Below are 55,879 nucleotides of genomic sequence, written 5' to 3'. Positions count from 1 at the left end.
GACGGCCGCCTTGGCGCGCGCCACGTCGAGGTCGGCGACCATGGTGATTTCAATGCCGCGGCCGGCGCGGCGGCGGATTTCTTCCTGGTTGCGCTGCAATACGTTGTAGGTGCCGCTGCCGACGGTACCTATGCCCAGAAGGCCTACGCGGATGGGGCTCAAATTCGTCGGTTTCATAGTCGCTGAGGTCTTGCTTTACGTTGATCTTGGATGCCCGCACCCCAAGGGGTGCGAAAAAAGAGAAGGGCCGAATACAGGGTCAAATTCGGTTGTTGCGGTAGTTCTCGAGGAACTTCGCGATGCGACCTATGGCTTCGCGCAGGTCTTCCTCATGCGGCAGGAAGACGATGCGGAAGTGGTCGGGCTCGGCCCAGTTAAAGCCGGTGCCCTGCACCAGCATGACCTTGGTCTCCTTGAGGAGCTCCAGGAAGAACTGGCGATCATCCTTGATCGGGTAGACCTTGGGATCAAGCCGCGGGAACATGTAGAGCGCGGCGCTGGGTTTGACACAGGTGACGCCGGGGATGGCGGTGATGAGGTCGTAAGCCATGTCGCGCTGGCGGCGCAGGCGCCCGCCCTCGCAGGTCAGGTCGTTGATGCTCTGGTAGCCGCCCAGCGCGGTCTGTATGGCCCACTGGCCCGGCACGTTGGAGCACAGCTTCATGTTGGCCAGCATGTTCAGGCCCTCGATGTAATCCTGAGCCTGCTTCTTGGGTCCGGACACCACCAGCCAGCCCGCGCGGTAGCCGCAGGAGCGGTAGCTCTTGGACAGCGAATTGAAGGTCAGCGTAAGCACGTCGGTCGACAGGCTGGCGATGGCCGTGTGCCTGGCGCCGTCGTACAGCACCTTGTCATAGACCTCGTCGGCGAGGATGACCAGGCCGTGCTCGCGCGCGATACCGATGATGCCTTTGAGCAGCTCGTCGGAATACAGCGCGCCCGTGGGGTTGTTCGGGTTGATGACCACGATGGCCTTGGTCCTGGGCGTGATCCTGGCGCGGATATCGTCCAGGTTGGGCATCCAGCCATTGCTTTCATCACAGCGATAGTGCACCGGCGTGCCGCCCGAAAGGCTGGTGGAGGCGGTCCACAGCGGGTAGTCGGGCGCCGGCAGCAGCAGTTCGTCGCCGTCGTCGAGTAAGGCGTTGGTGGCCATGGAAATCAGCTCGCTCGCGCCGTTGCCCAGGTAGATGTCGTCCAGCGTGACGCCCTTGATGCCCTGCTTCTGGGTTTCATGCATCACGGCCTTGCGCGCCGCAAAAATGCCCTTGCTGTCCGAATAGCCGGCCGAGGCGGGCAGGTTTCGGATCATGTCCTGCTGGACTTCCTCGGGCGCGTCAAAACCGAACACCGCCAGGTTGCCGATATTGAGCTTGATGAGTTTCTGGCCCTCTTCCTCCATCTGCTTGGCGGCGTCCATGATCGGGCCGCGGATGTCGTACAGCACATTGGCAAGTTTGGCGGATTTGGTGATCGGTTTCATGAAACGTTAAGAGGACTTTGGACGGGGGCCGCGCCGCTCACCATGCTGGCAACCGGGGCGATACGGCACATTGCGGCGTGGAATTCGGGCGGAATCTATAATTTGACCACATAAAAGAGGCTTTTCGCTGGCAAAACAGCCGCACGCAAGCCCCCGCGCACAGCCGCGCCACGCCTTCACAACGCCCGGACCCTTTCCGCATGAAACTTCAGCCAGACCGCCTCGACGTCCAGTCCATCCTCGGCTACGGCCCCGGCTGGGTGGGTTTGGGGCGCGAGGGCGTGGCCGAAAAAATCGAACACAGCGTCGTGATCGGCTCGCGCGGCGAAAAATTCGACTGGCAATGCACGCGCTTTGAGCAGCTCACCGCGGCGCATTTCGCCCTGCTGGCCGAAACCCGGCCCGAACTTGTGATTTTCGGCAGCGGCGCCCGCCTGCGCTTTGTGCCCCCCGCGTTTCTGCGCGCCCTGATGGAGCAACGCATCGGCGTTGAAACCATGGACACGCTCGCGGCCTGCCGCACCTACAACATCCTCGCGGGTGAAGGCCGCCAGGTGATTGCCGCCTTGCTGATTGAAACAGAAGGAACAGAAGCCTGAAATGACCTCTCTTTCAGGGTAAAATCTAGGGTTGCACTTGGCACCACATCCCGGGATGACGTCCCGGGTCGGTTGTCAAAAGGCGCGGCCAATTACAACTACTTTCGTCAGGGTCTACTCAGTATGGCAGTCGTCGTCAATAAACCACTCCCCGAATTTGAAGCGATCGCCACCGGCGGCATCAAGGTTTCCAACCAGTCCCACCTCGGCAAAGTCGTGGTGTTGTATTTCTATCCCAAGGACAACACGCCTGGCTGCACCACGGAAGCCATGCAGTTCCGTGACCGCTACAAGGACTTCGTGAAGGCCGGCGCGACGGTCTTCGGTGTCTCCCGCGACAACATGAAGTCCCATGACGAGTTCAAGTCCAAGCTTGAGCTGCCGTTCGAACTGATCGCGGACACCGAGGAAAAAATGTGCCACATGTTCGGTGTGGTCAAGAACAAGATCATGTACGGCAAAAAGGTCAAAGGCATAGAGCGCAGCACCTTCCTGGTGGGCGCCGACGGCCTGCTCAAAGAGGAATGGCGCGGCCTGAAAGTGCCCGGCCATGTGGACGACGTGCTCAAGGCCGTCAAGGCCCTCAAAAAAGCCGCCTGAAACCCTACTGAGGCCAGTTAGCAACAAAGGATTGCCCTGTCACTTGAGTTGTGCATAATGAACTCATGCTGTTGACCTTCGCAACTGCGCCAAAAGAAAAAGCCGCCCTGGTTTCAAGGCGGCTTTTTCGCTTCTGGAACCCCTCTTTTTTAGAGAGTTTTAAGCACTATGCCCCTCCCCCCCGCCCCGACCAAACGTGCCGCCCTGCTCTCGCCTGATGCGCTCGACGCGCCTGCCCGCTCCCCTTCGAAAGTCGCCCGGAAATCGGAGCGCACCGAATCCGCCCAGAAGCCCCCGGTAATGGACCTGTTTGACAGCCGCGCGGCGGGAGAAGGCAGCCATCCGGTGGCCTTCAAGGGCAAGGAGCCCGCCCACCCTGACCGAACCCCCGCGAACAGCCGCAAAAAAGAGAGCATCGCCCTGCCCGAGCCGGCCAAGCCGAAAAAGCCCAAACGCACGGGCCCGGCCAAGCTGTTCGTGCTCGACACCAACGTGCTGATGCACGACCCGATGTGCCTGTTCCGCTTCGAGGAACATGACATTTTCCTGCCCATGATCGTGCTCGAGGAGCTCGACGGCCACAAAAAGGGCATGACCGAGGTGGCGCGCAACGCCCGCCAGACCAGCCGCACGCTGGACGCGCTGGCGGGCGCCCAGGGCGCCGATATCGGCAAGGGCTTGAAGCTGGACACCACCGGCCACCCCGAAGCCGGCGGCAGCCTGTTTTTCCAGACCAAACCGCTCGATTACACGCTGCCCATGAGCCTGCCGCAGGGCAAGGCCGACAACCAGATCCTGGGCGTGGTCGAGGCCCTGCGCAAGGAATATGCGCCGCGCGAGGTGGTCCTGGTGTCCAAGGACATCAATATGCGCGTCAAGGCACGCGCCCTGGGCCTGGCCACCGACGACTACCAGAACGACAAAACCCTGGAAGACGGCGACCTGCTGTATTCCGGTTCGCTGGCCCTGCCGGCGGACTTCTGGACGCGCCAGAGCAAGACCATCGAAAGCTGGCAACAAGGCAGCCACACCTTCTACCGCATCACCGGCCCCATCGTGGGCAGCCTGCTGATCAACCAGTTCGTGTTCTTTGAGGCCCCCGGCGAGCCGCCCCTGTATGCCCGCGTGACGGAAATCCGGGCCAAAACCGCGGTGCTAAAGACCCTGAAGGACTACAACCATCTCAAAAATGCCGTCTGGGGCGTCACCACGCGCAACCGCGAGCAGAATTTCGCCATGAACCTGCTGATGGACCCGGAAGTGGACTTCGTCACGCTGGCGGGCACGGCGGGTACCGGCAAGACGCTGATGGCGCTGGCCAGCGGCCTCACGCAGGTGCTCGACGACCGGCGCTACACCGAAATCATCATGACACGGGCCACGGTCAGCGTTGGCGAGGACATCGGCTTCCTGCCGGGCACCGAAGAGGAAAAAATGGGCCCCTGGATGGGCGCGCTGGACGACAACCTGGAAGTGCTGGGCAAGACCGACAGCGGCTCGGGCGAATGGGGCCGCGCCGCCACCAACGAGCTGATCCGCTCACGCATCAAGGTCAAAAGCATGAACTTCATGCGCGGCCGTACCTTCCTGAACAAGTACGTCATCATCGACGAAGCGCAAAACCTGACGCCCAAACAGATGAAAACGCTGATCACACGGGCTGGCCCGGGCACCAAGATCATCTGCATGGGCAACCTGGCGCAGATTGACACGCCTTACCTGACCGAAGGTTCCTCGGGCATGACCTTTGCCGTCGACCGCTTCAAGGGCTGGCCGCATGGCGGGCACATCACGCTGGCACGCGGCGAGCGTTCGCGCCTGGCTGATTTCGCGAGCGAAGTGCTCTGAACCCACGAAAAAACAGCGTCCCAATGAAAAAAGGCCAAGTCGCAAGACTTGGCCTTTTTCTTCGTCAAATTCTGGTGGGCGGTGCAAGTTTCGAACTTGCGACCCCTGCAGTGTGAATGCAGTGCTCTACCCCTGAGCTAACCGCCCTATCGGTCAGCCTACGATTATATGGTGTTTTGGGCCGATTTTCCGGCCCGTCCCCGGAATTGCGTTTCAGCTCAAGCCGCCAGGGCGCGCCAGACTGTTTTTCCCTTGCTGGCCTTGTCGATCCCGGCCAGCAACTTCTCATGTTCGGCGGCTTCCTGCTCATTGGCCGCGAGCAAAGGCAGTTCAAACACGCTCAGGTCTATCTGAGGTACGTTGTTGTCGCCTTCCTGGGTGGTGTCGCCCACGTCCATGACCAGTGCGTTCTGCCCGCGGGTCAGGTTGATGTAGACGTCGGCCAGCAATTCAGCGTCCAGCAAGGCGCCGTGCAGGGTACGGCCGGAATTGTCGACTTCCAGCCGGTCGCACAGGGCGTCCAGCGAGTTGCGCTTGCCCGGGAACAGCTCCTTGGCCATCATCAGGCTGTCGGTGACCTTGGCCACGCAGTGTTTGATGGGCGGCCGGCCTATGAGTTCCAGCTCCTTGTTGAGGAAGCTCACGTCAAAAGGCGCGTTGTGGATGATGATCTCGGCGTCCTGCAGGTATTCCATCAGCTCGTCAGCCACGGCGGCGAACTTGGGCTTGTCCTTCAGGAACTCGTTGCTGATGCCGTGGACCTTGAGCGCGTCCTCATGGCTGTCGCGCTCGGGGTTCAGGTAAAAGTGGCGGTTGTTGCCGGTGAGCTTGCGGGCCACCAGCTCCACACAGCCGATTTCGATGATGCGGTCGCCGTTTTCGGCGGAAAGACCAGTGGTTTCGGTATCAAGAACGATTTGGCGCATGGCCCGATTATCGCCGCGCTGAGTCAGTGGATATTTTTCCGCCGGGCCGTCCCAAGGAAAAATGTGCCCCCCTCGGGAGCAGAGCAGCACACGCAGTGGCAAGCGTGGGGACTAGTGATTTTCCTTGGCGTGGTTGATCGAATACTTGGGTATTTCCACCGTCACATCGGTCTGGGCCAGCACGGCCTGGCAGCTCAGGCGCGAATTGGGCTCCAGGCCCCAGGCGCGGTCCAGCAGGTCTTCCTCGCTTTCGTCGAGCTCGTTGAGGGAGTTGAAGCCCTCTCGCACAACAACGTGGCAGGTCGTGCAGGCGCAGCTCAAGTCGCAGGCGTGCTCGATGTTGATCTTGTTGTCGAGCAGGGCTTCGCAGATCGAGGTGCCAGCCGGCGCGCTGATTTCAGCGCCCTGCGGGCAGTATTCGGGGTGAGGCAGTATTTTGATGATGGGCATGGTTGTCAGTCGGATCAGACCGCCTCGATGTTTTTACCGGCCAGGGCTTGTTTGATGCCCCGGTTCATGCGCTGGGCGGCGAAGGCCTCTGTGCCTTTGGCCAGGGCCTGCGTGGCCGCCTCAATCGCGGCCGCGTCGCCGTGCGCGCGCGTGTCGGCCAGGCCGGTGATCAGACTGTCGATCTGTGCGCGTTCTTGGGGGCTCAGCAGATCGGCATCCGCGGCCAGCGCGCTTTGTGTGGCCAGGATCATGCGGTCCGCATCGACCTTGGCCTCGGCCAGGGCGCGGGCATTCATGTCCTGCTGGGCGGTCGAAAAACTGTCCTGCAGCATGCGCGCGATGTCTTCGTCGGACAGGCCGTAGGAAGGCTTCACGTCAATACGCGCCTCGACACCGCTGACCTGCTCTTTCGCGTTGACGCTGAGCAGGCCGTCGGCATCGACCGTAAAAGTCACACGGATACGCGCGGCACCGGCCACCATGGGCGGAATGCCGCGCAATTCAAAGCGGGCCAGGCTGCGGCAATCGGCCACAAGGTCGCGCTCGCCCTGCACCACATGCAGGGCCAGGGCGGTCTGGCCGTCCTGGTAGGTGGTGAAATCCTGCGCCATGGCCGTGGGAATGGTCTGGTTGCGCGGCACGATGCGTTCGACCAGCCCGCCCATGGTCTCTATACCCAGCGACAGCGGAATCACATCCAGCAAGAGCAACTCATCACCGGTGTTGTTGCCGGCCAGCTGATTGGCGGAAATGGCCGCACCCAGCGCCACCACTTCATCGGGGTTGAGGTTGACCAGCGGCTCACGGCCGAAGAAACTGGCCACCGCCTTGCGCACCTGGGGCATGCGCGTGGAGCCGCCCACCAGCACGGCGCCCTGAATGTCTTCCTTGGCGAGCCTGGCATCGCGCAGCGCCTTGCGAACGGCTGCCAGCGTGCGCTGGGTCAGGTGGGCCGTCGCAGTTTCGAAGTCTTCGGCCTTCATCTCGAAATTGACGACGGCCTTGGCCAGTTGCACCGAAAAGGGCACGGGGTCGGCGGCCGACAGTGCTTCCTTACAGTTTCGCGCGGTGCGCTGCAGGGCAGCTTTGTCCGCAGGCGTAAGGGTGTCGGCCGCCAGGCCGGCCTTGGCCAGCACCCAATCGACCAGCGCGCGGTCGTAGTCGTCACCGCCCAGCGCCGAATCACCGCCGGTGGCCACCACTTCGAAGACGCCCTGCGTCAGGCGCAGGATGGAGATGTCGAAAGTACCGCCGCCCAGGTCGTAGACGGCGTAAACGCCTTCGCTGGCGTTGTCCAGGCCGTAGGCAATCGCGGCCGCCGTGGGTTCGTTGAGCAGTCGCAGCACATTGAGGCCCGCCAGTTGCGCGGCGTCCTTGGTGGCCTGGCGCTGGGCGTCATCGAAGTAGGCCGGCACAGTGATCACGGCGCCGTAGATGTCGTCGTTGAAAGTATCTTCGGCGCGGTAGCGCAGTGTGGCCAGGATCTCGGCGCTGATCTCGACCGGACTTTTCTCGCCGGCGACGGTCTGCAGCGTGACCATGCCCGGCTTGTCGTTGAGCTCGTAAGGCAACTGGGCACGGCTGCCGATGTCGTCAATGCCGCGGCCCATCAGGCGTTTGACCGAAGAAATGGTGTTGCGCGGGTCTTCGACCTGCGCCGCCAGGGCCTCATAGCCGATCTGGCGCTTGTCGCCCTCCAGATAGCGCACCACGCTGGGCAGTAGCACCCTTCCCTGCTCGTCCGGCAGGCATTCGGACACACCGTTGCGCACGCTGGCGACCAGCGAGTGCGTGGTGCCCAGGTCGATGCCGATCGCGATGCGCCGCTGGTGCGGGTCGGGCGTCTGGCCGGGTTCGGAAATTTGCAGGAGTGCCATGCGTGCTTGTCGTACTTTTTCTGTAATGCCTTGGAACCTGTTCAATGTCTTTTTGGAGATCGCATTGGAGTGCAATCGGGATGAGTGGATGCTTCGGATGCGCCGCATGGGCTGATGCCCATGCAAGCGGCCGGGGCGTCCAATCGCCCGATTTCACTCCAACCCTTCGGGCAAGTGCCTTGTCGGGCGGTCTGCGGCGTTGCGGCGCTTGCCAATAGCCTAGCTATTGGCGGTGCACCGCGCCTTGCGTCCCATCCCGAAAAGGTACTTGTGCGACTCCAAAAAGACATTGAACAGGTTCCTATTGTCCCAGCAGGTCGATGCGCGCATCGACCTCGCTGGCAAAGCGCTCAATAAACATAAGGCTTCTGACCTGCCGGGCGGCGGCGGGAAAGTCCCTGTCCACGTCCAGCAATTGCGCTATTTTTGACAGCTTCTCGCGCCCACTCGACATGGCCCGCGAGGCGATTTCCTCAAAATCCTCGGCCGTCTCGGCCTCATCCAGCGCTTCGCGCCACTGCATCTGCTGCACCAGGAAATCGTGCGGCATGGCGGTGTTTTTTTCGGCGTCGATGGGCGCGCCATTGAGCTCACACAGATAGCTCGCCCGCTTCAGCGGGTCCTTCAGGCGCTGGTAGGCCTCATTGATGCGCACCGACCACTGCATGGCCACACGTTGCGCCGCCGGACCCTGGGCCGCGAACTTGTCGGGATGCGCCTCGCGCTGCAGGTCCTTCCAGCGCGCGTCCAGCGCGGCGCGATCCTGCGCGAAACGCTGGGGCACGCCGAAAAGCTCGAAATCAGTGGATTGAAGGTTCATGCCGAGAAAAAGCCGCCAGCACCATCAGTGGAGGCGGCTTGGGTAAGGGTGCGGCACGCGTAATACCGCTGGCCCGTCAAACCCGAAAACTTTCGCCGCAGCCGCAACGGTCACGCTCGTTGGGGTTGATGAACTTGAAACCTTCGTTCAAGCCTTCACGCACAAAGTCCAGCTTGGTGCCGTCGATGTAAGCCATGCTTTTCGGGTCCACCAGCACCTTGACGCCGTTGTCTTCAAACACGACGTCTTCCGGCGCGATCTCGTCGGCGTATTCCAGCTTGTAAGCCAGGCCGGAGCAGCCGGTGGTCTTGACGCCCAGGCGCACGCCAACACCTTTGCCGCGCTTGATCATGTAGCGGGTCACGTGCCTTGCGGCTGCATCAGTGAGGGTTACGGACATTTAAATCACTCGGAAATAAAACAGGTGACGGGTAGTGCGGTTTTGATCAGTGCGCGTGCTTTTGTTTGTAATCGTTCACGGCGGCCTTGATGGCGTCTTCCGCCAGGATGGAGCAGTGAATCTTGACCGGCGGCAGGGCCAGTTCTTCGGCGATCGCGCTGTTCTTGATGCTGGCCGCTTCGTCCAGCGTCTTGCCCTTGACCCATTCGGTCACGAGCGAGCTGGAAGCGATCGCGGAACCGCAGCCATAAGTCTTGAAGCGCGCATCTTCGATCACACCCGTCACCGGGTTGACCTTGATCTGCAGCTTCATCACGTCGCCGCAAGCCGGCGCGCCGACCATGCCGGTGCCTACCGATTCGTCGCCCTTTTCAAAAGAGCCGACGTTGCGGGGGTTTTCGTAGTGGTCCACCACTTTTTCGCTGTATGCCATTTTGTTTACCTCTTTAAGCTGTCGGGCGCGCTGCTCAGTGTGCAGCCCACTGGATGGTGGACAAATCAACACCATCCTTGAACATCTCCCACAGGGGGGACAATTCGCGCAGTTTCGCCACGTTTTCCTTGATGGTGGCGACCGCGTAGTCAATTTCTTCTTCGGTGCTCCAGCGGCCAATCGTCATGCGAAGGCTGCTGTGCGCCAGTTCGTCGCTGCGGCCCAGGGCGCGCAGCACATAGCTGGGCTCCAGGCTGGCCGAGGTGCAGGCCGAACCGCTGGAAACCGCCAGACCCTTGATGCCCATGATCAGCGACTCGCCCTCGACGAAATTGAAGCTCATGTTCAGGTTGTGCGGCACGCGCTTGTCGGCGTGGCCGTTGAGGAACACCTCTTCAACGTCCTTGAGGCCGTTGAGCATGCGCTCGTGCAGGGCACGGATACGCTTGTTCTCTTCGTGCATCTCGGCCTTGGCGATGCGGTAGGCCTCACCCATGCCCACGCACTGGTGGGTGGGCAGCGTGCCCGAGCGCATGCCGCGCTCATGGCCGCCGCCGTGCATCTGCGCTTCCAGCCGCACGCGCGGCTTGCGGCGCACATACAGGGCGCCTATGCCCTTGGGGCCGTAGGTCTTGTGCGAGGTCAGGCTCATCAGGTCGACCGGCAAGGTGGCCAGGTCGATGTCGATGCGGCCGGTCGCCTGGGCGGCGTCCACATGGAAGATGATGCCTTTTTCACGGCACAGGGCGCCAATGGCCGGGATGTCCTGGATCACGCCGATTTCGTTGTTGACGAACATGACGCTGACAAGAATGGTGTCCGGGCGGATGGCAGCCTTGAGCGCTTCGAGGTCCAGCAGGCCGTCGGCCTGCACGTCCATATAAGTCACCTCAAAACCCTGGCGCTCCAGCTCGCGGCAGGTGTCCAGCACGGCCTTGTGCTCGGTCTTGACCGTGATGATGTGCTTGCCCTTGGTCTTGTAGAAATGGGCCGCCCCCTTGAGCGCCAGGTTGTTGGACTCGGTGGCGCCGCTGGTCCAGACGATCTCGCGGGGGTCGGCGCCAATCAGGTCGGCGATCTGCCCGCGCGCCTTCTCGACGGCGGCTTCCGCCTCCCAGCCCCAGGCGTGGCTGCGCGAAGCGGGGTTGCCGAAGTGTTCGCGCAACCAGGGAATCATGGCGTCCACCACCCGCGGGTCGCAGGGGTTCGTGGCGCTGTAGTCCATGTAAATGGGAAAGTGTGGGGTATCCATGTGGCTAGCTCTTTTTATTCACGGGCTGGCTGGCAGCGCGATCCAGGGTCATGCAATCAGTTCGCAAGGGATGGGGCCGGGCAAATGCCGGCCCGACTCCATCAGGATTTGGAGAACGCATTGCCCAGTGCGAAGACCGAGTTCGGCGCATTCACGCGTACCGGCTTGACGGCCGGCGCCGTGAAGATGGCCTTCTTGACCTGCGGGGTGTTTTCGATCACCACGCCCTTGGCGAGCTGGTCTTCCACCAGTTTTTGCAGGGTCACGGAATCCAGGAACTCCACCATGCGGCTGTTCAGCGATGCCCACAGTTCGTGCGTCATGCAGCGTCCGCCCTCGCCCAGGCAGTTTTCCTTGCCGCCGCACTGGGTCGCGTCGATCGGTTCGTCCACCGAGACAATGATGTCGGCCACGGTGATCTCCGAAGCCTTGCGGCCCAGGGTATAACCGCCGCCGGGACCGCGGGTGGACTCCACCAGCTCGTGGCGGCGCAGCTTGCCGAACAGCTGTTCGAGATAGGACAGGGAAATCTGCTGGCGCTGGCTGATAGCGGCCAGGGTGACCGGGCCGTTGTTCTGGCGCAGTCCCAAATCAATCATCGCAGTGACCGCAAAGCGGCCTTTGGTTGTGAGGCGCATAACAAGCTCCTTTAAATGGCTTGACTGTCGTTTTCACCCTGCAAACTTGTGGCTTACAGGGAACTCTTCCTCCAGCCGCCCAGGTCAGTCAACCGGTATCGCGGGGGCTTTTTGTTGTTCTGGTATTGTTCTTGACTGTTTTCGTCAAGTTTAACACAAGCAGGGGTTTTCCCGCTGGGCGCCCCAAAAACATGAGGACTAACCCGTAGCCTCAGCCGTCAAACGCACCATATCGGTGCATTGAACGGTGAGAAACGTTTCAGCTCAAGCCCGGGCCTGGCCCGTGGCGGGCAAAGGCAGCACGTTGTCGGTACCGGGGGCGCCGAAAGCCTGCTCCTTGAGGCTGTGCAACTGGTCCCGCACCCGGGCGGCCTTTTCGAACTCCAGGTTCTTGGCGTGTTCGATCATCTGCTTTTCCAGGCGCTTGATTTCGCGGGCAATGTCTTTTTCGCTCATGTCCTCGACCAGCGCCTTTTGCATCTCGAGCTTTTCGGCTTCCTTGCCGGATTTTTCGCTGTAGACGCCGTCGATGAGGTCGCGGATGCGCTTGACCACACTGCGCGGCGTGATGCCGTGCTCAAGGTTGAAGGCGATCTGCTTGTTGCGCCGCCGCTCGGTCTCGCCCATGGCTTTTTTCATGGAGTCGGTGATGCGGTCGGCATACAGGATGGCGCGGCCATTGAGGTTGCGGGCAGCCCGGCCTATGGTCTGGATCAGGCTGCGCTCGGCGCGCAAAAAGCCCTCTTTGTCGGCGTCCAGGATGGCCACCAGCGAAACCTCGGGAATATCCAGGCCCTCACGCAGCAGGTTGATCCCCACCAGCACGTCAAAAGCGCCCAGCCGCAGGTCGCGCAGGATTTCCACGCGCTCCACCGTATCCACATCGCTGTGCAGGTAGCGCACCTTGACGCCATTGTCGCTGAGGTAGTCGGTGAGCTGCTCGGCCATGCGCTTGGTCAGCGTGGTGATCAGCACCCGCTCGTTTTTCTCGACCCGGATGCGGATTTCCTGCAGCACGTCGTCGACCTGGTGGGTGGCGGGTCGCACTTCGACCTGCGGGTCGACCAGGCCCGTGGGCCTGACCACCTGCTCCACCACCTGGCCAGCATGCTCCTGCTCATAGGCCGCCGGCGTGGCCGACACGAAAATGGCTTGCCGCATCTTGGATTCGAACTCCTCGAACTTGAGCGGCCGGTTATCCAGTGCGCTGGGCAGGCGAAAGCCGTACTCCACCAGCGTGGTCTTGCGCGCCCTGTCGCCGTTGTACATGGCGTTGAGCTGGCCGATCATGACGTGGCTTTCGTCCAGGAACATCAGCGCGTCCTTGGGCAGGTAGTCGCACAACGTCGAGGGCGGCGAGCCCGGCGCCGACCCGCTCAGGTGGCGCGTGTAGTTTTCAATGCCCTTGCAGTGCCCGATTTCGCTGAGCATCTCCAGGTCGAAGCGGGTGCGCTGCTCGATGCGCTGGGCTTCCACCAGCTTGCCGTCGGCGACGAACTGGGCCACACGCTCGGAAAGCTCCAGCTTGATGGTTTCGACCGCCGTCATGACCTTGTCGCGCGGCGTGACGTAGTGGCTCTTGGGGTAGACCACAAAACGCGGGATTTTCTGGCGAATGCGGCCGGTCAGCGGGTCGAACAATTGCAGCGACTCGATCTCGTCGTCGAACAGCTCTATGCGTATGGCCAGCTCGGAATGCTCGGCCGGGAAGACGTCGATCACGTCGCCGCGCACCCGGAAAGTGCCGCGCGCGAAATCCTGCTCGTTGCGCGTGTACTGCATGCGGATCAGCCGCGCGATCACGTCGCGCTGGCCCATCTTGTCGCCTATGCGGGCAATAAAGCGCATCTGCGTGTAATCCTCGGGCGCGCCTATGCCGTAAATCGCGCTGACCGTGCCGACGATGATGGTGTCGCGCCGCTCCAGCACGCTCTTGGTGGCCGACAGCCGCATCTGTTCGATGTGCTCGTTGATGGCCGAGTCCTTTTCGATGAAAAGGTCGCGCTGCGGCACGTAGGCCTCGGGCTGGTAGTAGTCGTAATAGCTGACGAAATACTCGACCGCGTTCTTGGGGAAAAACTCGCGGAATTCGCTGTACAGCTGCGCCGCCAGCGTCTTGTTGGGCGCAAACACGATGGCCGGGCGGCCCAGACGGGCGATCACATTGGCCATGGTGAAGGTCTTGCCCGAGCCGGTCACGCCCAGCAGGGTCTGGAACACCTCGCCGTCCCTGACACCCTCCACCAGTTGCTCAATCGCCACCGGCTGGTCGCCCGCCGGAGGATAGGGCTGGAACAACTCGAACGGCGAATCCGGGAAACGGACAAACTGGCCCTCGCGCGGGGCCGGATCCGCCACCTCGGTTATGACTTCAATAGCTTCTGGCATAAAACCTCGATCAAGCCCCGTTAAAATTCGGGGCAACCAAACAGAATACGACATTCGGCCGAAAATGGGAATTGCAATCCCCCATCGCCCTCCGACCGCCGTGTTGATACCTCTTGTAGCCCTTTTTTCGGTCAACTTGTGACCTAAATCCCCGTACCGTCGCTTTCGCCTTTTTTCACTTTTTCTGAGGATATTTCATGTCTTTGTTTACCGCTGTCGAAATGGCCCCGCGTGACCCCATCCTGGGCCTGAATGAGCAGTTCAATGCCGACACCAATCCCAACAAGGTCAACCTGGGCGTGGGCGTGTACTACGACGACAACGGCAAGCTGCCCCTGCTGCAATGCGTGCAGGCGGCCGAAAAACTCATGATGGAATCCCCCAAGGCCCGCGGCTACCTGCCGATTGACGGCATCGCTGCCTACGATACGGCCGTCAAGGCCCTGGTGTTCGGCGCCGACAGCGAGCCCGTCAAGAGCGGCCGCGTGGCCACGGCGCAAGGCATTGGCGGCACGGGCGGCCTGAAGATAGGCGCCGATTTCCTCAAAAAGCTCAGCCCCAACGCCAAGGTGCTGATTTCCGACCCGAGCTGGGAAAACCACCGCGCGCTATTCAGCCAGGCCGGCTTCGTCGTTGAAAGCTATCCTTACTACGATGCCGCCAAACGCGGCGTCAACTTCGACGGCATGCTCGCCGCCCTGAATGCCGCGGCCGAAGGCACCATCGTCGTGCTGCACGCCTGCTGCCACAACCCGACCGGCTATGACATCACCGCGGCCCAATGGGACCAGGTGATCGCCGCCGTCAAGGCGCGCAAGCTGACGCCCTTCCTTGACATGGCTTACCAGGGCTTCGGCCACGGCATTGCGGAGGACGGCGCCGTCATCGGCAAGTTTGTGGCTGCCGGCCTCAGCTTTTTCGTATCAACCTCGTTTTCCAAGAGCTTCAGCCTCTATGGCGAACGCGTGGGCGCCCTGTCGGTGCTCTGCGAATCCAAGGAAGAAGCCGACCGCGTGTTGTCGCAGCTCAAACTGGTCATACGCACCAACTACAGCAACCCGCAGATCCACGGCGGCATGGTGGTGGCCACGGTGCTCAATACGCCGGCGCTGCGCACCCAATGGGAGCAGGAACTGAGCGAAATGCGCGTGCGCATCAAGGCCATGCGCCAGAAGCTCGTGGACGGCCTGAAGGCCGCCGGCGTCAAGCAAGACATGAGCTTCATTACCGCCCAGATCGGCATGTTCAGCTATTCCGGCCTCAGCAAGGACCAGATGGTGCGCCTGCGCAATGAGTTCGGCGTCTACGGCACCGACACCGGCCGCATGTGCGTGGCCGCGCTGAACAGCAAGAACATTGACTACGTCTGCGCGTCGATTGCCAAGGTCATCTGATCCCCTGACGCCTTCTGAGGCCCCCAGCCCGGATGGCTTCATCCGGGACGCCCTGCAAAACCGCCACAACCAGCGCATCCTGGCGCAGTTACCCGCCCTGGGCTTGCCAGATGCGTGGCTGGTTGCGGGCTGCCTCTTCCAGACTGCCTGGAATTTGCGTTCGGGCCATCCGCCCGAAGCCCGCATCAAGGACTACGACCTGTTCTACTTCGATCCCTCCGACCTTTCGGAGGCGGCCGAAGCTGAGGTGAATGCGCGTATCCAGGCCTGCTTTGCCGGCCAGGGCATTACCGTCGAAGCGAAAAACCAGGCCAGGGTCCACACCTGGTACGAGGATTTTTTCGGTTTTCCCTACCCTGCCCTGCACAGCGCCCGGGACGGCATGGACCGTTTCCTGGTCCGTTGCACCTGCGTGGGCCTGCAAGCCGGTGTTTCAGGCCTGGAGCTTTACGCGCCCAACGGCCTGGACGATCTGTACCGGGGCCGGCTCAGCCCGAACCCGCTGTGCCCCCACCTGCCGCTCTTTGAGCAAAAAGCCCGTGCCTACCAGGAGCGCTGGCCCTGGCTGCAAATCCAGGGCTAGCCCCAGACCGCCGAACGCATCGAAATCGACCCGGCCTGGAAGCTGGTGTTGAAAAAGCGCATGGGCTCCTTCCCGTCGGCGGCGCCGGCCGCATACAGCAAAGGCAGGTAATGCTCGTGCGTGGGATGTGCCATTTTGGCGACCTGGCCGAGCTTCTGGAAGTTCTGCAGCGCGTCGAGGTTTCCCTGCTGCATATAACCGCCCGTGATCTGGTCGAATTCCAGCGCCCAGTCATAGGCCTGGCTGCCGCTCGCGCCGCGCTGCATCTGGCGCAGGTTGTGCACGATGTTGCCGCTGGCCACGACCAGCACGCCGCGGTCGCGCAGGGCCTTGAGCTGCTTTGCCAGCGCATAGTGGTCCTCGGGCGCGCGGCTGTAGTCCATGCTGAGCTGGATCACCGGAATGTCCGCATCGGGGAACATGGGCTTGAGCACCGACCAGGCGCCGTGGTCCAGCCCCCATTCGCTTTCGTCCAGGCCCAGCGGCGCCGAGGCCCGCTGACGGACCAGCTGGCTGATGGCCCGCGCGGCGGCCGGGTCGCCCGGCGCGGGGTATTGCTGGTCAAACAGTTCCTGCGGAAAACCGCCGAAATCGTGGATGGTCTTGGGCTTGTCCATCGCGGTCAGCCACCAGCCCTCGGTCAGCCAATGGGCGGAAATGCACAGGATCAGCTGCGGCCGGGGGTATTTGCTCCCGAATTCAGCACCCAGCGCCTGCCAGCTGCGCCGGTATTCGTTGTCGCCAATGGCGTTCATGGGGCTGCCGTGGCCCACAAACAGCACCGGCATCCTGTCGGATTTCTTCAGGGAGGCGATTCGGTCCAGCGCGGAGGCGTCGATCATGGGGAGCATAGTGTTGTTTCCTGTTCGGGGAGCGGCACCAGGGCGGCAAAACCGCCAGCCGGAAGGCAAAATAGTAAGTGTTCCTTCAATTCCGCAGGTGGCGGCGGTTTATCGCGAAAGCAAGCCCGGCCGCCGCCTCGTGGTGCTCTGGCACCAAAGCCGTGAAAAGAGCCCGGAATTGGTGGTTTTCCTCAAAACAGTGCGGCCAGCCCCTGTTATATTGCACTGCAACATATTACGATTTACCTGTCATAACGACATAACCCAAGGTTGACCCCCGATGCTGTACCAAGTCTATGAAACCCAGCGCACCTTGATGGAGCCCTTTGTCGACTTCGCGCAGGCCGCTGCCAAGCTTTACGGCAACCCCCTGTCGCCGCTCGGGCAAAACCCCTTTGCCCAGCGCGTGGCGGCCGGCTACAGCCTGATCTACCGGCTGGGCAAGGACTACGAAAAACCGGCCTTCGACATCCGCACCGTCGACGTCAACGGCACCGAGGTCAGCATCCACGAACGCGTGGAAATCGACAAACCCTTTTGCGAACTGCGCCGCTTCAAGCGTTTCACCGACGACCCGGCCACGCTGACAGGCCTGAAGGGCGAGCCCGCGGTGCTGATCGTGGCGCCGCTGTCCGGCCACTACGCCACCTTGCTGCGCGACACCGTCAAGACCATGCTCAAGGACCACAAGGTCTACATCACCGACTGGAAGAACGCGCGCACCGTGCCGCTGTCCGACGGCTCCTTCCATCTGGACGACTACGTCAACTACGTGCAGGAATTCATCCGCCACATCCAGGGCATTTACGGCAACTGCCACGTCATCAGCGTGTGCCAGCCCACCGTGCCGGTGCTCGCGGCGGTGTCGCTGATGGCCTCGCGCGGCGAAACCACCCCGCTGAGCATGACCATGATGGGCGGCCCCATCGACGCGCGCAAGTCGCCGACCGCCGTCAACAACCTGGCCATGAACAAGAGCTACGAGTGGTTTGAGAACAATGTGATCTACCGCGTGCCCAGCAACTTCCCGGGCGTCGGGCGCCGCGTCTACCCCGGCTTTTTGCAGCACACCGGCTTCGTCGCGATGAACCCCGACCGCCATGCCAGCAGCCACTACGACTACTTCAAGGACCTGATCAAGGGCGACGACGCCAGCGCCGAGGCGCACCGCAAGTTCTACGACGAATACAACGCCGTGCTCGACATGGACGCCGATTACTACCTGGACACCATCAAGACGGTGTTCCAGGAGTTCAAGCTGGTCAACGGCACCTGGGACGTCAAGAGCGTGGACGGGGAACTTGAGCGCGTGCGGCCCCAGGACATCAAGACCACGGCCCACTTCACCGTCGAAGGCGAGCTGGACGACATCTCCGGCTCAGGCCAGACCGAGGCGGCCCACAGCCTTTGCCACAACATCCCCAAGGGGCTGCAAAAGCACCTGGAAGTCAAGGGCGCGGGCCATTACGGCATCTTCAGCGGCCGCCGCTGGCGCGAAATCGTCTACCCGCAGGTCAAGGACTTTATCCAGGCGAACAACCGGCCTTCGGCTCCGGCCAAACGGGCGGCAGCGGCAAAAACCACCGCGAAAACCGCCGCAAAATCCGCGGCCAGGCCCGCCGCAAAGCCTGTGGCAAAAAAGACGGCGCGCAGCAAACAGGCCTGAAAGCCTGTGCCGCACGGCCGGGCCGGGAGGCCCGTGACTGGTAGGACAATAGGCCGGTGAGCTCCCCCACCGACTTTCGCCTTTTTGAGCGCCTCAACGCCGCCCTGCCCCAGACCCAGTGCACCCGCTGCGGCTACCCTGACTGCGCGGCCTACGCGCAGGCCATGGCCTCGGGCGAAGCCGCCATCAACCAATGCCCGCCGGGCGGCGCCGAAGGCGTCAGGCGCCTCGCGGCCATCACCGGCCTGCCCGCCCTGCCCCTGAATCCCGCCAACGGTACGGAAGGCCCGCGCGCCCTGGCCGTCATCGACGAGAACTGGTGCATAGGCTGCACCCTGTGTCTCAAGGCCTGCCCGACCGATGCCATCATGGGCAGCAACAAGATGATGCACACCGTGATCGAACCCTGGTGTACGGGCTGCGAGCTGTGCATCCCGGTATGCCCGGTCGATTGCATCAGCCTGGAAAACGTCACCGGCTCGCGCACCGGCTGGGACGCCTGGTCGCAGCAGGAGGCCGGCACGGCCAAGGCGCGCTATGAGGGCCATCGGGCCCGGCACAAGAAAGAAGAAGGCAAGCCCGCCGGTTCAACATCCGTAGCACCTGCGGCCTCCGCCGCACGGCCTGAAACCGACCCCGCCGTAGTGGACCGCAAACGCGCCGTGATCGAAGCGGCGCTGGCCCGGGCCCGTGCACAGCGCACCAAAGAGTAAACCGGGTAGCCGGCTTTCAGCCCAGGGCGGAAAACGCCTGGATCACCTCAGGCGGCGCCTGCACCAGCTCGATGAGCACGCCCTCGCCCGCGATCGGAAACTCCTCGCTGGCCTTGGGGTGCAGAAAGCAAATGTCAAAACCCGCCGCGCCCTTGCGTATGCCGCCGGGCGCGAAGCGCACGCCTTTGGCCGTCAGCCATTCCACGGCTTTGGGCAGGTCGTCTATCCACAGGCCCACGTGGTTGAGCGGCGTGGTGTGCACCGCGGGCTTTTTGTCCACATCCAGCGGCTGCATCAGGTCAACCTCGACCTTGAAGGGGCCGCTGCCGATGGCGCAGATGTCTTCGTCCACGTTCTCGCGCTCGCTGACGAAGTTGCCCGTGACGTCCAGGCCCAGCATGTCCACCCACAGCGTGCGCAGGCGATCCTTGCTGGTGGCGCCAATGGCAATCTGCTGGATGCCCAGCACTTTGAAGGGGCGTGCGGCGCTCATGCCTGGAATTCCACAATCGGTTGATCGACACTGAGCGACTCACCTTTAGCCGCCAGCACCTTGCCGACCACACCGTCGGCGACGGCAAACAGCACGTTTTCCATCTTCATCGCCTCAATCACGGCTACGCGCTCGCCGGCCTGCACTTTCTGGCCCACCTGCACCGCCACGTCCACCAATAGGCCGGGCATGGGCGACAGCACATAGCGGCTCATGTCGGGCGGCGCCTTGTAGGGCATCAGCGCGTGCAGTTGCGCCGCGCGCGGCGTCAGCACCAGAGCGTCCAGCCGTGTGCCGTTGTGGGCAATGCGGATGGCCAGTGGATTGCGGCCCACGCCGCGCTCCACCTGCGCGGCAAAGGGCTGGCCGTTGACGGTCCCGCGAATGCGCGCACCGCCCAGGTGCCAGTTGCTGCAAATTTCATAACTCCTGGAGCCCACCTCCACCGTGCCGGAACCGGTTTGCGCCTGATAGTTGCCTACCGTCACCGGGTGCGGCGTGTTCTGCCCCGCCGCGCCCAGGCTGACGACGACGAACTCCTCGCCCACCGTCACGCCATGGCCCGGCAACTGGCCGCTGATGCCGGCCGCGCGGCCCAGCATGCGGCGATTCACGTAGGCCGCCAGCGCCAGCAGGAAGGATGGGTCCTCGTGCGGCACATCTTCGGCATGAAAGCCCTTGGCGTAGTTCTCGGCGATAAAGCCGGTGTTGAAATCGCCCGAAACGAATTTGGGATGCGCCAGCAAGGCCGCCTGGAAGGGGATGTTGCTGGAGATGCCGCGGATCACAAAGCCGTTGAGCGCCTCCCGCATTTTGGCAATCGCCTCCTTGCGATCCTTGCCGTGCACGATGAGCTTGGCGATCATCGAGTCGTAAAACATCGGGATCTCGCCGCCGTCCTGCACGCCGGTGTCGACACGCACGCCGTGCAGTTGCGCGGTGTCGGCCGCGAACATGGTCTCCTTGGGTGGCTGGAAGCGCACCAGCCGGCCGGTGGACGGCAGGAAGCTGCGGAACGGGTCTTCGGCGTTGATGCGGCATTCAATCGCCCAGCCGTTGCGCTGCACGTCCTTCTGCGCGATCGGCAGCTTCTCGCCGGCCGCCACGCGGATCATCAGCTCCACCAGGTCCAGCCCGGTGATGCACTCCGTCACCGGGTGCTCCACCTGCAGCCGGGTGTTCATTTCGAGAAAGTAAAAGCTCTGGTCTTTGCCGACCACAAACTCCACCGTGCCAGCGCTCTGGTACTTCACGGCCTTGGCCAGCGCCACCGCCTGCTCGCCCATGGCCTTGCGCGTCGCGTCGCTGATGAAGGGCGACGGCGCCTCTTCAATCACCTTCTGGTGGCGCCGCTGGATGGAACATTCGCGCTCGTTGAGGTACACCACATTGCCGTGGCTGTCGCCCAGCAGCTGGATTTCGATGTGACGGGGTTCTTCGACAAATTTCTCGATAAAAACGCGGTCGTCGCCAAAGCTGTTGCGCGCCTCGTTGCGGCAGGAGGTAAAGCCTTCCAGGGCCTCCTTGTCGTTGAAGGCCACGCGCAAACCCTTGCCGCCGCCGCCCGCGCTCGCCTTGATCATCACCGGGTAGCCAATGCCTTTGGCGATCTCCACGGCCTTCTCAGCGCTGTCAATCGCGTCGTTCACGCCTGGGATGCAGTTAACGCCCGCCGCGCCGGCCAGCTTTTTGGACTCGATCTTGTCGCCCATGGCGGCAATCGAATAGTGCTTGGGACCTATGAAGACAATGCCCTCTTCTTCCACCCGCTTGGCAAAACCCGCGTTCTCGCTCAGAAAGCCGTAGCCGGGGTGCACTGCCTGTGCGCCCGTCTGCTTACAGGCCGCGATGATCTTGTCGGCCTGCAAATAGCTGTCACGGCTGGGCGCCGGGCCGATGTTGATGGCTTCATCGGCAAGCTCGACATGGCGGGCGTCCTTGTCGGCGTCGGAATAGACCGCGACGGTTTTGATGCCCATCTTGCGGGCTGTCTTGATGACGCGGCAGGCGATCTCGCCGCGGTTGGCAATCAGTATTTTGGTAAACATCATTGAACCTGTTGTCGTTGGCGTCGTTGGCCGCTTCAGCGGTTGATAAACATGGAGTAAGCCGGTGGAGTTTGTGAGCGGTCGACAAATACGTAGGCAGTGCCGTCCGAGCAGAAGTTGGCAACCTCGGCCGAGCCGCCCCCTTCCAGTTCCACCCAGTTGTCGATTTGCAGCAGCATCCTGCCGGGCGGGCTTTGCTGCACCCCATTGGCTGTCCAATAGGGAACGCCCCCGCTCTTGGTACGCCAGGCGCTGGCCCAATTGTGCGGATGTGCAATGTCTTGCGGCAACTCAAAATAGCGGGCGTCGTCGTAGAACGCGTCCTCAAGCTCGGGCGGCGCGCCATCATCGTCGGTGCGCCAGCTCACAACGCCCAGTTCGGACAGCACGGCCGGCGGCCCGTCCCCGGCGTCGGCGGGCGGCTCGGTGGCAAGCTCGCCCAACTGGCTTTGCGGCACCGTAAAAGCGGCGTTGGCGCCGGCATCGAATTCCCAGAAGCTGCAGACGCTGTCCCACTCGCATTTAAAAAGAAACAGCACTTCACCCTGCGCGAGCGGCAGTTCGGGCGCGGCGGCCGGCAGCTGCGCAAGATGGCTCATGGGTCGCCCGCATTCCTTGCAGACAGGCCAAAGGCGCACGGGCAGCCCCCAGGGCAGGCCGCCCAGCTTGGGCACCAGGCCCGGCGCCGCGCCCTCACGGAATCGGGGATAGTGGCTGATCATGGCGCGCTCACAGCGGAATGTTGCCGTGCTTGCGCCACGGGTTTTCGATTTTTTTGTCGCGCAGCATCACCAGCGAGCGGCAGATGCGCTTGCGCGTTTCGTGCGGCAGGATCACGTCGTCGATAAAGCCGCGCGCGCCGGCCACAAAGGGGTTGGCGAAGCGGGCCTTGTATTCGGCTTCCTTGGCGGCCAGCTTGGCCGGGTCTCCCTTGTCTTCGCGAAAGATGATTTCCACCGCGCCCTTGGCGCCCATGACGGCGATCTCGGCGTTGGGCCAGGCGAAATTGACGTCGCCGCGCAAATGTTTGGAGGCCATCACGTCGTAGGCGCCGCCGTAGGCCTTGCGCGTGATCACGGTGATCTTGGGCACGGTGCATTCGGCATACGCGTACAGCAGCTTGGCGCCGTGCTTGATGATGCCGCCGTATTCCTGGCTGGTGCCGGGCATGAAGCCGGGCACGTCGACAAAGGTGATCACCGGGATATTGAAGGCATCGCAGAAGCGCACAAAGCGCGCGGCCTTGATGGAACTCTTGATGTCCAGGCAGCCGGCCAGCACCAGCGGCTGGTTGGCCACGATGCCCACCGTCTGCCCCTCCATGCGGGCGAAGCCGATGATGATGTTTTTCGCGTATTCGGGCTGTATCTCGAAGAAGTCGCCGTCGTCCACCGTCTTGACGATGAGCTCCTTCATGTCGTACGGCTTGTTCGGGTTCTCAGGCACCAGCGTGTCCAGGCTCAGATCCATGCGGCCGGCCGGATCGGCGCTGGGCCGCACCGGGGCTTTTTCGCGGTTGTTCAGCGGCAGGTAGTTGTAGAGGCGGCGCAGCATGAGCAGCGCCTCGACGTCGTTCTCGAAGGCCAGGTCGGCCACGCCGCTGCGTGTGGTGTGAGTGGTGGCGCCGCCCAGTTCCTCGGCCGTGACTTCCTCATGGGTCACGGTCTTGACGACTTCGGGGCCCGTGACAAACATGTAGGAGCTGTCCTTGACCATGAAGATGAAGTCGGTCATGGCCGGCGAATACACCGCGCCACCGGCGCTGGGCCCCATGATCATGCTGATCTGCGGAATCACGCCGCTGGCCATCACGTTGCGCTGGAACACGTCGGCATAACCGCCCAGCGAGGCCACGCCCTCCTGGATGCGGGCACCACCCGAGTCGTTGAGGCCGATGACGGGCGCGCCCACCTTCATGGCCTGGTCCATCACCTTGCAGATTTTTTCGGCATGGGCTTCACTCAAGGCGCCGCCGAACACCGTGAAGTCCTGGCTGAAGACAAACACCAGGCGGCCGTTGATCATGCCGTAGCCGGTGACGACGCCGTCGCCGGGAATCTTGTTGTCCTGCATGCCGAAATCGGTGCAGCGGTGTTCGACAAACATGTCCCACTCTTCAAACGTGCCTTCATCGAGCAGCAACTCCAGCCGTTCGCGCGCCGTGAGCTTGCCTTTACCGTGCTGCGCGTCTATGCGCTTTTGCCCGCCGCCCAGACGGGCAGCGGCGCGTTTCTTTTCGAGTTGTTCAAGGATTTCTTGCATGGTGTGTTCCGCGATTGGACGAAAAAAATTTTACCGGACCGGTTCAAACAAAAGGCGCGCGGCGGCCTGGCTCATGCGGCGCGAGTCGTGTCCCACGCCCGGTACGGTGACGCGCTCCCAGGCCAGGGGCGTTCCCAGCTTCTGCGCCTGCGCCGTGGCCTGCGCAAAGAAGTTGTTGCCGCGCTCCAGGCGATTCGCCCCCTGGGCCGTGGCTTGCCGGGCCTTGGGCAGGTTGGCCGCGTCGGTCTGGATGTCGGCCTCGCCGAGCAGCACGACCAGCTTGCGCGCAAAGACCTGTTTGAGCTTGTCGGGGCTGACGATGCTTTCGTCCAGCGCGTAAGGAAACTTGTCGTCCATCAAGCCCGGATAGAGGGGCATGGTGTAGCTGCCGGCATTGGCCGCCACGGCGACGGAAACGCGCGGTGCCTCGGCCAGCAGCATGAAACGGTGCACAAACTGCCCGCCCGCCGAGTGGCCGAACAGCAGGTAGTCGGATGCCGAAAGCCCCTCCTGCGCACGCACAAAGTCGAACAAATGCTCGACGATCTGGAACGACCATTTGCTGCGGTCGCGCGTCTCGATGCCGCCCATATTGAACAGCCGGGAGGGGAAGCGCCCCTCGTCGAATTCCGGGGCCAGCACGATGAGCTTGTTTTTCTCGGCAAAAGGCATCCAGTTGTCGCGCATGCGCGAGCCTTGGCGTTCCGTGCCGTGGACTACCACCATCACCCGGGCATCGGGGCCGGCGCTGCGCGCCTTGTAGTAATGCACGGTGACGGGCTTGTCCGCGAAAAAGCCTTTGTCGGTGAACACAAAGCTGCCCGGCTCACCCGCCGCCAGGCCGCCGGCCCAGGCCATGCAAGCCTGCAGGAGCAACGCGCAAAGAACGAGTATTTTCTTCATTGATTCCACCCTTTGGCCGCGAGGGCCAGCAAGCTGCGGGCCGCCGTCGATGCCGCAACTTCCCCACGCGCCACCTCGGCAATGAGCCCGGGCAGGCGCTCACGCACCTGCGGGTCCTGGCGAAAGGCCTGCTTGAGGCCGGCGTCTATGCGCTCCCACATCCACGAGAGTGACTGCTGTTGGCGGCGGGCCGCCAATTGGCCGTTGGCGGTCTGCAAGTCCTTGAACCGCGTCACGGCTTTCCAGAAAACGTCCACGCCCTTGTTGTGCAGCGCACTGAGCTGTATCACCTGCGGGTGCCAGTTCTTGTCGAAATTGGCGGCTTGGGTGCTGTCCATTGCATTGTTCACCAGGCCGAACAGGCGCATCGCCGAAGTGATCTGGGCTTCGGCCCGCATGGCCGCATCGGCGTCAATGTCGGCCTTGTTGATGATGACCAGATCGGCCAGCTCCATCACGCCCTTTTTGATCGCCTGCAGGTCGTCACCGGCATTGGGCAGCTGCATCAGCACAAACATGTCGGTCATGTTGGCAACAGCGGTTTCGCTCTGGCCCACGCCTACGGTTTCAACAATCACCACGTCGTAGCCGGCGGCTTCGCAGACCAGCATGGCTTCGCGCGTTTTTTCGGCCACGCCGCCCAGGTTGCCGCTGGAAGGGCTGGGCCGGATGTAGGCACGCTCATGCATCGAGAGCTTTTCCATGCGGGTTTTGTCGCCCAGGATGGAGCCGCCCGAGACGGAGGAAGAAGGGTCGACGGTGAGCACCGCGACGCGATGGCCCTGCGCAATCAGGTGCAGGCCCAGCACTTCGATAAAGGTGGATTTGCCCACACCCGGCACGCCACTGATGCCCAGGCGCAAAGCCTTGCCGGTATAGGGGAGCAAAGCGGTGAGCAGCTCGTCACCCTGGGCGCGGTGGTCGGCACGCGTGGACTCCAGCAGCGTGATGGCCTTGGCGATCGCACGGCGCTTGGCCATCGCATCCGGGCCCCGGATGGCCTGGAGGAAATCAGGCGCGGCCATCACGCCACGCGCTCCACCGCGGGCCATTCGTAGTGCAGGTCCACGCCCTCTTCACCCTGCAGCACAAAACCGTGGCGCAGGTAGAAGCGGTTGGCATCGCTTTCCTTGAGCGCGGTCAGCCTCACGGCCAGGCCGCGTTCGCGCGCCTGGGCCAGCACCTGCCGCAGCACCCACGAGCCTATGCCCTGGCCGCTGGCGCTGCTGCGCAGGTAAAGATGGTCGAGCCGCAGGGCTGCTTCGCCTTCTGGCTTGAGCGTGAAAAAACCCACGCGCCCGCCGTCCAGCAGGATGTGCTGCATATAAGGGGGCACAAAACCCGCCGACAGCCGCTCGCGCGAGCGCGCAAGATCGAAACGGCCGACGCGCTCCAGGCTGGGCCGCATCGCGTCTATGCGCAAGGCCAGCATGTCCTCGAAGTCGCCGGCCATAACCGGCTGCAAGGACAGGCGGGAACTGATGTCCGTCACCACCGGCTCACTTCGCAACAGCGGCGCGGATCTGTTCCAGCACATCCTTGGCGCTGGCCGGAATCGGCGTGCCTGGACCGTAGATGCCTTTCACGCCGGCCTCGTAAAGCATGTCGTAGTCCTGCCGCGGAATCACGCCACCCACAAACACGATGATGTCGTCGGCGCCCTGCTTCTTGAGCTCGGCGATGATGGCCGGCACCAGCGTCTTGTGGCCCGCGGCCAAGGTGGAGACCCCCACCGCGTGCACGTCGTTTTCAATCGCCTGGCGGGCGCACTCCTCGGGCGTCTGGAACAACGGGCCCATGTCCACGTCAAAGCCCAGGTCGGCGAAGGCCGTGGCCACCACCTTGGCGCCGCGGTCGTGGCCGTCCTGGCCCAGCTTGGAGATCATCACGCGCGGGCGACGGCCCTGCTCTTCGGCAAAGGCATTGATTTCGGTCTTGAGGGTTTCCCAGCCTTCGGCAGAGTCATAAGCGGCAGCGTACACACCGGTCACCTTTTGTGTATCGGCGCGGTGGCGCCCGTAGACTTTCTCGAGGGCATCGCTGACCTCGCCCACCGTGGCGCGCAGGCGCACGGCCTTGATGCTGAGGTCCAGCAGGTTGCCGTTGTTATTTTCCGCGGCCGCCGTCAGGGCATCCAGCGCGGCCTGCACCGCCGCATTGTCGCGGCCTGCCTTGATGGCCTTGAGCCGCTTGATCTGGCCCTCGCGCACGGCCACGTTGTCGATGTCGCGCGCCTCGATCGCGTCTTCGCTCTTGAGCTTGTATTTGTTGACGCCGACGATGACGTCCTTGCCGCTGTCGATGCGTGCCTGTTTTTCAGCCGCGGCGGCCTCGATCTTGAGCTTGGCCCAGCCGCTGTCCACGGCCTTGGTCATGCCGCCCATGGCCTCGACTTCCTCGATGATGGCCCAGGCGGCGTCGGCCATGTCCTGGGTCAGCTTTTCCATCATGTAGCTGCCGGCCCAGGGATCTATCACCTGGGGAATGTGGGTTTCTTCCTGGATGATGAGCTGGGTATTGCGGGCGATGCGGGCGCTGAATTCGGTGGGCAGGGCAATCGCCTCGTCAAAGGAATTGGTGTGCAGGCTTTGCGTGCCGCCGAAGACCGCGGCCATGGCTTCTATGGTGGTGCGCACCACGTTGTTGTAGGGGTCCTGCTCGGTCAGGCTCCAGCCCGAGGTCTGGCAGTGCGTGCGCAGCATCAGGCTCTTGGGGCTCTTGGCGTTAAAGCCCTTCATGATGCGGCACCACAGCAGGCGGGCGGCGCGCATCTTGGCGACTTCCAGGTAGAAGTTCATGCCTATGGCCCAGAAGAAGCTCAGGCGCCCGGCGAACTCATCAACATCCAGGCCCTTGCCCAGCGCGGTCTTCACATACTCTTTCCCGTCGGCCAAAGTGAAGGCCAGCTCCAGCGCCTGGTTGGCGCCGGCTTCCTGCATGTGGTAGCCCGAGATCGAGATCGAATTGAACTTGGGCATGTTCTGCGCCGTGTATTCGATGATGTCGCCGATGATGCGTATGCTGGGCTGGGGCGGGAAGATATAGGTGTTGCGGACCATGAACTCCTTGAGGATGTCGTTCTGTATGGTCCCGCTCAATTTGTCCTGGCTCACGCCCTGCTCTTCGGCCGCCACCACATAGCCCGCCAGCACCGGCAGCACCGCGCCGTTCATGGTCATGGAGACGCTGACCTTGTCCAGCGGGATCTGGTCGAACAGGATTTTCATGTCCTCGACCGAATCGATGGCCACGCCGGCCTTGCCCACGTCGCCGGTCACGCGCGGATGGTCGCTGTCGTAGCCGCGGTGCGTGGCCAGGTCGAAGGCCACCGAGACACCCTGCCCGCCGGCGGCCAGCGCCTTGCGGTAGAAAGCATTGGATTCCTCGGCGGTGGAAAAGCCCGCGTACTGGCGAATCGTCCATGGCCGCACCGCATACATGGTGGCCTGCGGGCCGCGAATGAAGGGCTCAAAACCCGGCAGCGTGTTGGTATGGGGAAGGTCTTTGACGTCCTCGGCCGTGTACAGCGGCTTGACGCTGATGCCATCCGGCGTTTGCCAGTTGAGCGCGCCCAGATCGCCGCCGGGCGCCGACTTGGCGGCTGCCTTGGCCCAGGCCTCAAGGCTGGCAGCGGGAAATTCAGGTTCGGAATGGGGCTTGGACATGGGATGTTGTTACCGTACAGGGCTTCAGGCCGAGGCCGCGATGCAAGCAGCATAGGCTCAAGCCGAGGTGAATACATGAATCGGAGGCAAGTTTACATCATTTATAATTATTGATGCAAAATTCAGTTTCAGGTAAGATGCAGTTGTTGGCGCTGACAGGAAGCAGCGCCGCCTGAAGCCTCTTGCCTCTCCAAAAAACACCTTATGTCCATGGCCGCCGTGTCCCTGACTCCCCGAGCGCTTTATGAAGAAGTCGCCGAGCTTTTGCGCCAGCGCATCTTCAGCCGCGAGCTGGCGCCGGGCAGCTGGATAGACGAGCTCAAGCTGGCCGAGGAATACGGCATCAGCCGCACGCCGCTGCGCGAGGCCCTCAAGGTGCTGGCCACCGAGGGCCTGGTCACCATGAAGGTGCGGCGCGGCGCTTATGTGACGGAAGTCTCCGAACGCGACCTGACCGACGTCTACCACCTGCTGGCCCTGCTCGAGAGCGACGCAGCCGGCGTGGTGGCCACCCAGGCGACGCCGTCGCAGCTCAAGGAGCTGCAAGGCCTGCACGAGGAGCTTGAAAAAGCCGCCGGCAACCGCGAGCGCTTTTTCGAGATCAACGAGGCCTTTCACATGCGGCTGCTGGAAATCGCCAACAACCGCTGGCGCGACCAGATGGTGGCCGACCTGCGCAAGGTGATGAAGCTCAACCGCCACAACTCGCTGCTCAAGAGCGGCCGCATCGAGGAATCCCTGGCCGAGCACCGCGCCATCATGCAGGCGTTGGCCGCGCACGACGCCGAGGCCACCGCGCAGCGCATGCGCGAACATTTCAGGAACGGGCTGGAAGCGGCGGGCTGACAGGCCCAAGGCTGGGGTCAGGGGTGCGGCTGCGCCTCCCAGTGCTGCACCACCTTGCCGTGTTTGTCCACGCTTTCGAGCAGCACGCGGAAACCCCACAGGCGCGCGACATGCTTGATGACTTCCTGCACATCGTCGGTGAGGGTCCTGTCGTTGTGGCGGCTGTGGCGCAGCGTTAGTGAGCGGTTCCCGCGCACGTCAACGTCCCAGACCTGGATGTTGGGTTCACGGTAGTTCAGGTCATGCTGGCGCGACAGCGCCTCGCGCACATGCCGGTAACCATCGGCGTCATGGATGGCCGCCACCTCCAGCTCAGGCTGGCCGGCGTCGTCCACCACGGAAAAAAGGCGGAACTCGCGTATCAAATGGGGCGACAGGTACTGCCCGATGAAACTCTCATCGCGGAAATGCCGCATCGCGTAATCCAGCGTCTCCCGCCAGTCCGAGCCCGCGACGTCCGGCAGCCATTGCCGGTCTTCATCCGTGGGGGACTGGCAAATACGCTTGAGGTCGGTGAACATGGCAAAACCCAGCGCATAGGGGTTGACGCCGCTATAGGCCGGGTGCGTCACCGGCGGCTGGTAAATGACGTTGGTGTGTGATCGCAAGCATTCGATCATGAAACCGTCGGTCAGCAAGCCCTCTTCGTACATGGTATTGAGCAGCGTGTAATGCCAGAACGTGGCCCAGCCTTCGTTCATGATCTGGGTCTGGCGCTGCGGGTAAAAATACTGGCCGATCTTGCGCACGATGCGGATCACCTCACGTTGCCAGGGCTCCAGCAGCGGCGCGTTTTTTTCGATGAAATACAGGATGTTTTCCTGCGGCTCCGGCGGGAAACGGCGATTGGGCTTTTCGGCCGGCTTGTCGGCTGATCTGGGCACCGTGCGCCAGAGGTCGTTGAGCTGCTGCTGCAAATAGGCCTCGCGGTCCTTGCGCCTGACCTCTTCCTCCGCCAGCGACAGCTTCTGCGAGCGCTGGTAGCGGTCCACGCCATGGCTCATCAGCGCATGGCAGGAGTCCAGCAGCTGCTCGACGGGCTCCCAGCCGTGGCGCTCTTCGCATTCGGTGATGTAGGCCCGCGCGTACACCAGGTAGTCGATGATGGCGGCGGCATCGGTCCACATCTGGAACAGGTAGTTGCCCTTGAAGAAGGAATTGTGGCCGTAGCAGGCATGGGCCATCACCAGCGCCTGCATGGGCATGGTGTTTTCTTCCATCAGGTAGGCGATGCAGGGATTGGAATTGATCACGACTTCGTAAGCCAGCCCCATCTGGCCGCGGCGGTAATTTTTTTCCGTCGAGATGAACTGCTTGCCGAAAGACCAGTGCCGGTAGTTGACGGGCATGCCCACCGACGCATAGGCATCAATCATCTGCTCGGCGGTGATGACTTCGAGCTGCACCGGGTAAGTATCCAGGCCGAAGGACTTCGCCGTCCGCGCAATCTCGCCGTGGTAGAGCTCGATCAACTCGAAGGACCAGTCGGACGGGCTGGGCAGGCAGGCGCGCCGGCGCCCTGCGCCGGATAAACCGGACAAGCCGGGAGTCGCGACTTCGGCAGGCTTTTTCGCGCTGGTCTTTGTCATGGCTTGACGCCTTTTTTGAACAGTTCCCTGAACACCGGAAAGATCTCGTCGGCGGCGCCGACCTTGCGCATCGCGAAGTTCCGGTTCTCCTCCTGCACCTGGGTGTACTCCTCCCAGAGGTTCTGGTCTTCTTCACCGACCTGGACATAGGCGAAATACCGCGACACCGGCAGCAGCTTGCCGACCAGCAGCTCGCGGCAGCGGGCCGAATCCTGGTGCCAGTTGTCGCCGTCCGAGGCCTGGGCGCCATAGATGTTCCAGTCGCCGGGCGGGTAGCGCTCCTGGATGATCTGGTGCATCAGGGCCAGGGCGCTGGACACCACGGTACCGCCGGTCTCGGTCGACTGGAAGAACTCCTCTTCGGACACCTCGGTCGCCTGCGTGTGGTGGCGAATGAAAACGACGTCGGTCCTCTCATAGTGCTTTTTGAGGAACAGGTACAGCAGGATAAAAAACCGTTTGGCGATGTCCTTGCGTGTTTCATCCATGGAACCCGAGACGTCCATCAGGCAGAACATGACCGCCTTGGCGCTGGGCTGCGGCACCCTGACCCGGTTGCGGTAACGCAGGTCGAAGGGATCAAAAAAAGGGATGGTCTTGAGCCGCCGGCGAAGCGCGTCGATCTGCGTTTTCAGGGCCAGAATCTCACCCGGCAAGCCGGGCGCCCCGCGCTCGGCCAGCGCCAGCTGCGCTTCCAGTTCATGCAACTGCCGCCGGGTTTCCCCGCCTATGGCGATACGCCGGCTCAACGCAACCCGCAGCGAACGCACGATGTGCAGGTTGGTCGGCGTTCCGTCCGAGATGAAACCGGCGCGGCGCGACTTCCATTCCGGCGCATCGGGCAGGAGCTGGGTGCGAATCAGGTCGGGCAGCGCAAGGTCGTCAAAGAAATACTGCATGAACTCTTCGCGCGTGATGCGAAAGACAAAGTCGTCTTCGCCCACACCATCGGGGCTGGCCTCGCCGCCCGAGCCGCCGCCGCGGCCGCCCTGCGGCTTTGCGATGCGGTCGCCGCGCACGTACTCGCGGTTGCCGGGATGCACGCTCTCGCGCGTGCCGCCGGTGTGTTCGAACACCGGTTGGTAAACGTCGCGCCGCGGCAGGGTGACGTCTTCGCCCTGTTCGATGTCGTGGATGCTGCGGCCGGCGACGGCGCGGCGCACGGTATCGCGTATCTGCTCGCGAAAGCGCCGCAGGAAACGCTCGCGGTTGCCTATGGACTTGTTCTTGCCCGACAACCGCCTGTCAATGACTTGCTGGAGCACGGTGATCTCCGGTCAGATACACATGACACATGGCGCGTCCGCCGCGGCGCGCCATGGACTCAGGAACTCTTGCGCACCCGCAGGTACCAGTCGCACAGCAGGCGGACCTGGCGTGTGGTGTATCCCTTGGCGACCATGCGGTTGACGAAGTCCTCGTGCTTTTGCTGCTCGTCCGCGCTGGCCTTGGCATTGAAGGAAATCACCGGCAGCAGATCCTCGGTATTCGAGAACATCTTTTTCTCGATCACGGTCCGCAGCTTTTCATAGCTGGTCCACAAGGGATTCTTGCCGGCGTTGTTGGCGCGCGCGCGCAGCACAAAATTGACAATCTCGTTGCGGAAGTCTTTCGGGTTGCTGATGCCGGCCGGCTTTTCGATTTTTTCGAGCTCGGCGTTGAGTGCCGAGCGGTCGAAAATTTCCCCGGTGTCGGTGTCGCGGTATTCCTGGTCCTGGATCCAGAAGTCGGCGTAGGTCACGTAGCGGTCGAAAATATTCTGGCCGTATTCCGAATAGGACTCCAGGTAGGCCGTCTGGATTTCCTTGCCGATGAACTCGGCATAACGCATGGCCAGGATTTCCTTGATGTAGGCCAGGTACTTCTGCTCGGTCTCCGGCGGGAACTGCTCGCGCTCTATCTGCTGCTCCAGCACATACATCAGGTGCACCGGGTTGGCCGCGATTTCGGTGGAGTCGAAGTTGAACACCTTGGAGAGAATCTTGAAGGCAAATCGCGTCGAGATGCCGTTCATGCCCTCGTCGACACCCGCATAGTCGCGGTATTCCTGGTAGCTCTTGGCTTTCGGGTCGGTGTCCTTGAGGTTTTCGCCGTCGTACACCTGCAGCTTGCTGAAGATGCTGGAACTCTCGGGCTCCTTCAGGCGCGTCAGCACGGCAAACTGCGCCATCATCTTCAAGGTGCCGGGGGCACAGATGGCCTCGCGCAGCGAGGAGTTGTGGATCAGCTTTTCATAAATCCGGATTTCCTCCGATACGCGCAGGCAGTACGGAATCTTGACAATGTAGATCCGGTCCAGGAAGGCCTCGTTGTTCCGGTTGTTCTTGAAGGCTTTCCACTCGCTTTCGTTGGAGTGCGCCATCACGATGCCGTCGAAGGGAATGGCGCCGAAGCCTTCCGTGCCCTTGAAGTTGCCCTCCTGGGTGGCGGTCAGCAAGGGGTGCAGCACCTTGATGGGCGCCTTGAACATCTCGACAAACTCCAGCAAACCCTGGTTGGCCAGGCATAGGCCGCCGGAATAGCTGTAGGCGTCGGGATCGTCCTGGGCATAGGTTTCCAGCTTGCGGATGTCGATCTTGCCGACCAGCGAGGAAATGTCCTGATTGTTCTCGTCGCCGGGCTCGGTCTTGGAAATGGCGCATTGCTTCAGGATGGAAGGAAAGCGCTTGACCACGCGAAAGCGCCGGATGTCGCCGCCGTACTCCTCAAGGCGCTTGACCGCCCACGGCGACATCACCCGCTGCAGGTAGCGCGGCGCGATGCCGTACTGCGCTTCGAGCAACGGAGCGTCCTCTGTGTTGTTGAACAGGCTGAGCGGCGACTCATTGACCGGCGAGCCTTTCAGCGCATAAAAAGGCACCTGCTCCATCAGCTGTTTGAGCCGCTCGGCGATCGACGACTTGCCGCCGCCCACGGGGCCCAGCAGATACAGGATTTGTTTTTTCTCTTCCAGGCCCTGCGCGGCGTGGCGGAAGTAGGAGACCACCTGCTCGATGGGGTCCTCCAGGCCGTAGAAGTCCTTGAATGCCGGGTAGATCTTGATGACCTTGTTGCCGAACACGCGCGACAGGCGCTGGTCATGCCGGGTGTCCAGCAGCTCCGGCTCGCCGATGGCGGCGAGCATGCGCTCGGCCGCGGTGGCATAGACGAGAGGACTGCGCTTGCAGGCATCGAGGTAGTCCTCGATGGACAGTTCCTCTTCTCGCGTCTGTTCATAACGCGTCAGAAAATTACGGACCACATCCATAAATCCTCCTTTGCGCGCGGGTACCGAAGAACCCCGACTCGAGATGGAAATCTGCTCCAGATTCCGCGCTATGCATCGAACTTTTGTCTCACACCAGGTGACTGATAGATCGCGACTTCAATGGAAAGTTCCAACGACCTATCGACTCCATTATTTTCCAAATGCGCGAATAGGTACAGCGTATTTTTTAACGAATGCGAATGATGTGTGTGCGTCTGTGCACAGGCCGGCAGTGGCTCACCCGAGTCATGCCGGCCGTTGAGCTTGCTATATTTTCAATAGCTGATTGCGCAGGCGATCAGGGAGCTCCGGGAGGTTTTCTTGAAGAGTGCGATTCGCTGGCTGCGATCGATTTCAAGGCCGGCCGCATTCAAAAGACAAAACTCATGCACACGCGTTGCACGAACCAACAGCAGGACACAAGCTGAAGCCGCCAACGCGTGTCAGGAATTTCAGGTTCCTTCTGTCAGTATGGGCCTTGAATGTTTTTTCGTCAGCCCCTTGCCGGCGCCCGTTACAAAAAATACGCCAGGCAATATCAATGCGGCACCCACCGCGTGGTGCCAGCCCAACGGTTCGCCCAGGACACCCCAGGCGGCCAGTCCCGCATACAGAGGCCCGAGATAAAGCGACACCGCCACGCGACTGGCGCCCAGGATTTTTTGCGCCCAGCCGTAAATCCAGTAGGCGCCCAGCCCCGGCACAATCGCGGCCACCACAATCAGAAGCAGGCCATAGCCGCTCAGCGGCAAAGCCTCCGGCCGTGACATTTCCCACACCGTCAGGGGAAGCAGCACCAGGGTGCCGCCTATGCAGATGGCGGCCAGGCGGGCCGTGGCGCCCAGCGGGCTGGGCCACTGCTTCTGCAGCAAGGCATAGCCCGCCCAGGACACCGTGGCAGCCACGATCCACAGGTCTCCGGCCGAGAACTGCACGCCGGCCAGCGCAGTCCACTGGCCCTTGACCACCACATGCACCACCCCGGCGATGGCCAGCAGCACGCCCAGGCCCTGGCGCAGGCTCAGGCGCTCGCCCAGCCAGACCACCGCGCCCAGGCCTATCAGCACCGGTGAGGCCGAATAAATCAGTGCGATGTTCATCGCGCCCGTGGAGCGCGCCCCCTGGTAGACCCAGGCGCCGCAAATCACCATGCCCAGGGTGCCCAATACCAGATACTGCCACCATACCTTGGCGATGTGCTCCCGCTGGCGCCACAACTCCGACCGGGTCAGCATCAGCAGCAACAAGGCCGCCAGGCCCCAGCGGCCAAAGGCCAGCAGATAGGGACCGATCACGCCCGGCGCCTTGCGCGCCACGATGTAGTTGACCGTCCAGAGCGCCGGCACCAGCCAAAGCAGGGCCAGCGCCCGGCGCGCCTGTTTTTGCGCGGAATCATGCATGGGCCATGGCCGTGGCATCGGCGAGCGCCGATGGCGACGAAGCCGGCATTTCATGCGCCAGCGCCATCACGGCATGCGGCGGCATGTCACGCAGGCGATGGTCGCTCCAGACCTGGCGCCAGCGCCGCGCACCGGGCAGGCCGTTGCGCAGGCCCAGCATGTGGCGCGCGATGGCGCTCCTGGGCGTTCCGTGCTCGGCGGCCTCGCGCACCATGTAGTCGCACATCTGCGACTCCACGGCCTCGCGGCTCAGCGGGGATTCGGCGGCGCCGAAGAAGGCGCTGTCCCAGGAGGCAAGCCACCAGGGGTTGTGGTAGGCCTCGCGGCCTATCATCACACCGTCAAGCGCGGCCAGGTGCCCGGCCACCTCTTCCTGCGTGTTGATGCCGCCGTTGATGCAAATCCCCAGGTGCGGGAATTCCCGCTTGAGGCGGTGCACGAGTTCATAGCGCAGCGGCGGGACCTCGCGGTTTTCCTTGGGCGAGAGGCCTTTGAGCCAGGCGTTGCGGGCGTGCACGATAAAGACCTTGCAGCCGGCTTCGCTGACCGTGCCCACGAAGTCGCGTACAAATTCATAGCTCTCGCCCTTGTCGATGCCGATGCGGTGCTTCACCGTGACCGGCACGGCTACCACGTCGACCATGGCTTTCACGCAATCGGCCACCAGCTGCGGCTCGGCCATCAGGCAGGCGCCGAAGGCGCCGCGCTGCACGCGCTCGCTGGGGCAGCCGCAGTTGAGGTTGATTTCGTCATAACCCCATTGCTCGCCCAGCCGGGCGCATTGGGCCAGGTCGGCCGGCTCGCTGCCGCCCAGTTGCAGGGCCACGGGATGCTCTTCGGCGTTGAAGCGCAGGTGGCGCTCCACGTCGCCGTGGATCAGCGCGCCCGTGGTCACCATCTCGGTATAGAGCAAGGCATGGCGCGACAGCAGCCGGTGAAAATGGCGGCAATGCCTGTCGGTCCAGTCCATCATGGGGGCCACGCTCAGGCGCCATGGATGGCCGGCGCCCGGAGGGTGCGAGAAAGAGGTGGTGGAAACCGCAAGAGGCATGACAGCATTTTCCCAGAAAGGCCGCTGCCCGCGGCGGCAAGGGTTTTGCCGCGAAGCCGGCGCCGCCGTTACATGTCCGAACACCCGCGATTTTCGTCAAACTGCCATGCGGCCGGGGCGGCAAGCCGGGTAATATGAGCGCTCCATTCTTTGTAGCACCAGGCCACGCTTGAGACGCAAAAATCCATGACGACCACCATGCCGCGAATCCAGACAACGCAACGCCCCGCCCCCTCCGTTCATCGCCTGCGCCCGCTGGCCTTGTTGGCGCCGCTGGCCTTGCTGGCCGCCTGCACCTCCGTCCCGCTGCCGCCATGGACACCGCCTTCGGCGCAGCCAGCCGCGGTCGCTCCGGTACCCGCCGCGCCGCGCCCTGCCCCACCGGCCGCCGTGCAGGTAACGCCCGTCGCCTCGGCCGCGCTACCCTCCTCGCCTGCCGCCCAGGCCGAGGCGCCCGCGCCTTACAGCGCCGCCGTTGCCGCCCGCTTCCCGGCGCCTTCAGTGACCTACAACACGCCCGGCCTGCAGGCAGGCCGCAGCAGCTTCACCACCCAGGCCGAAATCCAGGCTTGGCTGCGCGAACAGGCGGCCGCCGCCACGCGCACGCCGGGCATACGGGCCAGCGTGCTGCCGATAGGCCGCTCGCAGCGCGGCGAACCGCTGGAGGCGCTGGTGCTGACGCGCGCGGGCGGCACGGACCCGGCCCTCATGCAGGCCGCAGGCAAGCCCACGGTGCTGCTGGTCGGCCAGCAGCATGGCGACGAGCCGGCCGGCAGCGAGGCGCTGCTGGTGATCGCACGCGAACTCGCGCAGGGCTTGCTGCAGCCGGCGCTGGAGCGCATCAATGTGGTCATCGTTCCGCGCGGCAATCCCGACGGCGCAGCCATCGACCAGCGCGCCACCAGCGGCGGGCTGGACATGAACCGCGACCACCTGCTGCTGAACACGCCCGAAGCCCAGGCGCTGGCCCGGCTGGCCCGCGACTACAACCCGACCGTGGTGGTCGATGCCCATGAATACACGGTGGTGGGCCGCTACCTGCAGAAATTCGGCACGGTGCAGAAGTTCGACGCGCTGTTCCAGTACGCCACCACCGCCAACCTGCCCGAGTTTTTGACCAAGGCCGCCGAGGAGTGGTACCGCCGCCCGATGCTGGCCGCGCTCAAGAGCCAGAACCTCAGCAGCGAGTGGTACTACACCACCTCCAGCGACCTGGCCGACAAAAAAATCTCCATGGGCGGCACCCAGCCCGACACCGGCCGCAACGTGAGCGGGCTGAAAAACGCCATCAGCCTGCTGATCGAGACGCGCGGCGTCGGCATAGGGCGGCTGCACATCCAGCGGCGCGTGCACACCCAGGTCACGGCCATCACCAGCGTGCTGGCCAGCACCGCCCAGCGCGCGGGCGAGTTGCAGCAGCTGCGCCCCTACCTCGACAAGGAAGTCAGCGCCCAGGCCTGCAAGGAGCAGGCCATCGTCGAAGCCGCCCCCACCGCCGCCCAGTACGAACTGCTGATGCTGGACCCGGTCACCGGCGCCGACAAGGCCGTCAGCGTGGACTGGGATTCCGCGCTGGCGCTGCGCACCCTGAAGGCCAGAGCCCGCCCCTGCGGCTACTGGCTGTCAGCCGCGTCCACCGTGGCCGTCGACAGATTGCGCCTGCACGGCGTGCAGGTCATGCGCGTTGCCGAGCAGGGCTCCATGCTGGGCGACAGCTACCGCGAAATCGCCAGCACCTCGGGCGAACGCCAGGATGTGCGCGGGGCCATCGCCGACGGCAATGCCATCATCAAGGTTCAGGTCAGCCTGGCGCGCGGCGTGGTCGACGTGGCGCGCGGCAGCTACTACGTGCCGCTCAACCAGCCCATGGCCAACCTCGTGATGGCAGCGCTGGAGCCCGACACCCAGAGCAGCTTTTTCGCCAACCAGATCGTGCAGGGGCTGCAAAGCACGGTCCGTGTCATGGCCGAACCCAGCGTCAAGCTTGAAGACCTTTAGCCCCCACGCTTTTCACTTCGTGTAATGGGGCGCTGCGCCTGCGGCCCGGCAAAGCCGGTTCCGCGGCCCCTGCTGGCATAAGAGATGAGCCTCGGGCCTGACTTGACGTCTGCGTCTGACAGGAAGAGGATGTCATGGCTGACCGGAAATACCCAGTTTCCGCGCCTTAATGATTCGTTGATGCAACGCAAGCATGAAAGGATTCGCCATGAAGCACTTTGAGCTGACCAAAAAAATGCTCAGTATGGGCGGTGTGTTTTACCCCACCGGATACGCCTTCATCATGTTCCCGGACGCCGAGGATGCCAAGCATGTCGCGCATGAGCTGGAAGTGGGCAGCGACGGCGTCATGCTGCTGACGCCGGAAGACATCATCGCCGACATCAGCCGAGCCGACGGCCATTCGGACGTGCGCCTGCCGCGCGTCGGCACCGAAGGGGCCACCGTCCACAAATACGTGGACCTGGCCCGCGAAGGCCACCATGCGCTGATGATTCCCGTGCCCAACAAGGACGCCACGGAGCGCATCATGGAGGTGGTGCGCAAGGTGCCTTTCTCCTACGCACAGAAGTACCACAGCCTGGCCATCGAAGACCTGGAATAAGGTCCTGGGGCAGCCCCTGCCCCGCAGAGGCCAAGGGGCAATCCTTCTCGGTTGGAAGCCGGCCCGGCTTTGAGGCAAACTGCGCCTCATGCCATCCACACCGACGCCGCGCACCCGGCAACTGATTGAACAGCTGCAACTGCAGCCCCACCCGGAAGGCGGCTGGTACCGCGAGGTGTTTCGCTCCGCGGGCCAGGTCATGCCGCAGGACGGCAGGCCCGCGCGCAGCGCCCTGACCTCCATTTACTTTTTGCTCGAAGCGGCGCAGCACTCGCGCTGGCACTGCGTGCTGTCCGACGAGGTGTGGGTACACCTGGAAGGCGCAGCGCTGGACCTCTGGACCTGGGACGCGGCGGACGGCCGCCTGCACAGCGAGGTCCTGGGCCCCGTGAGCACCGTCACCCTGCCCCAGCATGTCGTGGCGGCCGGCCTCTGGCAGGCCGCCAGGCCTAAGCCGGGCGATGCCGCGGGCTTCACGCTGGTGGCCTGCATGGTCGGGCCGGGCTTTGATTTTTCGGACTTCAGCATGATGTCGCCGGGCGGCAGCGAAGCGCGGCGTCTCGCCGCCGACCACCCGCAGCTGGCGCCCCTGATCTGACGCACTTCACTTTGAGGATTCCCATGATTGACCTGCATTACTGGCCCACGCCCAACGGATGGAAGATTTCCATCATGCTGGAGGAATGCGGCCTGCCCTACCGCCTGCACCCCGTCAACATCGGCAAGGGCGAGCAGTTCGCGCCGGACTTCCTGGCCATCAGCCCCAACAACCGCATGCCGGCCATCGTCGACCATGCGCCCGCCGGCGGCGGCGCGCCCGTGGCGGTATTTGAAAGCGGCGCCATCCTGCTTTACCTGGCCGAAAAAAGCGGCCGCTTTTTGCCCACGGGCCTGCGCGAGCGCTATCAGGCCCTGCAGTGGCTGATGTGGCAGATGGGCGGGCTGGGCCCCATGGCCGGGCAAAACGGCCACTTTCTTTTGTATGCGCCCGAAAAGATTCCCTACGCCATAGACCGCTACGGCAAGGAAGTGGACCGCCTCTACGGTGTGCTCGACGCGCAGTTGGCGCGCACGGGCGCGTTTGTGGCCGGCGCCGACTATTCCATTGCCGACATGGCCATCTTCCCCTGGGTGCGCACCCACAAGGCGCAACAGGTGGAACTGCAAAAGTTTCCGCATGTGCAGCGCTGGTACGACGCCCTGTTCGAGAGGCTGGCCGTCAAACGCGGGTTGGACCTGGGCAAGGAACTGCGCGCGCCGGCCCTGACCGAAGAGGCGCGCAAAGCCCTGTTCGGCCAGACCGCGCAAAGCGTGCGCGAGGGCGCGCACAAGATGTCCTGACCTTCCCAACAACGAAACAGCCCCAAGAGACAAACCATGATTGAATTTTTCTTCGACTGCTCCAGCCCCTGGACTTATATCGCCTTTCGCAACATCCAGCCGCTGGCGGCCGAACTCCAGGAGACCATCAACTGGAAGCCAGTGCTGGTGGGCGGCATCTTCAACAGCGTCAACAAGGGCATTTACGCGGCGCGCGAAGACATGGACACGCCGAAGAACCGCTACATGCTCAAGGACCTGCGCGACAACGCGCGTGAAGCCGGCCTGAAGATCGCCTTCCCGCCCAGGATATTCCCGGTCAACAGCGTCAAGGCCATGCGAGGCTGCCTGTGGATCGCGCAGGACGCCGCGGCGCAGCCGCATTACCTCGCCTTCATCGAAGCCACTTTCGCAGCCTATTTCACGCGCGAGGAAGACATCTCGCAGGACGAGGTGCTGGCCGCGATTTGCCGGCAGGTAGGCATCAATGCCGAGGCTTTTCTGGCGGGCATCGCCAGGCCCGACGTCAAGGAGCAGCTCAAGGCCAATACCGACGAAGCCATACGCCGCGGCGCCTTCGGCTCGCCCACCTTTTTTGTGGGCGAGGACATGTACTTCGGCAACGACAGGCTGGCACTGGTGCGCTCGGCCGTGCTGCGGGCCAGGGCGAAGAACTAAGGCCGCTCGCTCACCAGGCCTGCGCATCTATCGCGCGCCTTACTTTTTGCAGCACCTCGCGCAGCGCGTCCAGCGCGACCGAGCCCAATGCCAGGCGGATGGCATGCGGTGCCTGGGCGATGGTCGCGAAAGCCTCGGCCGTGGACACCGATATCCCATCACGCATGAGCGCCGCGGCAAGCTTGTCGGCCCGCTGTTCCTCCGCCATCGGAAGCCAGACGAAATAAGAGGACGGATGGCGTACGCATCGCAGTCCGGCAAAGACCTCGGCGGCAATCACCTGGCGGGCTTCAGCGTCCCGTCGTTTCTCTGATTCGAGCCGGGCGACCGTGCCGTCGTCCAGCCAGCCACAGGCCAGCGCCGTCATCACGCCGGGCGTATTCCAGGTGGTCGCCCTGATCGCGCGCTCCAGCCTGGGGACGTATTCAGCCGGTGCGGCAACAAAGCCGACACGCAAGCCGGTCGCCACACTCTTGGAAAGCCCCGACACATAAACAGTCATTTCGGCGGCCAGCGCGGCCACGGGAGCCGGCGGGTCCCGGGCGAGAAAGGCATAGGCCGCATCCTCGATGATCAGCAGGCCATGCCGCCTAGCGATGGCCACCAGTTGGCGCCGACGGCTCGCGCCCATGACCCAGCCCAGGGGGTTGTGCAGCGTCGGCATTACGTAGACGGCGCGCACCCGCCGGCGCCGGCACAGGCGCTCCAGCGCGTCCAGGTCGGGGCCGCTGCCGGCTGCTGGAATCGGAGCGAGTTCCAGGCGATGCGCCTGGGCCAGCACTTTGAAACCCGGATAGCTCAGCGCGTCGGCCGCGACCACATCGCCCGGCTGCAGCAGCGCCATGGCGGTGATGGCCAGGCCCTGCTGGGCGCCGTTCACGATCATCACCTGGTCCGCACCGACACTCAAACCCCGACTTGCGAGGTGGCGCGCCATGGCCGCACGCTCATGCGGGCGCCCGCCGTGCGGCTGGTAGCGCAACAGGGCCTCCAGGTCGCCGGAAGCGGCCAGTTGGCGCAAGCCCTCACGCAGCAACTCGGCCTGGCCCGGCAGCGAGGGGTAGTTGAAGTTCAGGTCCACCATGCCCGAGGCCACGACATGCTGGTCTATGCCCAGTTCGCGCGCAAGCGTGCTCTCCCGGACAAAAGTGCCGCGACCGGTTTCGCCGCTGACCAGGCCCATGGCCCCGAGCTCCGCATAAACGCGGGTCGCTGTCACCAGTGCCAGGCCATGCTCTTCGGCGAGCCTGCGGTGGGTCGGCAGACGCGTACCCGGCAGGAGTCGCCCCGCGCGAATGTCCGCCGCGAACGCGTCAACCAGTTGTTTGTAGCGGGCCTGCGCCATAGGGCAGTGTATCCATGACAATCATTTGATTGTATTGCTCCGTCTGCCTACGATGGCCCCCGCTGAATCCATCCACCACGGAGCAACCACCACCATGCATATCGCCATCCTCACCTTTGAAGGCTTTAACGAACTCGACTCGCTGATCGCGCTCGGCATCCTCAACCGCGTCAGGAAGCCGGGCTGGCGCGTGTCCATCGCCAGCCCTTCGGCGCGCGTGCGGTCCATGAACGGCGTGGTGCTTGAGGCGCAGGCATCGCTGGCCGAGGCGAGCGCCGCCGATGCGGTCATCGTCGGCAGCGGCATGCGCACGCGCGAGGTGGTGGCCGATGCGGCCTTGATGGCGCAACTGCGGCTGGACCCCTCGCGGCAGCTGCTGGGCGCGCAGTGCTCGGGCACGCTGGTGCTGGCAAAACTCGGGCTGATTGCCGGTGTGCCGGCCTGCACCGACCTGACAACCAAACCCTGGGTCGAGGAAGCCGGCGTCACGGTGCTGAACCAGCCTTTTGTGGCCAGGGGCAATGTGGCGACGGCCGGCGGCTGCCTGGCTTCGCAATACCTGGCCGCCTGGGTCATTGCCCGCCTGGTGGGCCTGGCGGAGGCGCATGGCGCGATGCATTACGTCGCCCCCGTGGGAGAAAAGGAAGACTACGTCGCGCGCGCGATGCGCAACATCACGCCCTTCATGGACACGGCGCCGGCCGCCGTCTAAGCCACGCTAATGGTTGGCGGCCGACGCGGCCGCGCCGGAGCGCTCCAGCACATGGCGCGTCATGGACTGCGCCAGTTCATGCTCGCCCAGGAAAACCTTGCCGGCCTTCTCGTTGTCGAGCAGCCGCGCTTCGGCCTCGTTGTGGGTACGCACCACGATTTCAATGGCGGGGTTGAGCGCCCGCGCCGTAGCCACCATCTGCCGCACGTCCAGCGTATCGGGCGTGGCGATGACCAGCATGCGCGCTTGCGCGATGTGGGCCTGCACCATCACTTCGGCCTCCACGGCATCGCCCGACACGGCGGCCGTGCTCTCGGCCCGCAGCCGCTCCACCGCCTCGCGGTTCTGCTCGGCCACCACAAAGGGAACGTGGTGGGCCCTGAGCGCCTCGGCAATGCGCCGCCCCACCCGCCCATAGCCCACCAGCACCACGTGGTTGGACAGATATTTTTCGTCGGTGCTGGCCGGCAGTTCGGCGGTCGGGTCGTCGCGCGCCTCGAGCTTGCGCGCCAGCGGCGACTTCGCCAATATCCATTGCTGCAGCGGCTGCACGGCCTTGAACACCAGCTGGTTGAGCGCGATGGAGATCAGGGCGCCGGCCAGCACCAGGCTTTGCCCCTCGGGCGGCAGCAGGCCCAGCGAAGCGCCCAGGCCGACCAGGATGAAGGAGAACTCCCCGATCTGCGCCAGGCTGGCCGATACCGTAAGCGCCGTGTTGAGCGGATAGCGAAAGGCCAGCACCAGCGCGCCGGCCGCGAGCGTCTTGCCGACGATGATGATGGCCACCACGGCCAGCACCTGCAGCGGCCGCTCCAGCAGCACCCAGGGATCGAACAGCATGCCCACCGACACAAAAAACAGCACGGCGAAAGCGTCGCGCAGGGGCAGCGACTCTTCGGCGGCCCGGTGGCTGAACTCGGACTCGCGCATCACCATGCCGGCGAAGAACGCGCCCAGCGCAAAAGACACGCCAAACAGCGCCGTGGCGCCGAAGGCGATGCTCACGGCGGCGGCCACCACGCACAGCGTGAACAGCTCGCGCGAACCGGTGCGCTGCACCTGCCACAGCACCCAGGGGAAAAAGCGCCGCCCCACTACCAGCATCAGCGCCACAAAGCCGCCCACCTGCAGCAAGGTGATGCCCAGCGTCTGCCACAACGCGTTGACGTCGGCATCAACCTTGCCCGACAGCCAGCCGCCCAGCGGCGGCAGCAACACCAGCACGAGCACCATGGCCAGGTCTTCGACAACCAGCCAGCCCACGGCGATGCGGCCATTGACCGAATCGAGGATGCCACGGCTTTCCAGCGCACGCAGCAGCACCACGGTGCTGGCCACCGAGAGCGACAGGCCGAACACCAGCGCGCCGCCCAGGTTCCAGCCCCACCAGTGGGCCAAGCCCATGCCCAGGGCCGTGGCCACCGTCATCTGCACGACGGCGCCGGGCACGGCGATCTTGCGTACCGCCAGCAGGTCGTCGAGTGAAAAGTGCAGTCCCACGCCGAACATCAGCAGCATCACGCCGATTTCGGCGAGCTGGCTGGCGATCTCCGCGTCGGCCACAAAACCGGGCGTGAAGGGCCCGATGATCACGCCCGCCAGCAGGTAACCCACCAGCGCGGGCAAGCGCAGCCGCACCGCGAGAAAACCAAAAACAAGGGCCAGGCCCAGGCCCGCGGCGATGGTGCTGATCAGGGAGACGCTATGGGGCATGCGGGAGGGATTCCTTCAGAAAATCAGGTTAAGGAAGGCCTGCGACGCAGCCCGGCAGGCGGGCTGTCCCCGTAGAACACGTCCGTTTAATTTACTACAGTTGCCTGTGCGCCCAGCCGCCAAATCCCCACGCGCCCGCGGGGTGCACGATCTGATGGGCCGGGTCGGCTGGTACAACGACTCGGTGGAAGCCCTCAACAACAAGCGGCGGAAGCGGCCGAGAAGCCCGGCACCGTGCTGGACGTGAAGGGACGCTATGCTTCTTTCGAGCCCCTGCCCTGAGTTTTCCGCGTCCTTCCCTCTTTCCGCTGAGCCATAAAAAAACCCGCCGAAGCGGGTTTTCCTACAAGCGCCCAGAAGGCGATCAGCCCATGTGCAGGCCGCCGTTGAGCGAGAAGTCGGCACCGGTGGCGTAGCCGCCCTCTTCGGACGCGATCCACGCAATGATGGAGGCGATTTCTTCGGGCTGGCCCAGGCGCTTGGCCGGAACACCCGCGACGATTTTTTCGAGCACGTCGGGGCGGATGGCTTTCACCATGTCGGTGCCGATGTAGCCGGGGCTCACCGTGTTGACCGTCACGCCCTTGGCCGCGACCTCCTGCGCCAGCGCCATGGTGAAGCCGTGCAGGCCGGCCTTGGCGGTGGAGTAGTTCACCTGGCCGAACTGGCCTTTCTGGCCGTTGACCGAGGAGATGTTGATGATGCGCCCGAAGCCCGCTTCTATCATGCCCTCGATGACCTGCTTGGTCACGTTGAACATGCTGTTGAGGTTGGTGGAAATCACCGCGTCCCAGTCGGCCTTGCTCATTTTGCGGAACTGGCCGTCGCGCGTGATACCGGCGTTGTTGACCAGCACCGAAACCGGGCCGTGCTCGGCCTTGACCTTGTCAAAGGCCGCGACGGTGGAATCCCAGTCGCCGACATTGCCCACCGAGGCGTAAAAGGTGTGGCCCAGCGCCTTCTGCTCATCGAGCCACTTGGCATAGTCGCGCGTGGGGCCGCAGCCCGCGATCACCGTGAAACCGTCTTTAGCCAGGCGCTGGCAGATGGCGGTTCCAATGCCGCCCATGCCACCCGTGACGTACGCTACTTTTTTTGCCATTGCGATCTCCTTGATTGATTTTGTGAACTGTCTTTAACGCTTTTTAACTGCCTGAATACCGTTGAACGTCCCAACGCGTGGCATGGCTGCGATCATTGCGTATGCAGGATGCGTGCCGATTGGAACATTGTGACCCCAAGCTCAGCGCTCCAGGGTCAGGGCTACCCCCATGCCGCCGCCTATGCACAGGCTGGCAATGCCTTTTTTCGCGTCGCGGCGCGCCATCTCGTGCAGCAGTGTCACCAGGATGCGGCAACCGGATGCACCAATCGGGTGGCCGATGGCGATGGCACCGCCGTTGACGTTGACCTTGCTGGTGTCCCAGCCCATTTCCTTGTTGACCGCGCAAGCCTGGGCCGCAAAGGCCTCGTTGATCTCGAGCAGGTCCAGGTCCTGGGCCTTCCAGCCCGCGCGCTGCAGCGCCTTGGTCGAGGCCGGCACCGGGCCCATGCCCATGTAGGCCGGATCCAGGCCGGTGGTGGCGTAGCTGGCGATGCGCGCCAGGGGCTTCAGGCCCAACGCGGCGGCTTTTTTGGCCGTCATGACCATCACGGCGGCGGCACCGTCGTTCAGGCCCGAGGCATTGCCGGCCGTCACGCCGCCGGCCTTGTCGAAGGCCGGGCGCAGGCCGGCCAGGCCTTCGGCGCTGGTCTTGCGGTTGATGAATTCGTCGGCGGCAAACACCACCGGGTCGCCCTTCTTCTGGGGAATGGTGACGGGGATGATCTCGTCCTTGAACTTGCCGGCGTCCTGCGCGGCCGCGGCCTTGGTCTGGCTGGCCAGGGCCAGCGCGTCCTGCGCGGCGCGCTCAATGCCGTATTTTTTGGCGACGTTCTCAGCGGTGATGCCCATGTGGTACTGGTTGTAGACGTCCCACAGGCCGTCGACGATCATGGAGTCGACCATCTTCCAGTCGCCCATGCGCTGGCCGTCGCGCGAGCCGTTGAGCACGTGCGGCGCGGCGCTCATGTTTTCCTGGCCGCCGGCGATCACGATTTCGCTGTCGCCCGTGGCCACAGCCTGCGCCGCCAGCATGACCGACTTGAGGCCCGAGCCGCAAACCGCGTTGATGGTCAGGCCCGGGATGCCGTTGGGAAAGCCGGCCTTGATGACAGCCTGGCGCGCCGGGTTCTGGCCGACACCGGCCGTGAGCACCTGGCCCAGGATGACTTCGCCCAACTGGTCGGCACTCAGGCCGGAGCGCTCCAGCACGCCCTTGATGACGGCCGCGCCGAGTTCGGTCGCGGGGATCTTGGCCAGCGAGCCGCCGAATTTGCCCACCGCGGTGCGGCCGGCTGCAACGATAACGATGTCTTCCATGGTGTGTTCCCTTTTTGAAGTTTATGGAGTGGTTTTTAAAAAGTGATGACGGGGCCGCGCGTTCCGGTGCTCAAGCCTTGGCCTTGACGTAGCGGCCCGGCGCGGGCTCTATGACCGGGTATTTGCGGCTGCCGTAAGCCTTGGGCGCGGCGACCTGTTTGCCGGCATGGCCCTTGAGCCAATCCGACCAGTCGGTCCACCAGCTGCCGGGGTGCTCGGTCGCGCCCTTGAGCCATTCGGTTTGGGTGGCCGGAAATTTCCCCTGCGGCAGCTTGTCGCGGGTCCAGTAGCTGCGTTTTTTCTTGGCCGGCGGGTTGATCACGCCGGCGATGTGGCCTGAAGCCCCCATCACGAAGCGCTTGGGGCCCGGCAGGTGCTGGGTGGAAGCGTAGGCGCCGCCAATCGGCACGATGTGGTCTTCGCGCGAGCCGTAGAGATAGACCGGGATATCGACCTTGCGCAAATCGACCTTCTGCCCACAGACCACGGCCTTGCCGGGCTTGATCAGGTTGTTCTCGAAATAGGTGTTTCGCAGGTACCAGGCATAAAAAGGCCCGGGCAGGTTGGTGGAATCGCTGTTCCAGTAGAGCAGGTCAAAGGGCGGCGGCGTCTCGCCCTTGAGGTAGTTGCCCACCACGTAGTTCCAGACCAGGTCGTTGGGGCGCAGAAAGCTGAAGGTGGAAGCCAGGTCCTGGCCCTTGAGCAAACCGCCCTGCCCCATCTCGGCCTCGCGGTACTTGACCGAGGTCTCGTCGATGAAGATGTCCAGGATGCCGGTGTCGCTGAAGTCGAGGAAGGAGGTCAGCAAGGTGGCGCTGGCCACCGGTTTTTTGCCCCGTGCGGCCAGCACCGACAGCGCCGTGCCCAGTATGGTGCCGCCCACACAAAAGCCCAGGGCGTTCAGTGTCCTGGCACCGGTGATTTCCTGCACCACTTCGATGGCCTTGATGGCGGCGTGCTCGATGTAATCGTCCCAGGTCTTGCCGGCCATGGACTCGTCGGGGTTGCGCCAGCTGACCACAAAAGTGCGGTGGCCCTGGCTCACCGCGTAGCGAATCAGCGAGTTTTCGGGCTGCAGATCAAGAATGTAGAACTTGTTGATGCAGGGCGGGATCAGCAGGAAAGGCTTTTCGTAGACCTTGGCCGTGAGCGGCTTGTATTCGAGCAGCTGGAAGAATTCGTTTTCAAACACCACCGCGCCTTCGGTGGTGGCGACGTTCTTGCCGACCTCGAACACACGTTCGTCGGTCATGGAGACATGGCCCTGCTTCATGTCGTGCAGCAGGTTGGTGATGCCCTGGGCAATGCTTTCACCTTGGCTCTGGATGGCTTTTTGCTGGGCCTCGGCATTGAGCGCCAGGAAATTGCTGGGCGCGGTGGCCGCCATCCATTGCTCGACCGCAAAACGCACGCGCGCGCGCGTCTTGGCGTCGGACTGGACCGCGTCGGCCAGTTCCATCAGCGTGCGGGCGTTTAGCAGATAGGTGGAAGCGGAAAATTTCGAGACCGGGTTGGTTTTCCAGGCTTCATTGGAGAAGCGGCGGTCCGAGGCGACCAAAGTGTCGGCGCCGTCCTGCAGGCCCTGGTTCCAGAGGGCCGAGGCATCCGCGATGTAGCGCTGCTGCAGTTCCTGGAGCTTGGCCGGGTCGAACTGCAACATGGGCTGGCCCTGGGCGCCGTTCGCGCCACTCGCGCCGCTGGGGAAAGCAAAGCCCGGCGGCATGCCGCTTGCCATGGCCCCCATGGCCTGCTGCAGGCCCGCGGCAAAAGTCTCTTGCATCTGACGGGCCGCCTGGGCCCGGTTTGCGTCAGAATCCATTTATATCCCCGATCATGTTGAGTCTCGGTGACTCTTTTGAGCACACCACCAGTATCGTAGGATTTGCTTTAAAAATTTCCGACTGCACGCCCAGTTTCAAGTATTTATGTATTTGGTTGTCATCGCCTGGATTTACGTTGTGCTCATGATGAGCGTTGCCGAAGCGACAAACAGCAACGGCACGGTCCTCGGGGCGGTGTTTACCTTTGTACTCTATGGACTGGGGCCTGTGGCATTGGTGGTTTACCTGATGGGCGCGCCCGCGCGCAGCAAGGCCCTCAAAAAACGCGCGGCGCAGGAGCTCCTGCAGCAAACTGCAGATGCCGACGCTGCCCGCGAGAAAGCGGCGCAAGAAGCACCCAGGGACTGACAGTCCCCCTGCTCAGGGCTGGCGCGGTTTGCCCGCGTCACCGTAATGCTGCAGGCACAATTGCCGCGTCAGTTGCACCAAAAAGCGGCTCACGCGCGTGGCCGGCCTGGCCTTGGGCAAGGCAATGCACAAACGGTTGCGGATTTGCGGCGCATGGATGGCCGCCATGAAGGGCGGCGCCGCATGCGTCCACTCACGCACGGCGCTGGCCGGCAGTACCGTGGCCGCTACGCCGCGTGCCACCAGCGAGAGCACCGTCTTGATCGAATCGACCTCGGCCACGACCTTGAGCCGATAACCGCGGGGCTTGACCTCGCTTTCCAGCAATTGCCGCAGGGAATTGGGTTTGCTCGGCAGCACCAGGGGCAGCGCCGCCACGTCCGCCAGGCGCATGCGCGCCGGCAAGGGCGTGGACGCCATCAGCACCAGCGACTCGCGCGCCACCGTCTCGATGTCCAGGAGCGGCGAGGCCGGCGGGTCGAAGAGCACGGCCACGTCAAGCCGCCCCGCGACCAGGCCTTCGCGCAGGCGGATGCTCAGGCCTTCTTCGACGCTGATGGCCGCATCCGGAAATTCGGCCCGAAAGCGTTCCACCAGGTCGGCCGTCATCGCATGCGCGACGCGTGGCGGCAAGCCCAGGGTGATGCGCCCGCTGGGAACCAGTTGCCGCTCGCGCATGTCGGCGCGGGCGCGCTCGGCGAGGTCAAAAATGCCGCGCGCGTGCTGCAACAGGGCCAGCCCCGCGTCAGTGGGCTCGGCGCCGCGGCCGGTGCGGGTCAGCAGGCGGTGGCCGGTTTCCTGCTCCAGCGTGGCGATCTGCTGGCTCAAGGCCGGCTGCGACATCACCAGCGCGGCGGCGGCCTTGCTGAAACTGCCGGCTTCAGCCACGGCCACGAAATATTCAAGACGGCGCAGGTCGATGGCAGGCTCCCCGAAACATGGTTCACCCATTCTAGTGATATCGCTATTTCCGATAGCTGATATCCAAAAATAGGCGAACCGGATCCGACCTGCGGCCCCCAGAATACGGACAGCACCATGAACACCGAACCCCTGCTCACCTATTTGCCGGAGCCTTCATTGCCCGGTTTCCGCCCACCGCCCCATGCCTGCGACAGCCACGTCCATGTTTTCGGGCCGGCCGCGCGCTTCCCTTTCGCCGCCACACGCAATTTCACGCCGGCCGACGCACCGGCGCAAACGCTGTTCAGCCTGCACCGCAAGCTGGGCATTTCGCGCTGCGTGATCGTGCAGTCGGCCGTGCACGGTTTCGACAACTCGGCGGTGGAGGATGCGATCGCCGCCGGCGGCGGGCGCTACCTCGGGGTGGCGCTGGCGCCGCACGACGTGCCCGACGCGGAACTGAGGCGCCTGATGGCTGCCGGTTTTCGCGGCGTGCGCTTTAACTTCATGAAACACCTGGGCCAGGGCGCCACGGCACAGCAGGCCGTCGCCCTCACCCACCGGCTGGCGCCGCTGGGCATGCATTTGCAGGTGCATTTCGACAGCAGCCTGATCCACGAGCTGGCCCCGGTGCTCAAGGTCTCAGCCGTGCCGGTGGTGATAGACCACATGGGCCGTGTCGATGCGCGCCTGGGCGCGGGCCATGCCGATTTCCGCGCGCTTTGCAGCCTGATGGAAGACCCGCTGTTCTACGTCAAGGTCAGCGGCGCGGACCGCATTGATCCCAACCCGCCGCATACCTATGCCCACGGCGTGGCGCTGGCGCGCCACCTGGTCGAGTCCTTTCCCGAGCGCTGCCTCTGGGGCACGGACTGGCCGCATCCCAACCACACGCACGTGCCGGACGACGGCGTGCTCGTGGACCTGCTGCCCGCCATCGCCCCCACACCCGAACTCCAGGACAGGCTGCTGGTGCAAAACCCGCAGCGCCTTTACCAATTCCCCGCATGAATGCCACCGCCTTGAACACACCCCCGCTCGCCGCCGGTCGCCTTGCCGGCAAGGTCGCCTTCGTCACTGGCGCCGGATCGGTAGGCCCCGGCTGGGGCAACGGCCGCGCGATTGCCGTGCGCTTTGCCCAGGAAGGCGCACGTGTTTTTGCGGTGGACCGCGACACCGAACGCCTGCAGGAAACCGTGCGCCTGGTAGAGGAAGCCGGCGGCGAGATCGCCACCGCGCAATGCGACGTGACCCAGTCGGCCTCCATCGCGCAGGTGGTGGAGGCCTGCGTCGCCCGCTTCGGCCGCATCGACGTGCTGGTCAACAACGTGGGCGGCTCGGCGGCCGGCGGCCCGGTGGAAATGGCCGAGGAAACCTGGGATGCCCAGATAGACCACAACCTCAAGAGCGTCTTCCTGGCCTGCAAGCATGTGTTGCCGCTCATGGAAGCGCAGGCGGCGGGCGCCATCGTCAACATCGCCTCGACCTCGGGCCTGCGCTGGACGGGCTCGGCCCAGGTCGCCTACGCCTCGACCAAGGCCGGCGTGATGCAGTTTTCGCGCGTGGTGGCGGTGCAGTACGCCAAGGCCGGGATACGCGTGAACACCGTCGTGCCCGGCCAGCTCTACACACCCATGGTCGACGTGCGCCTGGCCAAACAGCGCACGGGCGGCGACGTGACGGCCTTGCTGCAGCAGCGCCAGTCGCGCATCCCGCTGCCTTTTATGGGCGACGGCCGCGACACGGCCCATGCCGCGCTGTTCCTGGCGTCCGACGAAGCCCGCTTCATCACCGGCGCCGAGATCGTGGTGGACGGCGGCATGTCGGTGCGCTGCGATTAATAAATTCAGAAGTTCGGATTCACGGAGACAAGGAAACCACCATGGCCTACATAGATAAAGACATCCCCCGCAGGCGGTCCGCCCTGCTGCTGGCAGCCGCCGTCCTGGCCCTGGGCTTTGCGGCGCCACCCGCCTGGGCGCAGGCCAAAATCACCCGCCTCGTGGTGGCCTTCCCGCCGGGCGGGCCGGTCGACTTTGTGGCGCGCACCATCGGCGAGCAACTGGGCAAGGAGCTGGGCTCGCAGGTCATCATCGAAAACCGGGCCGGCGCCAACGGTGCGATCGCGGCCGAATATGTGTCGCGCGCCGCGCCCGATGGCAGCACCCTCTGGCTGACCAGCGTGGGCGCGGTGGCCATCAACCCGCCGCTCTACGAAAAGCTGCCCTACGACCCGGTGCGCGACCTCGCGCCGGTTTCGCTGGTGGTGAACAACGTGGAACTGCTGGTGGTGGGTGCCGGCAACCCGGCCAACAGCGGCGCCGAATTCATCGCCAACGCCAGGCTACGCAAGGATGGCGCGACCATGGCCTCGTCGGGCACCGGCAGCGTGCCGCACCTGGCGATGGAACTGCTGGCCGACGCCACCAAGGCACCGCTGGTGCACGTGCCCTACAAGGGCGCGGCGCCGGCCATCACCGACGTCATCGCAGGCCACGTGGACGGCTTTTTCGGCGACATCCCGGGCCTGGTCGGCTTCATCAAGGCCGGCAAGCTCAAGCCCATAGGCATCGCCTCGAACCGGCGCCACCCCTTGCTGCCCGAGGTGAAAACCTTCCAGGAAATGGGCATGGCGGGTGTCGACTCCGACAACTGGTATGCGCTGTTCGCCGCCAAAGCCACGCCGGCCGCCGAGATCGCGCGGCTCAACCAGGCGGTCAGGCGCGCGCTGGCCGACGAAAGCGTGCGCGGCAAGCTGCTGGCCTCCGGCGCCGAGCCGGCAGCCTCCAGCCCCGCGGAGCTGGCCCTGCTGCTGAAGAACGACACGGCCAAGTGGGGCAAGGTCATACGCGCGAAAAAGATCAAACCCGAATGAAGGCCGGCACCGATCACGCCATGCGCGTCACACCCGTCACCCCCGGCACCCGGCCGGAACTGGCCGCCCTCGAAGCCGGCATCACGGCCGAACGCGGCCGCGTCTCGCTGCTCTACCAGGTGCTGCTCAACAGCCCGCCGCTGGCGCAGGGCTGGGAGCAGTTGCTGACCGCCGTGCGAAACCGCAGCACCGTGCCCGCGCTGCTGCGTGAACTGGTGATCCTGCGGGTCGCTGTGCTGAACCGCGCACCCTATGAATTCGAGGCCCATGTGCCGCATGCGCTGGTCGCCGGCATGCCGCCGGAAAAAATCGAAGCGCTGCGCGATCCTGAAGCCGGTCGCAAGGAAGCCATGTTCTCGGCGCTGGAGCGCCACGTCATCGCGCTGACCGATGCGATGACCCAGGGCATCGAGGTGCCCGACAGCGTCTTCGATCCGCTGAAGCCCTTTTTCAACGAGCAGCAACGGGTCGACCTGGTCGCCACCGTGGCTTCCTACAACATGGTGTCGCGCTTTCTGGTCGCACTCAGGATAGGGCATTGAGGTGATCGAAACGACACAGCTCACCGACGCCCTGCTGGTGCAGGCAGGCGCATCGGCCGGCCAGGCCGGCGACTTTGCAGCCTTGTTGGAACAATTACGCATCACCGCGGGGCTGGCGGCCAAACCGCCGCACGCGGCCTTCAACAAGGCACAGGGGATTTTCTACGCCTATGTGTTCATGGACCAGCGCACCCACCTGGGCGGGCCCGCCGCGCACATGCTCGAATCCGAGCTGCGCAAACGCTGGCCGGGCCCGCAGGCGCTGCATATCTCACGGTTGGAGCGCGTGTTCGATACGCCCGGCGCCTCGGCAGGCGCCGCGCCGGTGTTTCACTATGTCGTGGAAATGGACCCCGAAGCCGGCTGGATGCCCGAGCTGTCAGCCTGGTATGACCAGGAACACATGCCGGGCCTGGCGGCGGTGAGCGGCTGCATACGCGCGAGCCGCTTCCTGAACCACGACCACGGCCCGCTGTCGCTGGCCTGCTATGACCTGGTGAGCGAAGAGACGCTGGGCTCGCCGCCCTGGCTGGCCGTGCGTGGCACCGAGTGGAGCAGCCGCATGCGGCCTCGCTTCACAAATACCCGGCGCACTATGTTTGAAATCTTGCCCGGGCGCTGACAGGGCAAGCTGGCGGATTCAGTCGCGCCAGATGCAGGCGGCCATGCGCCCTGTCGTGCCAAGGCCGTTGCCCGACGGCCCGGCATCGCGCCGATGCGAGAAAAACCGCGAAGGATTGCGCACGGTGCACCAGGCATCGCTGCCGTCATTGCCATAGATGCGGGTCATGCCCAGCGCCCGCAAACGCAGCCGCGCCAGGCCCGGCAGGTCGGCCAGGTACTTGCCCGCGCCGGTGAGCACAAACAGGCGAGCGGCTTCAGGCTGGCTGGCTTCAAACGCAGCCTTGACCTCAGGGCCCACCTCAAAAGCCGAAGGCCCTATGCAGGGCCCCAGCCATGCAAGCGTGCGGGCATCTGCCTTCATGGCGGCATGAACGGTTTCCAGAACGCCTTGCCCGCCCTGCCCCGCCAGTCCGCGCCAGCCCGCGTGCGCTCCGGCCACCACGGCACCGTCGTCCATCGCCAGCAGCACCGGCAGGCAATCGGCCACCATGATGGCGCAGGCCACACCGGCCTCTTTCGCCACGCAGGCATCGGCCTGCAGCCCGTCTTCCGTGTCGGCGTCCAGCGCGATTACCTCGCTGCCATGCACCTGCTGCAGGAAAACCGCGCGGCCGCCCAGTGCCTGGCGCAGCAGGGCGCGGTTGGCCGCGACCTTCGCCGGCAGGTCGCCGACGTGGTCGCCCAGGTTCATGCTGTCGTAAGGCGCGACCGACAGGCCACCGGCCCGAGTGGTGAACACCGCGCGCACGCCGGCGGGCGCCGGCCAGTCGGGAATCAGCCAGTCCGCATGCACAACCAGGTCAAGCCTCGTTGTCAGGACAGGCCGAAGGCTGGGCCTTCTGGAAGGCCGGCAGCGCCATGCAGGCGTCAAACGCGGCCATGGTGCGCGGCAGGCCGTCGAAGCTCACATTAAAGCGCTTGGCATTGAAGATCTGCGGCACGAGGCAGCAGTCGGCCAGTGTGGGGGTATCGCCGTAGCAATAGGTCGATGCCGGTAATTGCGCCAGCTGGCGCTCAAAGGCTTCCAGCCCTTCGCGGCACCAGTGGACGTACCAGGCGTTTTTGGCGGTCTCGTCGAGCTTGAGTTCCTTGACCAGGTATTTGAGGACACGCAGGTTGTTGACGGGGTGGATTTCACAGGCGATCGACTGGGCCAGCGCGCGCACCTTGGCGCGGCCCAGCGCATCGGCCGGCAGCAGGGCCGGTGTGGGATGTTTTTCGTCCAGGTATTCGATGATGGCCATGGACTGCGAGAGTTTTTCGCCGTCGACTTCCAGCAGCGGCACCAGGGTGTCGGCGGCCAGGGCGGCATAGGGCGGCTGCTTGTGTTCGCCCTTGGCGATGTGCACGGGAATGTAGTCGTAGCTCAGGCCCTTGAGCTCCATCGCGATGCGTACACGAAACGACGACGATGAGCGGAAATAGTTGTGGAGTTTCATCTCTAAAGCATAAACGATGGCCCCCACGCTCGTCACTTCGTGTACTTCGCTGCCCCCCGAGGGGGCGCTGCGCCTGCGGCCCGGCAAAGCCGGTTCCGC

The 55,879-nt window shown here is 63.8% G+C and carries 53 protein-coding genes and 1 tRNA gene (1 of these 54 cut by a window edge); 20 read left to right on the top strand and 34 right to left on the bottom strand.

Annotation, left to right across the window (positions count from 1 at the left end):
• Both PMI15_RS09050 and PMI15_RS09045 read right to left on the bottom strand, forming a co-directional pair.
• Window positions 1-162: the start of a homoserine dehydrogenase gene (locus PMI15_RS09050; RefSeq protein WP_036838167.1), read on the bottom strand. The gene continues 1,161 nt to the left of window position 1, outside the view; only the first 162 of its 1,323 coding nucleotides appear in the window; the start codon lies at window positions 160-162; the stop codon falls past the left edge of the window.
• A gap of 97 nt (window positions 163-259) precedes the next feature.
• Window positions 260-1,483 (bottom strand): pyridoxal phosphate-dependent aminotransferase, encoded by a 1,224-nt coding sequence (locus tag PMI15_RS09045; RefSeq protein ID WP_007867031.1) that lies wholly within the window; start codon window positions 1,481-1,483, stop codon window positions 260-262.
• A 200-nt stretch (window positions 1,484-1,683) separates the two neighbouring features.
• On the opposite strand from PMI15_RS09045, the gene PMI15_RS09040 reads away from it, so the two are divergent.
• The 3 genes from PMI15_RS09040 to PMI15_RS09030 all read left to right on the top strand — a co-directional run bounded on the left by PMI15_RS09040 (window position 1,684) and on the right by PMI15_RS09030 (window position 4,530).
• Window positions 1,684-2,082: an Mth938-like domain-containing protein gene (locus PMI15_RS09040; RefSeq protein WP_007867030.1), complete on the top strand. Its 399-nt coding sequence runs from the start codon at window positions 1,684-1,686 to the stop codon at window positions 2,080-2,082.
• A gap of 123 nt (window positions 2,083-2,205) precedes the next feature.
• A complete protein-coding gene (locus PMI15_RS09035; protein WP_007867029.1) occupies window positions 2,206-2,682 on the top strand; it encodes a peroxiredoxin in 477 nt (158 codons plus the stop codon).
• Between the two features lie 168 nt (window positions 2,683-2,850).
• Window positions 2,851-4,530 (top strand): PhoH family protein, encoded by a 1,680-nt coding sequence (locus PMI15_RS09030; protein WP_007867028.1) that lies wholly within the window; start codon window positions 2,851-2,853, stop codon window positions 4,528-4,530.
• Between the two features lie 72 nt (window positions 4,531-4,602).
• Here PMI15_RS09030 and PMI15_RS09025 read toward each other — a convergent pair.
• The 10 genes from PMI15_RS09025 to uvrB all read right to left on the bottom strand — a co-directional run bounded on the left by PMI15_RS09025 (window position 4,603) and on the right by uvrB (window position 13,714).
• Window positions 4,603-4,677 (bottom strand) — tRNA-Val (locus PMI15_RS09025).
• A gap of 71 nt (window positions 4,678-4,748) precedes the next feature.
• Window positions 4,749-5,456, bottom strand: a complete 708-nt coding sequence (dnaQ, locus tag PMI15_RS09020; protein ID WP_007867026.1) for a DNA polymerase III subunit epsilon — start codon at window positions 5,454-5,456, stop codon at window positions 4,749-4,751.
• Between the two features lie 111 nt (window positions 5,457-5,567).
• Window positions 5,568-5,906, bottom strand: coding sequence for an ISC system 2Fe-2S type ferredoxin (fdx, locus tag PMI15_RS09015; protein WP_007867024.1), 339 nt, complete (start codon window positions 5,904-5,906; stop codon window positions 5,568-5,570).
• A gap of 14 nt (window positions 5,907-5,920) precedes the next feature.
• A complete protein-coding gene (gene hscA, locus PMI15_RS09010; protein ID WP_007867023.1) occupies window positions 5,921-7,783 on the bottom strand; it encodes a Fe-S protein assembly chaperone HscA in 1,863 nt (620 codons plus the stop codon).
• Between the two features lie 301 nt (window positions 7,784-8,084).
• Window positions 8,085-8,603, bottom strand: coding sequence for a Fe-S protein assembly co-chaperone HscB (hscB, locus tag PMI15_RS09005; protein ID WP_007867022.1), 519 nt, complete (start codon window positions 8,601-8,603; stop codon window positions 8,085-8,087).
• Between the two features lie 76 nt (window positions 8,604-8,679).
• Window positions 8,680-9,003, bottom strand: a complete 324-nt coding sequence (gene iscA / locus PMI15_RS09000) for an iron-sulfur cluster assembly protein IscA (protein ID WP_007867014.1) — start codon at window positions 9,001-9,003, stop codon at window positions 8,680-8,682.
• 46 nt (window positions 9,004-9,049) lie between these two features.
• Window positions 9,050-9,436 carry a Fe-S cluster assembly scaffold IscU gene (gene iscU, locus PMI15_RS08995; RefSeq protein ID WP_007867013.1) on the bottom strand — a complete coding sequence of 129 codons (387 nt, stop codon included), beginning with the start codon at window positions 9,434-9,436 and terminating at the stop codon, window positions 9,050-9,052.
• A gap of 34 nt (window positions 9,437-9,470) precedes the next feature.
• Window positions 9,471-10,688, bottom strand: coding sequence for an IscS subfamily cysteine desulfurase (locus PMI15_RS08990; RefSeq protein WP_007867012.1), 1,218 nt, complete (start codon window positions 10,686-10,688; stop codon window positions 9,471-9,473).
• 101 nt (window positions 10,689-10,789) lie between these two features.
• The gene (iscR, locus tag PMI15_RS08985; RefSeq protein ID WP_007867011.1) at window positions 10,790-11,326 is read right to left on the bottom strand and encodes a Fe-S cluster assembly transcriptional regulator IscR; all 537 of its coding nucleotides are present in this window, start codon (window positions 11,324-11,326) and stop codon (window positions 10,790-10,792) included.
• Window positions 11,327-11,590: 264 nt separating this feature from the next.
• Window positions 11,591-13,714, bottom strand: coding sequence for an excinuclease ABC subunit UvrB (uvrB, locus tag PMI15_RS08980; protein WP_007867010.1), 2,124 nt, complete (start codon window positions 13,712-13,714; stop codon window positions 11,591-11,593).
• Window positions 13,715-13,911: 197 nt separating this feature from the next.
• Between uvrB and PMI15_RS08975 the strand changes: the two genes are divergently transcribed.
• Window positions 13,912-15,108, top strand: a complete 1,197-nt coding sequence (locus PMI15_RS08975) for an amino acid aminotransferase (protein ID WP_007867009.1) — start codon at window positions 13,912-13,914, stop codon at window positions 15,106-15,108.
• Entirely contained in the window at window positions 15,092-15,691 is a 600-nt protein-coding gene (locus tag PMI15_RS08970) for a nucleotidyltransferase family protein (RefSeq protein WP_007867008.1), read from the top strand. Before PMI15_RS08975 ends, PMI15_RS08970 begins: the two co-directional genes overlap by 17 nt.
• Here the strand turns inward: PMI15_RS08970 and ygiD are convergent.
• Window positions 15,688-16,542 carry a 4,5-DOPA dioxygenase extradiol gene (gene ygiD, locus PMI15_RS08965; protein WP_007867007.1) on the bottom strand — a complete coding sequence of 285 codons (855 nt, stop codon included), beginning with the start codon at window positions 16,540-16,542 and terminating at the stop codon, window positions 15,688-15,690. The two genes, PMI15_RS08970 and ygiD, sit on opposite strands and share 4 nt — an antisense overlap.
• Before the next feature lie 271 nt (window positions 16,543-16,813).
• Here ygiD and PMI15_RS08960 point away from each other — a divergent pair, with 271 nt between their 5' ends.
• Together PMI15_RS08960 and rsxB are read left to right on the top strand one after the other, a co-directional pair.
• Complete coding sequence (locus tag PMI15_RS08960) at window positions 16,814-18,199, top strand: polyhydroxyalkanoate depolymerase (protein WP_007867006.1); 1,386 nt, start codon at window positions 16,814-16,816, stop codon at window positions 18,197-18,199.
• Between the two features lie 56 nt (window positions 18,200-18,255).
• Complete coding sequence (gene rsxB, locus PMI15_RS08955) at window positions 18,256-18,912, top strand: electron transport complex subunit RsxB (protein WP_007867005.1); 657 nt, start codon at window positions 18,256-18,258, stop codon at window positions 18,910-18,912.
• Window positions 18,913-18,928: 16 nt separating this feature from the next.
• Here rsxB and PMI15_RS08950 read toward each other — a convergent pair whose 3' ends face one another.
• The 8 genes from PMI15_RS08950 to scpA are packed head-to-tail and all read right to left on the bottom strand — an operon-like array spanning window position 18,929 to window position 28,283.
• Window positions 18,929-19,405 carry a VOC family protein gene (locus PMI15_RS08950; RefSeq protein ID WP_007867003.1) on the bottom strand — a complete coding sequence of 159 codons (477 nt, stop codon included), beginning with the start codon at window positions 19,403-19,405 and terminating at the stop codon, window positions 18,929-18,931.
• On the bottom strand, window positions 19,402-21,453 hold the full coding sequence (locus PMI15_RS08945) for an acetyl/propionyl/methylcrotonyl-CoA carboxylase subunit alpha (RefSeq protein ID WP_007867000.1): 2,052 nt from the start codon (window positions 21,451-21,453) through the stop codon (window positions 19,402-19,404). Before PMI15_RS08945 ends, PMI15_RS08950 begins: the two co-directional genes overlap by 4 nt.
• A gap of 35 nt (window positions 21,454-21,488) precedes the next feature.
• Window positions 21,489-22,175, bottom strand: a complete 687-nt coding sequence (locus PMI15_RS08940) for a hypothetical protein (protein WP_007866997.1) — start codon at window positions 22,173-22,175, stop codon at window positions 21,489-21,491.
• A 7-nt stretch (window positions 22,176-22,182) separates the two neighbouring features.
• Window positions 22,183-23,715 (bottom strand): acyl-CoA carboxylase subunit beta, encoded by a 1,533-nt coding sequence (locus tag PMI15_RS08935; RefSeq protein WP_007866994.1) that lies wholly within the window; start codon window positions 23,713-23,715, stop codon window positions 22,183-22,185.
• Window positions 23,716-23,745: 30 nt separating this feature from the next.
• Window positions 23,746-24,618 carry a hypothetical protein gene (locus tag PMI15_RS08930; RefSeq protein WP_157214575.1) on the bottom strand — a complete coding sequence of 291 codons (873 nt, stop codon included), beginning with the start codon at window positions 24,616-24,618 and terminating at the stop codon, window positions 23,746-23,748.
• Entirely contained in the window at window positions 24,615-25,643 is a 1,029-nt protein-coding gene (gene meaB, locus PMI15_RS08925) for a methylmalonyl Co-A mutase-associated GTPase MeaB (RefSeq protein ID WP_007866987.1), read from the bottom strand. Before meaB ends, PMI15_RS08930 begins: the two co-directional genes overlap by 4 nt.
• The gene (locus tag PMI15_RS08920) at window positions 25,643-26,110 is read right to left on the bottom strand and encodes a GNAT family N-acetyltransferase (protein WP_036838194.1); all 468 of its coding nucleotides are present in this window, start codon (window positions 26,108-26,110) and stop codon (window positions 25,643-25,645) included. The genes meaB and PMI15_RS08920 overlap by 1 nt, the downstream gene beginning before the upstream one ends.
• Before the next feature lie 7 nt (window positions 26,111-26,117).
• Entirely contained in the window at window positions 26,118-28,283 is a 2,166-nt protein-coding gene (scpA, locus tag PMI15_RS08915) for a methylmalonyl-CoA mutase (protein WP_007866973.1), read from the bottom strand.
• A gap of 210 nt (window positions 28,284-28,493) precedes the next feature.
• Between scpA and PMI15_RS08910 the strand changes: the two genes are divergently transcribed.
• A complete protein-coding gene (locus tag PMI15_RS08910; RefSeq protein ID WP_007866963.1) occupies window positions 28,494-29,129 on the top strand; it encodes a GntR family transcriptional regulator in 636 nt (211 codons plus the stop codon).
• Between the two features lie 17 nt (window positions 29,130-29,146).
• Here the strand turns inward: PMI15_RS08910 and PMI15_RS08905 are convergent, their stop codons facing one another.
• The 5 genes from PMI15_RS08905 to dusA form a co-directional block, all read right to left on the bottom strand.
• Entirely contained in the window at window positions 29,147-30,718 is a 1,572-nt protein-coding gene (locus tag PMI15_RS08905; RefSeq protein ID WP_007866962.1) for a SpoVR family protein, read from the bottom strand.
• The gene (locus tag PMI15_RS08900; RefSeq protein WP_036838160.1) at window positions 30,715-31,989 is read right to left on the bottom strand and encodes a YeaH/YhbH family protein; all 1,275 of its coding nucleotides are present in this window, start codon (window positions 31,987-31,989) and stop codon (window positions 30,715-30,717) included. Before PMI15_RS08900 ends, PMI15_RS08905 begins: the two co-directional genes overlap by 4 nt.
• A 53-nt stretch (window positions 31,990-32,042) precedes the next feature.
• Complete coding sequence (locus PMI15_RS08895; protein WP_007866960.1) at window positions 32,043-33,965, bottom strand: PrkA family serine protein kinase; 1,923 nt, start codon at window positions 33,963-33,965, stop codon at window positions 32,043-32,045.
• 452 nt (window positions 33,966-34,417) lie between these two features.
• The gene (locus tag PMI15_RS08890) at window positions 34,418-35,365 is read right to left on the bottom strand and encodes a DMT family transporter (protein ID WP_007866959.1); all 948 of its coding nucleotides are present in this window, start codon (window positions 35,363-35,365) and stop codon (window positions 34,418-34,420) included.
• A complete protein-coding gene (gene dusA, locus PMI15_RS08885) occupies window positions 35,358-36,416 on the bottom strand; it encodes a tRNA dihydrouridine(20/20a) synthase DusA (RefSeq protein WP_007866958.1) in 1,059 nt (352 codons plus the stop codon). Before dusA ends, PMI15_RS08890 begins: the two co-directional genes overlap by 8 nt.
• Before the next feature lie 186 nt (window positions 36,417-36,602).
• On the opposite strand from dusA, the gene PMI15_RS08880 reads away from it, so the two are divergent.
• From PMI15_RS08880 to PMI15_RS08860, 5 genes are all read left to right on the top strand, one after another.
• The gene (locus PMI15_RS08880) at window positions 36,603-38,414 is read left to right on the top strand and encodes a M14 family metallopeptidase (RefSeq protein ID WP_007866957.1); all 1,812 of its coding nucleotides are present in this window, start codon (window positions 36,603-36,605) and stop codon (window positions 38,412-38,414) included.
• Between the two features lie 208 nt (window positions 38,415-38,622).
• Window positions 38,623-39,018 (top strand): hypothetical protein, encoded by a 396-nt coding sequence (locus tag PMI15_RS08875; protein ID WP_007866956.1) that lies wholly within the window; start codon window positions 38,623-38,625, stop codon window positions 39,016-39,018.
• Window positions 39,019-39,106: 88 nt separating this feature from the next.
• Complete coding sequence (locus PMI15_RS08870) at window positions 39,107-39,616, top strand: cupin domain-containing protein (protein ID WP_007866955.1); 510 nt, start codon at window positions 39,107-39,109, stop codon at window positions 39,614-39,616.
• A 23-nt stretch (window positions 39,617-39,639) separates the two neighbouring features.
• The gene (locus tag PMI15_RS08865; protein WP_007866954.1) at window positions 39,640-40,359 is read left to right on the top strand and encodes a glutathione binding-like protein; all 720 of its coding nucleotides are present in this window, start codon (window positions 39,640-39,642) and stop codon (window positions 40,357-40,359) included.
• Between the two features lie 36 nt (window positions 40,360-40,395).
• Complete coding sequence (locus PMI15_RS08860; protein WP_007866953.1) at window positions 40,396-41,016, top strand: 2-hydroxychromene-2-carboxylate isomerase; 621 nt, start codon at window positions 40,396-40,398, stop codon at window positions 41,014-41,016.
• 10 nt (window positions 41,017-41,026) lie between these two features.
• On the opposite strand, the gene PMI15_RS08855 is transcribed toward PMI15_RS08860, so the two are convergent.
• Window positions 41,027-42,361: a PLP-dependent aminotransferase family protein gene (locus PMI15_RS08855; protein WP_007866952.1), complete on the bottom strand. Its 1,335-nt coding sequence runs from the start codon at window positions 42,359-42,361 to the stop codon at window positions 41,027-41,029.
• 94 nt (window positions 42,362-42,455) lie between these two features.
• On the opposite strand from PMI15_RS08855, the gene PMI15_RS08850 reads away from it, so the two are divergent.
• On the top strand, window positions 42,456-43,073 hold the full coding sequence (locus PMI15_RS08850; protein WP_007866951.1) for a DJ-1/PfpI family protein: 618 nt from the start codon (window positions 42,456-42,458) through the stop codon (window positions 43,071-43,073).
• A 6-nt stretch (window positions 43,074-43,079) separates the two neighbouring features.
• Here the strand turns inward: PMI15_RS08850 and ybaL are convergent, their stop codons facing one another.
• The 4 genes from ybaL to phaC form a co-directional block, all read right to left on the bottom strand.
• Window positions 43,080-44,786, bottom strand: a complete 1,707-nt coding sequence (gene ybaL, locus PMI15_RS08845; RefSeq protein WP_007866950.1) for a YbaL family putative K(+) efflux transporter — start codon at window positions 44,784-44,786, stop codon at window positions 43,080-43,082.
• 364 nt (window positions 44,787-45,150) lie between these two features.
• A complete protein-coding gene (gene phbB, locus PMI15_RS08840) occupies window positions 45,151-45,888 on the bottom strand; it encodes an acetoacetyl-CoA reductase (protein ID WP_007866947.1) in 738 nt (245 codons plus the stop codon).
• Between the two features lie 141 nt (window positions 45,889-46,029).
• Entirely contained in the window at window positions 46,030-47,208 is a 1,179-nt protein-coding gene (locus tag PMI15_RS08835; RefSeq protein WP_007866946.1) for an acetyl-CoA C-acetyltransferase, read from the bottom strand.
• Window positions 47,209-47,278: 70 nt separating this feature from the next.
• Window positions 47,279-49,027, bottom strand: coding sequence for a class I poly(R)-hydroxyalkanoic acid synthase (gene phaC / locus PMI15_RS08830; protein ID WP_007866944.1), 1,749 nt, complete (start codon window positions 49,025-49,027; stop codon window positions 47,279-47,281).
• A 106-nt stretch (window positions 49,028-49,133) separates the two neighbouring features.
• Here phaC and PMI15_RS08825 point away from each other — a divergent pair, with 106 nt between their 5' ends.
• Window positions 49,134-49,397 (top strand): hypothetical protein, encoded by a 264-nt coding sequence (locus PMI15_RS08825; protein ID WP_007866943.1) that lies wholly within the window; start codon window positions 49,134-49,136, stop codon window positions 49,395-49,397.
• Between the two features lie 12 nt (window positions 49,398-49,409).
• Here PMI15_RS08825 and PMI15_RS08820 read toward each other — a convergent pair whose 3' ends face one another.
• Window positions 49,410-50,348 carry a LysR family transcriptional regulator gene (locus PMI15_RS08820; protein WP_007866941.1) on the bottom strand — a complete coding sequence of 313 codons (939 nt, stop codon included), beginning with the start codon at window positions 50,346-50,348 and terminating at the stop codon, window positions 49,410-49,412.
• Window positions 50,349-50,435: 87 nt separating this feature from the next.
• On the opposite strand from PMI15_RS08820, the gene PMI15_RS08815 reads away from it, so the two are divergent.
• Genes PMI15_RS08815 through PMI15_RS25120 form a run of 5 tightly spaced genes read left to right on the top strand, consistent with a single transcriptional unit; the run spans window position 50,436 to window position 54,339 of the window.
• Window positions 50,436-51,311, top strand: a complete 876-nt coding sequence (locus tag PMI15_RS08815) for an amidohydrolase (protein ID WP_007866939.1) — start codon at window positions 50,436-50,438, stop codon at window positions 51,309-51,311.
• Window positions 51,308-52,141, top strand: a complete 834-nt coding sequence (locus tag PMI15_RS08810; RefSeq protein WP_007866937.1) for an SDR family NAD(P)-dependent oxidoreductase — start codon at window positions 51,308-51,310, stop codon at window positions 52,139-52,141. Before PMI15_RS08815 ends, PMI15_RS08810 begins: the two co-directional genes overlap by 4 nt.
• A gap of 41 nt (window positions 52,142-52,182) precedes the next feature.
• Window positions 52,183-53,175, top strand: a complete 993-nt coding sequence (locus PMI15_RS08805; RefSeq protein WP_007866934.1) for a tripartite tricarboxylate transporter substrate binding protein — start codon at window positions 52,183-52,185, stop codon at window positions 53,173-53,175.
• Window positions 53,172-53,717, top strand: a complete 546-nt coding sequence (locus tag PMI15_RS08800; protein ID WP_007866931.1) for a carboxymuconolactone decarboxylase family protein — start codon at window positions 53,172-53,174, stop codon at window positions 53,715-53,717. Before PMI15_RS08805 ends, PMI15_RS08800 begins: the two co-directional genes overlap by 4 nt.
• Before the next feature lies 1 nt (window position 53,718).
• Complete coding sequence (locus PMI15_RS25120; RefSeq protein ID WP_007866929.1) at window positions 53,719-54,339, top strand: hypothetical protein; 621 nt, start codon at window positions 53,719-53,721, stop codon at window positions 54,337-54,339.
• 18 nt (window positions 54,340-54,357) lie between these two features.
• Here PMI15_RS25120 and pgeF read toward each other — a convergent pair whose 3' ends face one another.
• Together pgeF and maiA are read right to left on the bottom strand one after the other, a co-directional pair.
• Complete coding sequence (gene pgeF, locus PMI15_RS08790; RefSeq protein ID WP_007866927.1) at window positions 54,358-55,134, bottom strand: peptidoglycan editing factor PgeF; 777 nt, start codon at window positions 55,132-55,134, stop codon at window positions 54,358-54,360.
• 7 nt (window positions 55,135-55,141) lie between these two features.
• The gene (gene maiA / locus PMI15_RS08785; RefSeq protein WP_036838177.1) at window positions 55,142-55,780 is read right to left on the bottom strand and encodes a maleylacetoacetate isomerase; all 639 of its coding nucleotides are present in this window, start codon (window positions 55,778-55,780) and stop codon (window positions 55,142-55,144) included.
• Window positions 55,781-55,879 lie beyond the last annotated feature (99 nt).

The organism is Polaromonas sp. CF318 (genome assembly GCF_000282655.1).
Taxonomy (GTDB): Bacteria; Pseudomonadota; Gammaproteobacteria; order Burkholderiales; family Burkholderiaceae_C; genus Polaromonas.
This window is presented reverse-complemented; position numbering and strand designations above follow the sequence as displayed.

Excerpts from the sequence above, each read along its gene's own strand:
- PMI15_RS08910 (WP_007866963.1), top strand. The coding sequence starts at position 28,494 with ATGGCCGCCGTGTCCCTGACTCCCCGAGCGCTTTATGAAGAAGTCGCC.
- uvrB (WP_007867010.1), bottom strand. The coding sequence starts at position 13,714 with ATGCCAGAAGCTATTGAAGTCATAACCGAGGTGGCGGATCCGGCCCCG.
- iscR (WP_007867011.1), bottom strand. The coding sequence starts at position 11,326 with ATGCGCCTCACAACCAAAGGCCGCTTTGCGGTCACTGCGATGATTGAT.
- PMI15_RS08820 (WP_007866941.1), bottom strand. The coding sequence starts at position 50,348 with ATGGGTGAACCATGTTTCGGGGAGCCTGCCATCGACCTGCGCCGTCTT.
- PMI15_RS08835 (WP_007866946.1), bottom strand. The coding sequence starts at position 47,208 with ATGGAAGACATCGTTATCGTTGCAGCCGGCCGCACCGCGGTGGGCAAA.
- PMI15_RS08945 (WP_007867000.1), bottom strand. The coding sequence starts at position 21,453 with ATGTTTACCAAAATACTGATTGCCAACCGCGGCGAGATCGCCTGCCGC.
- dusA (WP_007866958.1), bottom strand. The coding sequence starts at position 36,416 with ATGCCTCTTGCGGTTTCCACCACCTCTTTCTCGCACCCTCCGGGCGCC.
- PMI15_RS08805 (WP_007866934.1), top strand. The coding sequence starts at position 52,183 with ATGGCCTACATAGATAAAGACATCCCCCGCAGGCGGTCCGCCCTGCTG.
- PMI15_RS08890 (WP_007866959.1), bottom strand. The coding sequence starts at position 35,365 with ATGCATGATTCCGCGCAAAAACAGGCGCGCCGGGCGCTGGCCCTGCTT.
- PMI15_RS08825 (WP_007866943.1), top strand. The coding sequence starts at position 49,134 with ATGTATTTGGTTGTCATCGCCTGGATTTACGTTGTGCTCATGATGAGC.
- iscA (WP_007867014.1), bottom strand. The coding sequence starts at position 9,003 with ATGTCCGTAACCCTCACTGATGCAGCCGCAAGGCACGTGACCCGCTAC.
- PMI15_RS08850 (WP_007866951.1), top strand. The coding sequence starts at position 42,456 with ATGCATATCGCCATCCTCACCTTTGAAGGCTTTAACGAACTCGACTCG.
- dnaQ (WP_007867026.1), bottom strand. The coding sequence starts at position 5,456 with ATGCGCCAAATCGTTCTTGATACCGAAACCACTGGTCTTTCCGCCGAA.
- PMI15_RS08880 (WP_007866957.1), top strand. The coding sequence starts at position 36,603 with ATGACGACCACCATGCCGCGAATCCAGACAACGCAACGCCCCGCCCCC.
- PMI15_RS09040 (WP_007867030.1), top strand. The coding sequence starts at position 1,684 with ATGAAACTTCAGCCAGACCGCCTCGACGTCCAGTCCATCCTCGGCTAC.
- PMI15_RS08975 (WP_007867009.1), top strand. The coding sequence starts at position 13,912 with ATGTCTTTGTTTACCGCTGTCGAAATGGCCCCGCGTGACCCCATCCTG.
- PMI15_RS08875 (WP_007866956.1), top strand. The coding sequence starts at position 38,623 with ATGAAGCACTTTGAGCTGACCAAAAAAATGCTCAGTATGGGCGGTGTG.
- phaC (WP_007866944.1), bottom strand. The coding sequence starts at position 49,027 with ATGGATTCTGACGCAAACCGGGCCCAGGCGGCCCGTCAGATGCAAGAG.
- hscB (WP_007867022.1), bottom strand. The coding sequence starts at position 8,603 with ATGAACCTTCAATCCACTGATTTCGAGCTTTTCGGCGTGCCCCAGCGT.
- PMI15_RS08930 (WP_157214575.1), bottom strand. The coding sequence starts at position 24,618 with ATGAAGAAAATACTCGTTCTTTGCGCGTTGCTCCTGCAGGCTTGCATG.
- PMI15_RS08865 (WP_007866954.1), top strand. The coding sequence starts at position 39,640 with ATGATTGACCTGCATTACTGGCCCACGCCCAACGGATGGAAGATTTCC.
- fdx (WP_007867024.1), bottom strand. The coding sequence starts at position 5,906 with ATGCCCATCATCAAAATACTGCCTCACCCCGAATACTGCCCGCAGGGC.
- ybaL (WP_007866950.1), bottom strand. The coding sequence starts at position 44,786 with ATGCCCCATAGCGTCTCCCTGATCAGCACCATCGCCGCGGGCCTGGGC.
- PMI15_RS08800 (WP_007866931.1), top strand. The coding sequence starts at position 53,172 with ATGAAGGCCGGCACCGATCACGCCATGCGCGTCACACCCGTCACCCCC.
- PMI15_RS08960 (WP_007867006.1), top strand. The coding sequence starts at position 16,814 with ATGCTGTACCAAGTCTATGAAACCCAGCGCACCTTGATGGAGCCCTTT.
- PMI15_RS09035 (WP_007867029.1), top strand. The coding sequence starts at position 2,206 with ATGGCAGTCGTCGTCAATAAACCACTCCCCGAATTTGAAGCGATCGCC.
- PMI15_RS08990 (WP_007867012.1), bottom strand. The coding sequence starts at position 10,688 with ATGGATACCCCACACTTTCCCATTTACATGGACTACAGCGCCACGAAC.
- PMI15_RS08950 (WP_007867003.1), bottom strand. The coding sequence starts at position 19,405 with ATGAGCGCCGCACGCCCCTTCAAAGTGCTGGGCATCCAGCAGATTGCC.
- PMI15_RS09030 (WP_007867028.1), top strand. The coding sequence starts at position 2,851 with ATGCCCCTCCCCCCCGCCCCGACCAAACGTGCCGCCCTGCTCTCGCCT.
- PMI15_RS09045 (WP_007867031.1), bottom strand. The coding sequence starts at position 1,483 with ATGAAACCGATCACCAAATCCGCCAAACTTGCCAATGTGCTGTACGAC.
- PMI15_RS08895 (WP_007866960.1), bottom strand. The coding sequence starts at position 33,965 with ATGGATGTGGTCCGTAATTTTCTGACGCGTTATGAACAGACGCGAGAA.
- iscU (WP_007867013.1), bottom strand. The coding sequence starts at position 9,436 with ATGGCATACAGCGAAAAAGTGGTGGACCACTACGAAAACCCCCGCAAC.
- PMI15_RS08815 (WP_007866939.1), top strand. The coding sequence starts at position 50,436 with ATGAACACCGAACCCCTGCTCACCTATTTGCCGGAGCCTTCATTGCCC.
- maiA (WP_036838177.1), bottom strand. The coding sequence starts at position 55,780 with ATGAAACTCCACAACTATTTCCGCTCATCGTCGTCGTTTCGTGTACGC.
- scpA (WP_007866973.1), bottom strand. The coding sequence starts at position 28,283 with ATGTCCAAGCCCCATTCCGAACCTGAATTTCCCGCTGCCAGCCTTGAG.
- PMI15_RS08940 (WP_007866997.1), bottom strand. The coding sequence starts at position 22,175 with ATGATCAGCCACTATCCCCGATTCCGTGAGGGCGCGGCGCCGGGCCTG.
- PMI15_RS08810 (WP_007866937.1), top strand. The coding sequence starts at position 51,308 with ATGAATGCCACCGCCTTGAACACACCCCCGCTCGCCGCCGGTCGCCTT.
- PMI15_RS08905 (WP_007866962.1), bottom strand. The coding sequence starts at position 30,718 with ATGACAAAGACCAGCGCGAAAAAGCCTGCCGAAGTCGCGACTCCCGGC.
- PMI15_RS08855 (WP_007866952.1), bottom strand. The coding sequence starts at position 42,361 with ATGGCGCAGGCCCGCTACAAACAACTGGTTGACGCGTTCGCGGCGGAC.
- hscA (WP_007867023.1), bottom strand. The coding sequence starts at position 7,783 with ATGGCACTCCTGCAAATTTCCGAACCCGGCCAGACGCCCGACCCGCAC.
- meaB (WP_007866987.1), bottom strand. The coding sequence starts at position 25,643 with ATGGCCGCGCCTGATTTCCTCCAGGCCATCCGGGGCCCGGATGCGATG.
- phbB (WP_007866947.1), bottom strand. The coding sequence starts at position 45,888 with ATGGCAAAAAAAGTAGCGTACGTCACGGGTGGCATGGGCGGCATTGGA.
- PMI15_RS08935 (WP_007866994.1), bottom strand. The coding sequence starts at position 23,715 with ATGCAAGAAATCCTTGAACAACTCGAAAAGAAACGCGCCGCTGCCCGT.
- PMI15_RS08870 (WP_007866955.1), top strand. The coding sequence starts at position 39,107 with ATGCCATCCACACCGACGCCGCGCACCCGGCAACTGATTGAACAGCTG.
- PMI15_RS08860 (WP_007866953.1), top strand. The coding sequence starts at position 40,396 with ATGATTGAATTTTTCTTCGACTGCTCCAGCCCCTGGACTTATATCGCC.
- ygiD (WP_007867007.1), bottom strand. The coding sequence starts at position 16,542 with ATGCTCCCCATGATCGACGCCTCCGCGCTGGACCGAATCGCCTCCCTG.